Consider the following 57,671-nt stretch of genomic DNA (forward strand, 5'->3'; position numbering starts at 1 on the left):
TGTTCAACCTAACCTTCCTAAAATATGTTCTGCTCAAGTAATTAATACTACAACAGGGTCGGTAAAAGTATTCCCAAGAGAACAAAAGAATTATGATCTTTCAAAAAGAGAAATAGAAGTTCTTAAAGAAATAGGCGGTGGTTTACTTAGTAAGCAAATTTCTGATAAATTGAATATTTCTGTCAATACCGTAAATACACATCGTCAGAATATTATATCTAAAATGAATGTAGGCAATACTACTGAAGCTGTTCAGGTAGCTTTATCTATGCAGTTGATTTAGAAAATTGATTATATAAAAAGGACTAACCTTCAATGTATGAGGTTAGTCCTTTATATTTATTTCAAAGATGTATTATTAGTCCAACAACTCAGCTAACTTCATCTCTAAGGCATTGCCTCTTAGATTCTTTGCGATAATCTTTCCCTCTTTATCTAATAATAAAGTAAAAGGAATAGATTGTACGCCATAAGCATCAGCCGCTGTATTTTGTGCATCGTGAACTTGTAACCAAGTGATTCCGTCTTTTTTAATTGCCTTCTTCCAGTTTTCTACTTTCTGGTCTAAAGAAATTCCATAGACTTCAAATCCTTTTGATTTATATTTATTGTAAGCCTTTAAAACATTAGGGTTTTCCATTCTACAAGGAGTACACCATGATGCCCAGAAGTCAATCATAACATATTTTCCTTTTAGAGATGATAATGCGATTTCTTTACCGTTTACATCATTTAAAACAATATCTTGAGCCACATTACCCACAGATGTATTGTTCAATTTCATGTAAGCCGCATGTACTTCTTTTACATTTTCGTCTTCTGGAAAACGCTCTGCCATACGATTAACAGCAGCAGTAATCTCTTTTAAGTATTGATCTCTATCGTTGATAAAATTCAATACAAATAAAGTAATGTAAGCACCATCTAAATCTTTTAAAGACTGAAGCATTGTTTTAGAACGTTCGTCTCCAAGTTCTTTAATTTTTTTGACTACTGCTTCCTTATCTTCTGCATTTACATACTCTTGGTTCAAGGCACTTTCCTTTTCAGAAAAACCATCGTACTGTACTTTTAAATTATGTAAAAGTTCGTTTTCGTTCGATCCATGAACATCTAATCCAAATTTCGAATTAGTAACCGTTAAATCTTTATCTTCTAATACTAAAACATCTTCAGTTACATTTCCTACGTTGATGGTATATAAGCCAATTTTATCAACTTTATACTTCATAGAAAAAGACCCGTCTGCCTTAGTCTTAGTTGTTTGAACATCTTTTTTCCCCGCTTTTTGAATTTCAAATAAAGTCACCTGAGCTCCTTCATTTACATTATCAATTTTACCTGAAATGGTAATATCTGCAGGATAATGAGATGCTTGTGTATTAGTATTTGATTTTTCGCAGCTGATCATAAAAAATGCTGCGACGAAAATAAAAATATGCTGTATCGTCTTCACGTTATGTACGTATTTACTGTTTATATATAATGCAATATACACAGAAGTTTATTTTTCCAACGCTTCGCGAAGCAATTGATTTGTTTTTTGAGGATCAGCTTTACCTTTTGCCATCTTCATGACCTCCCCCATAAATAAACCTAATAAGTTCTTTTTACCTTTTTTATAAGCTGCTGCCTTGTCTGGGAATTTAGCGATTGCTTGCTCTACTAATGGCACTAGGAAGTCATCTCCACCATCTTGAATTAGATCTAATGATTTCGCTAAGTCTTCTACAGTACCTTTATAATCTTCAAGCATTGCTTTAATTAATGTTTGAGAGGCGGCTGCAAAACTCACTTTTTTATCATCTACCAATTGAATCACTTCTGCTATTTCTTTAGGAGATACCTTGAATACGTCAAAATCAATTCCTGTATCATTAGTAATAGACTTTAAAGGACCCATCATCCAATTGGAGGCAGCTTTATAGTTTTTAGTATTCTCACAAAGTGCTTCAAAATATACTGCAGATGCTTTCGACTCTGTTAATAATCGTGCATCGTATTCAGGTAATTTATATTCTTTAGTGAATTTCGCTACTAATTCTGCAGGTAGTGCAGGCATAGAAGCTTTAATTTCTTCTACCCACTCTGGCTTTACAATCATAGGAGGAAGATCTGGACAAGGGAAATAACGGTAATCGTTTAAAGTTTCCTTTGTTCTCATTCCATATGTTTTGCCATTATCCACATTGAAAGTTCTAGTTTCTGAAATGATAGGTTCCTCTTTTTCAACTAAAAGAATCTGACGTTTCATTTCATAATCAATCGCTCTTTGGATATTACGCATGGAGTTCATGTTTTTAATTTCACATTTCTCTCCAAGTGTCGTTGATCCTTTTAACCTCACAGAAACATTGGCATCACATCTTAATGAGCCTTCTTCCATATTACCATCGGCTACACCCAAGTAACGAACAATCTTTCTGATTTCTCCTACAAAAGCCGCTGCTGTAGCAGAATCATGAATACATGGTTCTGTCACAATTTCCATTAATGGAACACCCGCTCTGTTTAAGTCGACCAAAGTATCTGGGCTTCCCTCTAAGTGAGTAGACTTTCCTGCATCTTCTTCCATGTGTATTCTATTTAAAATAACACGGAAAGGAACACCATCTTTAGTAACTACATCTAAATGCCCACCTACTACAATTGGTGTTTTATCTTGTGTAGTTTGATACCCTTTTGGTAAATCTGGATAAAAATAATTTTTACGGTCGAAGAATTGGTATTCAGAAATTTTTCCATTTACAGCCAATCCCATTTTGATAGAAGATTCTATCACCTGTTTATTTACTTTAGGGAGTGTTCCCGGAAGAGCAAGAGTGATTGCACTAATATTTACATTAGGATCTTCACCAAACGTTGTTGGATCTGATGCAAAAATTTTACTGTTTGTTGTCAATTGTGAGTGTACTTCTAAACCCACTACCAATTCGTATTTATCTAATATTGATTGATCGACCATGTCAATAAGTTTTATATGTTAGCTCCTAATCTCCTCAATTACTATCAAATTATTGATTCGAAGAAGGTACGTTTTATCTTGTTCTTTGATGAAACCTTAATGTTCCATCATTTTTTTTAACCAGTAATGATTATATCAAACTTTAATCAATAATCATTCACAACTTTATTTTTTAAAATATTTTCAACAAAAAAAGTCATTCCTTTACAAAAGAAATAACTTTTTATGATTTTTATTACAATATCCACAAAAATATTAGGATATATCTATCATTTTAATGTTTTCGTTGACTGGCTTTAAATAAGATTTGTTTTTCTTCTTGAGTTAGCCCCTCATAACCTTTATCAGAAATTTTATCTAATATCTCATCTACTCTTGATTGTGATGGCTGATCTGCATTCTCTTTTTTCTTTGAAGCTGATGCCTTCGTTTTTTTATCTCTTCTATAAACCACTTTTAAATTCCTTCTTGGAGATAATAAGTTGGAGAAGAAATCTTCAATAGCATAAAAAGGCACTCCTAAATCTGTTCCTTTCTGTAGTAATTTTACATAAGCAAAGCCCATCATAACTCCTCCTAAATGAGCAAGTTCTCCACCTGCGTTACCTCCTGTTATTCCTATAAACGAAATAAAAATATAAACAGCCGCTAACCATTTAATCTTTACAGGCCCTATAAATAATAAATTGATTTTGTAATCAGGTGCAATGGTTGCTGCTCCTACTACAATAGCAAAAACACTTGCTGAAGCACCTACTAAAGAATCTGAGCGTCCTTCATAAAAAGGAAACACATTATAAATAATTAGGTAGAATAAACCTCCAGCTAAACCTCCTAAAACGTATAAAACCACCGCTTTTTTATCACCTAAAAACTCTGTGAAGATCATTCCAAACCAATAAAGAACTAACATATTCATTACGATATGTAGAAACTTTGCCATAGAATGCACAAAGAAATAAGTAACTAACGTCCATGGTGCGTGTACGAAATCATATAAATTTGAAGGTAAGGCAAGGTTATCAAAAATGTATTTATCGAAAATTTCTACATTTCCTGAAAACTGAAAACCTAATAGAAGCAAACTCATCACTACATAAATAATTACATTAATGATGATCAATCTAAGCAATCCGCTTCCTGGTTTGTTCCATGTATATTTTAAATCTGATATAAAACCGTTCATAAGAATGATATTGTAATGGTTTAATAGTATTACTTCAACCCAACATGTCTTATCAAATAGACTATGTTAATGGTAAAGAGAAATGATTAGGTTACATAATTTACATAAATTCAAGGTTTTAAAAAAATGAATTTATGTAATCCATATACCCGTGTGTAAAATTTATTGATAACTGATGTACTTCCATCTTTTCATCAGAATAAAGGCAAACAATGCACCGCCTAGATGGGCTAAATGAGCTACATTGTCTCCGGGATTATTTTGCATCAATTCATATACTTCAAAAAGAATATAACCACCTACAAGGTATTTGGCTTTCATAGGAATTGGTGGAAACAAAAGCATTAACCTTAGGTTCGGAAATAAATAAGCAAAGGTAAACAAGATACCAAAAATGGCTCCTGAAGCACCTATCATAGGAGTATTAAAATTCATCATCGTTAATTGCCTAACGTAAGTAATCGCTTGTTCCTGAATTTCAGGATGAGATTGATAATGTTCAGGATAATCTTCTAATACAAATTCTCCTATTTCTGTATTTCTTAAGTAATAGTTGGCATGATGTTCAAAAAACGTTGTTAAGTTTTCTGGACTTGAATTGGTAATAAATGCAGCTGCATCTACTTCCATATTGTGCATTTCATAAAAATTGGTAAGACCGTATAAGGCTCCTCCACCTATACCACATATCATATATAAGGTTAAGAATCTCTTAGGTCCCATCACGTTCTCCAACATAGGTCCGAAGATTACCAAGGCAAACATATTCGAAAAAATATGTCTAAAACCAGTATGAGTAAACATATAGGTAATAGGTTGAAAAATTTCGAAATAATCTGATTTAGGATAATGATAACCTAAAAACGCTACTACTCTATTCAATGGTAACCCATCTGCAGTTTCAATAACAGGTATTAAGTTGGCTAAACCGAATACGATGAGGTTAATTATAAGAATACCTTTTACGTAAGGTGTTAATTGAAAATTCATATAGAAGATGATTTAATAATAGGTGATAATAATGCTATTAACTCTTGGATTTTTTTATTTCAATGCAATTCAGTTGAAGTGTTTTACTTCCTCTGTATTCATTAATTTCTAATTTAAATAACATATCAAAAGTAGAAGTGGTGATTATTTCCAAATCATCTACTTGATTAAAAGCAATCACATTCAAAGCTTGATCACCTTCTTCTTGAACTACTTTAAATTTTAGATGTTTATCCTTTAATACTCTTGGGACATCTGATACTTTTACATTTTCGCATAAAAATACTGGAATTTCATTTTCATGACCAAATGGCTTCATCTGACCCAAAATAGTAGCTACGGAAATATTTAAGTTATTCAGTTCTACTTTTAAATCTATATTTCTGTAGGACACAAAATCCTTTCCATTCATTTTTTTATTCACATTTGCCAGTACACGTTCCTTAAATGCTGACAAATTTTCCTCTTTCAATGACAATCCTGCCGCTGAAGTATGACCTCCAAACTTTATTAATAGATCGTCACAGGCTGTCAAAATTTCATGAATATTAAAATTATCTGTCGAACGAACAGATCCTGTAATTTCACCTCTTGAATGTGTTAGACAAATAGTTGGTTTGCCAAAATGTTCTACACATTTGGATGCCACAATGCCTAAGACACCTTTGTGCCAATCTTCTTTATATAAAACCAAAATTGGTTGATCTTTCTCTTGTTCGCCTAAAACAATAGCTTCTTCAGTATTTTGACGATCATAAGACTTTCTTAAACCATTTAATCTATTCAACTCCAGAGCCAATTCTTTTGCCTCTTTTGGATCATCAGTAGATAATATGGAAGCAGAATATTGAGCATGTGCTACCCTTCCTGCTGCATTAATTATGGGTCCTAAAGAAAACGCTAAATCATTTAAGGTAATTTCTTTTTGATTTAGCTTTAATGTTGAAAACAAAGCCAACAAGCCTGCCTTTTTTGTCTTCTTCAAATACTCTACACCTTGATGGCATAGTACTCTATTTTCGTCTACCATGGGAACAACATCACAGGCTGTTCCTAATGCTACTAAATCTAAGTGATGCCATAATGGAGTTGGATCTATTCCATGTTTTTGACAAAACCCTTGTAAGAATTTAAAACCCACTCCACATCCAGATAATCCTTTAAAAGGATAATTACAGTCTTCTCTTTGTGGATTTAAAACTGCTAAGGCATTGGGTAATTTTTCACCTACTTGATGGTGATCACAAACAATAAAATCTATATTTCTATGCTGTGCCGCATCAATTGATTCAAAACTTGTGATACCACAATCTAAAGAAACTATTAATTGACAATTGGTTGTATAAGCGTATTCAACTCCTCTTTCCGAAACGCCATATCCTTCCGCATATTTATCAGGAATATAATAATCTACATTGGCATACACAGAACGGAAAAAGTGCATATATAAAGCTACTGCTGTAGTACCATCAGCATCATAATCCCCAAAAAATAAAATACGTTCTCCTTTTTCGATAGCTAAAGTCAAACGGGCCACAGCCACGTCCATGTCTTTCATCAAAAATGGATCATGTAACTTTTCTAGAGTAGGTCTAAAATAGTTTCTAGCCTCAGACAAGGTCTTCACTCCCCTTTGCGCCAACAACTGAGTGATCAGTTGAGGGACTTTAGGTTGTTTCGACAACTCCTTTATATATTCTTCTTTTGGCGGTTCGGCCAATTTCCATTCTCTAACCATATTATTTCTTTACCCCTATTGCTAAGGCTATCCATGCTGCTATAAAACCAACTCCTCCAATCGGTGTGATTGCCCCTAACCAAGTAATACCTGTTACAGATAAAATATATAAACTACCTGAGAAAATTAGTATACCTAGTACCATAAAAATAGCCGACCATTTTAACCAGCTTGCTTCTACCTTATCAGATAAAGCACCCAATAATAACAGACCCAATCCATGATAAAAATGATATTTAACACCTGTCTCAAAAGTAGCTACTCTTCCGAACGATTCTAAAGTAGCTTTTAGTCCGTGAGCACCGAATGCTCCTATTCCTACTGCGAGAGCCATAATGATAGCTCCTGTTGTGATTAAATTTTTACTCATTTTGTCTGTTTGTTTGGATAAGTAAATTTAGGCAATGTAAACACAAAACCCCAACTTTTATTAAGTTGGGGTCATAACTTGAGTTGGATTGTATATTTATTCTTTCACTTCTACTTTTGATGTCGTCAGTTGTTCTACCATTTCATCTACGACAGCTTTAATTGGTCGAATGGATTTGACATATTCAATAGATGGACCTGCACACCAAACCGTTTTATAAGTGGCAGACATGGCTGCTTTTTCAAGCATCTTCATACCTTTATAAGCGGTTAACATTTTGGCAAACTTTTTCAATTTTTTATTCTTATTCAAAAAGGTCTCGAGCCAATTTTGTTGCGTGCCTATGTCTTGCATGTAAGGAGTATTTATCACAGTACAAGGAGTACCAGATAGTTTTGTTGTCATCACGATATCTTCTGCTCCGTAATCTACGCATGCTTGTTTGTAATCTTGTGAGACCCCTGCTTCTTCTGTTGCAATAAATGGAGATCCCATAGAAATTCCCACAGCTCCTAACTCTAATTTTTCTTTCCATTGGTATCCGTTTCCTACACCTCCTGCAGAAATTACAGGAATAGAACAAGCCTCTACTAACGCAGGTACTAATTCTGTTGCAGGTGTTGGACCTGCATGTCCACCAGCTTCTTTATTGACAGCAATTACAGCGTCTGCTCCAAGGTCTTCGCAAATCTTAGCATAATGTACATCAACTACATCACAGAATACTTTTATTCCAGCTGGTTTACAAAGTTCTATCACTTTTCTTGGTGAACCTAAAGAAGTAATGATAAAATCAACCTTTAACTCTACACAAGTTTTCAATTGTTCCATCATTCTTATATTTGATTTATTTACAATCAAATTGACTCCCATTGGTCCATCAGCCTCTGCTCTAATTTCATGAATAGCCTCTCTAAAATCTTTATCTGTACGATAATTTAAGGCCGGTACTGCAGCTGTAATTCCACTTCTTATTGCTGCTTTTAGCATCTCCGCATTAGAGACAAGAAACATTGGTGCAATAATCATAGGGTATTTCATCCCTAACATCTCAGTTAGTGGTGTGGAAATTTTTTCCATAATGTTGTATTGGTGTAAGAGTTAGTAAAAAAGGTATGCAAGCATACTATTTATTTTTTCAAGATCATAAAATATGAGGAGAAAAGCAAAATATGAAATCGTGATAGTGTAAAGAAATAAGGATTACTGCCTTTCCTTTGCTCAATAATTAATTTTAAATCTAACGTCCTCACTATTCATTAATTACCAACTTCTTTGTTTTTCATAGGTGGATAGTGAAACATGCAAATGATCTCCAGTGCCCCCATGTCGTACCGCATTAAAACCAAGTGACTTAAAATACAACTGAGCAGACCAAATCATCCAAAAAGGACGGTCTCTTGTTCTTAAATCCATGGCATGAGTGTAACCTGTATTTTGAATAAAGTGCAATGAGCTATCTTTCTTTTTTAATCCCATTTTAGTGTAATCATCAGATGTCCTTGATAAATCAGTAATGATTAATTCATTATCAAAGAATAAAAAAGTACGAACAGAAATTTTTAAATAAGGATGAAGCTCGCTGTACTCTGATTTTACTTTATTCGATTGAGCATTTTTTCCTGAAAAGGATAAAAGTGAAAAAATCACATAGGAAATCACAAGTAGAAAAATAAATACTCCTACCTTTTTAGTTGTTTTCCATCTCATTTTAGAATTCCTATTCATTAACTTCTTGATGGTAAAAGTATAAACAGCGATGACACCAACAGAAAAAACTACACCTAAAAATAATCCTATCCATGTGTTAAAATTATAAGCATGATAAAAATATATTCCGCTTCTTATCAACCCTAAAAATGGTAAGTAGATTAAAAATAATACTCCCACTATCTGAAGAGCTAATAACAAAAGCTCCCATCGAATACTTCTTTTCTCTTTTTCTTGATATATGCTTTCTTGCATTTCTTTCTAATCAGTAAAAATTGAATTATAATTTAATCAAAAAATATTAGATCTCCTTAGTGATAACCCATTCCCATAACACTGTAAATTAGATAATTTGATGTTTTTTTGGTTCTTTTTTTTGAAACAGTATAATTACGTGATTACGTCATTTCATAAAAATTACTCAATATTTTTTTAGAAAAAGTGAAATAAAATCAATAAAAAAAACACGAAATAGTAACGCTAAATTACTGATATGCAATTATATAACAAACACACTACGTAATAATGTAGTAATATAAGTGTAATATTGATACTTATTTTTTTTGATGATCATTATTCAAACCACTAACCTTGTATTGTCCACAACGGAAATACAGGACACTCACACTAAAATTAAGTATGAATAATTTAGTTGAGGTACTTCCGATTTTAAATGAAATGAATCTTCAATCTAACTTTTCCAAACTATGACTTGATTATTATCTAACTAATGCTTTCTCAAAAAGTCTACACTTCAATCTAATGCTTAATCGCACTCTTAATTATATAGAGAGAATTGAAATATGCTGTCCGAAGTCCTTTATAATTTTTTACAGCATAAAGTATACGTCCAACAAATTACATTGACAAAATTATACTATTACTAAAATGCAAAAGCTAATACATCACAAGGCATTATTGTGCATGCTTACATTTGCCTTCTCTTTTCTACTGTGCTCTACTACATTTGCACAAGACAAAACAATATCGGGTCAAATACTCGATGAGAACAAAGCCTCACTACCAGGTGTAAGCGTAATTGTTAAAGGTACCAACTTAGGTACCGTTTCCGATTTCGAAGGTAATTTTAAATTATCTATTCCTTCAGAAGCTACTGTACTTGTTTTTTCTTTTATTGGTTACAATAATCAAGAAGTAACAATCGGTAATCAGACAACTTTTGATATTTCTTTAGAAGTTAACGAAAAACAACTAGACGAAGTAATTGTTGTTGGTTATGGAGTAGAGAAAAAAGCTGTAGTTACTGGTGCTATTTCATCAGTAAAAACAGACGACATTTTACAAACACCTGTTTTAAATGCTGCTCAATCTTTACAAGGTAGAACGGCAGGTGTTCAAGTCACCAATGTTTCAGGTCAGCCTGGTGCTGGTATTGATATTCGTGTCAGAGGTACTGGTTCGAACGGTAATAACAGTCCTCTTTATGTAGTTGATGGAGTACAAATGGATAATATCAATTATCTTAATCCAAACGACATTGCCACTTTCCAAGTATTAAAAGATGCAGCATCTTCGGCTATTTATGGATCTAGAGGTGCTAACGGTGTTGTTTTAATCACTACCAAAGAAGGTAAATCTGGAAAACTAACTGTTTCTTATGATGGTTACTATGGGGTTCAGCAAGCGGCTAATAGAGCTGATCTGATGAATGCTCGTGAATACATGGAGTTTCATAATGAAGGTTCAGTAAATGCAGGAAATGGTGAGAAATGGGATTTAGATAACCCTCCTGCCCATGATACAGACTGGCAAAAAGAAGTTTTTCAAAATGCCCCAATTCAAAATCATAGTGTGAGTTTAAGCGGTGGTAGCGAAAAATCAACCTTTATGTCTAGTATCGGTTACTTTGCTCAAGACGGTATTATTGGAGGTGATAAATCTAATTACAATCGTTTAAGCTTAAGATTAAATAGTAATCATAAGATCTCACAATCATTCACTTTTGGTCAGAATTTAAACTTCTCTACAGAGAATAAAAATGGTATCCAAGAACAAACTGAACACGAGGGTGCTGTTACATCTATGTTACTTCATGATCCTGTTACTCCAGTTTATGCTCCTGAAAGTGATTATGCTAAATATGATGCAATTGTACCTTCTCCTGTAAAATCTGATGATGGTAGATATTATGGCATGTCTGACTTAAACTTACAAGGCATAACTAACCCGTTAGGTATAATTGATAATACAAAGCAAGAATACAACTATATGAACCTTGTGGGTAACGTTTATCTTAATTTTCAACCTAAAATGATTAAAGGGTTAAACTTTAAAACTGACTTTGGGTTCCAATTAGGTTCAAGTAAGAAGAGAGAATACTCTCCAATTTCATCACTTGATCAGTTTACAAAAAAGAACAGTTTAAGTTCTGTTAGACAAGGGCAATCTCAGTCTACTACATGGCAATGGGAAAATACATTATCATACACTCACTCATTCGGAGATCATAAATTAACTGGTCTAATTGGTAATACAGCAAGAGAACATAGTAACGAATGGATCAACGGTAGTGGTACAGATTTACAGTTTAGTGGTTATGAAAATGCTTACTTAGATAACAAAGTAAAAAATGAATCTCAAACTAATGATGGTAATAGATATTTACACCGTTTAGTTTCATATTTTGGTAAGGCCAACTACAATTACAAAGACAAGTACATGTTAACCGCTATTGTGCGTTATGATGGTTCTGTCAACTTTGGTCCTGAAAATCGTTTCGCTTTCTTCCCTTCAGTACAAGCAGGTTGGGTAATTTCAGAAGATTTATTTAAAACCTCTGATATTGTCAACTTCATGAGATTAAGAGCATCTTATGGTGAAGTAGGTAACGAAAGTATTGAGCCATTTGCTTATTTATCAACCATTGGTAAAACAGAGGAATATTTATACAATGGAGAAAGATACACAGGTTTTGCTGCTCAAAAAATGCCTAACCCTGCCATTAGATGGGAAACAGCAACAGAAATCAATTTAGGTTTTGATGTTGGTTTGTGGCAAAATAAGTTATTCTTAAATGTTGATGTTTACGATCGTAGAAGAAAAGATTTATTATCTGACAATCCTGTTCCTCTTATTTATGGTATCGGTGCACCAACAGCAAATATTGGTACTGTTCAAAACAAAGGTTTAGAGTTATCATTAAACTTTAAAAATTCTGAAGGAGACTTTAGATATGATATTTCTGCCATTGCTTCTTATAACGACAATAAAGTATTAAGCATTGATGGAAAAGACCATATTTTAGGTTACAAACCAGATTTCTATGACGGTCAATTAGCAATGAAAGAAGGCCATTCTCTTCCTTATTTCTGGGGATATAAAACAGACGGTATTCTTCAAAATGATGCTGAAGCAAAAGCTTACAATGAGGCTTTAGGTAAGTCTGCTGTTCCTGGTGATATTCGTTTCGTAGATACAAATGGAGACGGTGCTTTAAATGCTGAAGATAGAACTGACATTGGTGATCCATTCCATGACTGGACATTAGGTTTAAATGCTCGATTCGAATATAAAAACTTTGATATGAGTATCTTCTTCCAAGGTCAAACAGGAGCAAAACTATTTAATGTTGCTGCAATGAGATTGGATGCAATTGGTGCAGGTGCTCATAATTATAATACTCGTTTCTTAGGAAGATGGACTGGAGAAGGAAGTACAAATAGCTTCCCTAGATGGAGTCATACTGCAGGTGATAACTTTACTTTAATAAATGATATGGTGCACTTAGAAGATGCTTCTTATGTACGTCTAAAAACTTTACAGTTTGGTTACTCACTTCCTCAAAGCATTTTATCGAAAGCTAAAATTCAAAACGTTCGTTTTTACTTCTCAGGTAACAACTTACTTACATTCACTAACTATTCAGGTTTAGATCCAGAAGTGGGACAATCAAACGACAACCAAGCAATGGGATTTGGTATGGATAGAGGATCATATCCTCAAGCAAGATCATTCATTTTCGGAACTAATTTGACATTCTAATCATGAAATATAAAAATATAGTAATCGCAATCACATTCTGCACTACATTACTTATAGGTTGTGGTGAGAAATTCTTAGACGTTCAACCTACAGATAAAGTATCAACAGAAGCCTTTTTCGCTACTGAGGCAGATCATGAAAAAGCACTTGTAGGTGTATATGGTATTCTCTCTAGAGATTATTACGAGTGGACCTATCAACCTTTAAATATGTTATCAGATCTAATGTCTGATGATAGTTATGCAGGTGGAGGTGCCGGTGGATCAGATCAGATCGAATGGCAACAAATGGGGCAGTTTAACTTAACTGCTGCCAACAATCAAACAACAAAAGCTTGGATGAAGTGCTATGTAGCAATACAACGTGCCAATACACTTATCAATAATTTCAATCCAGATGTTTTTGCTCAAAAAGAGGTGGCTGATGGTATGTTAGGTGAAGCTATTTTCTTAAGAGCTCACTTCTACTATGAATTGGCGAGACATTTTGAAAACATTGTTATCGTAAATTTAGAGCTATCTGATGAAGGAGTGAAACAATCTTCACCTGAAGAAACTTACGCCTATATCGCAAAGGATATGCTTCAAGCAATTGCGTTACTACCGGCAAGTCAGGAAAAAGGAAGTGGTCGTTTAGACAAATGGGGAGCAATGTCAGAAATGGCTAAAATGTTTGTTTTCTATACTGGTTATTATGGAAAAGATACCTTACCTGTTCAAGATGGTCAGGCAGTAACGAGAGCTCAAATGCTTACTCAACTAGAAGATCTATTTCAGAATTCTGGAAGAATATTAGAACCTAACTATGCTACTCTTTGGGGAGCAACTGGAGATTGGACAAACGAAGCGCTATTCGAAATTCCACACGATGATACAGGATGGGATCAATGGCAAACAGAAAAGTTAGGAAATATGGGATGTCAGATGGCTGGACCACGTGGTTATAAAGTAAATAAAGACAACTCGCAATTCTTAACTGGTGGATGGGGATTTGGTATTCCATCAAAAGAGCTAATTCAAGCTTATGAAGCTGGTGATTTAAGAAAAGATGTTACTCTAATTTCTGCAGAAAGACTTTTAGATGATGCCTGGAGAATTAACCCAGATCATGAGTTAGGTAATCCAAAAGGATTATTGGAAGTGAATCATGCTTGGACAGGATACTTCTCGTTTAAATATACTACACACGCATCTATTACTCCTGCCACTTGGGAGGCCATGAACTTTCCTCAAAACTATGTTTACATCAGATTAGCTGATATGTACCTTACTGCAGCTATTCTTTACAAACAAGAGGGGAATCAAGGTAAAGCAGATGAATATGTAAATATGATTCGTACAAGAGCTGGATTATCACCTAAAAGTGGTGTAACAATAGATGATATTTATGATGAAAGAAGAGTTGAATTGGCACTTGAAGGACATCGTTATTTTGATGTATTAGGTAGAGGTGTGGATTTCGCTAAACAAGAACTAGATATTACAAACTATACCGTTGATAAAGGGCCAGCAGATGATCCTAAATATACAGAAAGTAATGGTGATGATATGAGAGGCGAATTGGGAGTACCTGATCATTTTGAAGTCACTTTTGATGCCTCAAAAAGAGGATTCTGGCCAATTCCACAAAGTGAATTGGATCAATTAGGAACACTTGTTCAAAACGTTGGCTACTAAAAAAAGCAACTCTTACTCTATTCTACCGGTCTGTACAAAATGTGCAGGCCGGACTTTAGAGAAAAGTTGATATTTAACCATTAAGATTATGATACGATTTTTCAATCACTTAAGACACTTTTTGATATTAGGTGTTTATTTCCTCTTTTCTGGGGGTAGTTTTGCACAGACAGACAAACAGACTGAAGAGAAAATCAATCACATTATCAATCAATTAACTTTAGAGGAAAAAGTGGCTTTATGTCACGCTCAATCTAAGTTTTCTGTTCCTGGAGTTGGACGTTTAGGGATTCCTGAAATATGGATGTCTGATGGTCCACATGGAGTGAGAGCAGAAATTAGTTGGGATAGCTGGGACTATGCAGGATGGACAAACGATTCTATTACTGCATTCCCTGCCCTCACCTGTTTAGCGGCATCATTTAACCCTGAAATAGCAAAAGATTATGGGAAAGCAGTGGGAGAAGAAGCCCTTTACCGTAAAAAAGATATCCTTTTAGGGCCTGGTGTAAACATTTATAGAACACCTTTAAACGGTAGAAACTTTGAATATATGGGAGAAGATCCTGTTCTCTCTTCCACTTTAGTGGTACCTTATATACAAGGTTTACAATCTAATGGTGTTGCCGCTTGTTTAAAGCACTTTGTAGCTAACAATCAAGAACACCAAAGAATGAGTGTGGATGTTGAAATGCCTGAACGTGCACTTAGAGAAATCTATTTGCCTGCTTTTAAAGCGGCAGTTCAAGAAGCTAATGTTTGGTCTATTATGAGTGCGTATAACCAATTTAGAGGTCAGTATTGCTCCCATAACGAATACCTTGTAAACGATATTTTAAAAGGAGAATGGGGATTTGATGGAGCTTTAATTACTGACTGGGGAGCTGCACATGATAGTAAACAAGCTGCACTTTATGGTCTTGATATTGAAATGGGAACAGGTACCAACGGTTTTACCTATTCTGCAAAAGATCATTATGAAAATTATTATTTAGCAGGTGCTTTTAAAGAATTACTTAAAAAGGGAGAAGTGCCAGAAGAAGTTCTTGATGACAAAGTTAGACGAGTACTACGTTTGATGTACCGCACTTCTATGAATAAAGAAAGAGGGTACGGAAGTATCAACACTAAATCACATCATGAAGTAGCTAGAAAAATTGGCCAAGAAGGTATTGTATTACTTCAAAATGAAGATAATTTCTTCCCACTAGACCCTAATACATCTTTACATATTGCTGTTATTGGTGATAATGCTACTAGAATGATGACAAAAGGGGGTGGTTCATCAGAATTAAAACCAGAATTTGAAGTTTCTCCATTACAAGGTCTTCAAGAAAGGTTCACCAATGCAAACATCACTTATGCTAGAGGCTACTCAGCAGGACCTCCTGTATATGAGCAAATCATTCCTACAACACTTGATCAAGACTCTCTAAAAAGAGCTGCTATTGATTTAGCTAAGCAAGCTGATATCGTTCTTTTTATAGGAGGATTAAATAAAAACCATCAACAAGATTGTGAAGGTGGAGATCGATTGTCTTATAAACTACCGTATCATCAAGAAGAATTAATTGATGCAATAAGCAAGGTAAATAAAAATACAGGAGTAGTTATTATTAGTGGCAATGCAGTAGAAACAGAATGGTCTTCTAATGTAAAAGGTATTTTACAGGGATGGTACTTAGGAAGTGAAACAGGACATGCACTATCTGATATTATTTCTGGAGATGTTAACCCATCAGGTAAACTACCTTTTACTTTCCCAGTAAAATTAAAGGATAATCCGGCACATCATTACGACCAATTATCTTATCCGGGAGATGGAACTACGGTTAATTACAAAGAGGGTATTCTTGTAGGATATCGTTGGCATGACACAAAAAAGATAACTCCTAAATATGCCTTTGGTTATGGATTGTCTTACACAAAATTTGATATCAATTCAATAAGTATCAATAAGAAATCCTTCCAAAAAGAAGAAGAAATTAAAGTGACATGTTCACTTACAAATATTGGTGAAACAACAGGATCTGAAGTAGTTCAAGTTTATGTTGGTAAGCCAAAATCTAAAGTAGAAAGAGCTTTAAAAGAGTTAAAATCATTTCAAAAAGTAAGTGTAAATAAAGGGGAGACAAAAGAACTGACTTTAAGTATCAATGCTCAAGATTTAAAGTACTACGACACTAATCAAAAAGCTTGGGTCCTTGAAGAAGGTGAATATTATATCTATGTGGGTAATGCATCGAATAATATTACTAAAAGAATGAAGGTTACAATTACAGACAAAATCAACTAACAACAACTTCAAAAGGACAAGTGAGGAGCATAAGTTATCGATGAGCTTATGTTCCTTTGTTTTTAAAATTTCATATTTGAACATAGACACTTAGCTATTAACTTTAACCTATTTCTTGAATTCTTACTAATGAAATAAAAAATCATGATTTGGAATTCATCATATACATTATTACATTAAATATGATAAACAATGCACACTCAACTGATATTAAACTAAAACTCTTGAAACAGTCCGTAATATTTTTTTTACTTATTTTTCTTTGTACAACTATTCACTGCTCTGCTCAAAATTACCATAAGCAATTTGATCATTTAAAAATTGAAGACGGGTTATCTGATGCAACAGTTGGTAGTATTTTACAAGATGCTAATGGTTTTATGTGGTTTGGTACATTCAAAGGATTGAACCGTTTTGACGGGTATCAGATCAAAAAATATGTCTATGATAAAGGCAGTAATAAAGGACCAAATGATAATATGATTTCTTCTTTAATTCAAGATAAAGAAGGTTTTATTTGGGTGGGTTATAATAATAAAGGAGTTAGTTGTTTTGATCCAACACTAGAAACTTTCCAACACTATCAGCCTAATGAAAGTACAACCTCTTTAATCTCTAACGGAACAGTCAATTGCCTTTTTGAAGATACAGAACAAAACCTTTGGATTGGTACTGAAGATGGTGTATCAGTGGTTCAGAAAGATAGAACTTCATCCATAAAATATATAAATAATGGTCAAGGTATCAATGGGTCATCTGTCTATGATATTGTAGAAGATAAATGGAATCGTATTTGGTTGGCAACCAACAATAGAAAACTAAGTATGTATAATAAAAATACAAAAGAGTTTTCTGAAATAGAATATACCGATTTAGCACTTGAAGCACTAGAAGATAATGAAAAGAAAAATCTATGGATTTTTAATGACACTCTACTTTATGTTTGTAGTAATGGTGGTGGATTAGCCGAATACAACTTACTTTCTGGGAAGTACAATACTTTTATCGAGGAAAATAACGGCCCCAGTAGTAACAACATAAGAGATATTATACAAGTTGATAATAAACTATGGTTAGCCAACGATGGTGCTGGTTTAGATATCTTTGATGTTAATACAAAAACTTTTGAAAACATCAGTAACTCTAAAGTAGATCCTCAATCCATTTCATCTAATGTGATATGGTCTCTTTACAAAGACAAACAAGAAAATGTATGGCTAGGATGTTACCTTCAGGGTGTCGATAAATATGACCCTAGAAAAAACTTCTTCAGTCAAATTACTAACGACCCTTGTTCTAGTTCGAGTATCCCAAATAAACCTGTACTGTCTATTTATAACGATTCGCAAAAGAATTTATGGGTTGGATCTGATTGGGGAGGTTTACATAAAATGATCCAAGACCATCAGTTTGAACATTATGATATAGATGGTAAAGTAACCAACAAAGATGTATATGATGTGGTAAAATGTATTGATGAAGATAAGTTTGGTAATCTCATTGTAGGAACCTACAGCGAAGGTTTAAGAATTTATCAGAAAGGTAATCGAGACTATAAACATATCAAGAGAAATATTAAAGATAAAGGATTACCGAGTAACCATATTTGGTCTATTCTTACCGACTCAAAAGGTATTACATGGTTAGGTACTTTAGGTGGTGGCATTGGTCAATATGATCCTGTTTCAAAAGAATGTAAGACCTTAGAATTAGAATACATTACGGCTGCCCAACATCTAGTGTATCATATTTATGAAGACTCTAAAAGTAATATTTGGTTTAGTACAGATGGAGGTGTTGTGATCTACGAAAGAGATAAAGACCAATGGAATTATGAATTACTAAAACCTCTGATCAAAGAAAACCATAATATAAGCTATGTCAAAAGTGTTTATGAAGATAAACTTAAACATATGTGGATGGCTACTGCTTCTGGTTTAGTTAAATATTTACCAGAAAGTAAAGAGTTTAAAACTTTAGATGAAACTGATGGTATTGCACAACTACCCTTACTCAATATTATATCGGATAATTTGGGCAATTTGATCATCATTTCTAAGCAATACATTTCCAAGCTTAGATTGTCTGATGAAAAGATTGTGAGCTTTCATATTCCTAACAATTCTTTCAATTATAATTCTGCGGCAAAAAATGAAAAAGGCGAAATATTAGTAGGAGGAACAGAAGGAATCACATTATGTAATCCTATTTTTCTAGAAGAAAACAGCCAAAGACCTCCAGTTTTTATCACTGGATTTGATATATTCAATGAACCTCAACTTCCCAACGACTCCACTTCTGTTTTATCAAAATCTGTAATTGAAACGAAAACCATAACCCTAGATTACTGGCAATCAGTTTTTAACTTTAAATACTGTGCGATTAACTTTACAGAAACAGATCGAAATCAATATGCCTACCAACTAGAGGGATTTGATAAAAATTGGAACTTTGTGGGCGATCGCCGATTGGCTTCTTATACCAACTTAGATCCCGGAAAATATACTTTTAAGGTCATGGCCTCTAACAATCATGGCATTTGGAACAAAGAAGGAGCCTCGATTGATGTGATTATCAAAGGACCATTTTGGTATTCTAATTGGTTTAGACTTTTTGCTATCCTCATATGTTTATTACTCTTCTATCTTTTACATAGAGTAAGAATGATGAACGTTAAAAAGAAGTTTGCCCTTGAAAGAATTCAAGCCGATAGAGAGCAAATAAAAATACAAAACAATACTTTAGAAAAAGAACTTGATGAGACAAAGAGCGAGCTCACTAATATTACTATTTCTCATCTTCATAAAAACCAAAGTTTGCAGCAAATTAAAGCCAAACTAGAACAAATGTCGGTGAACTTTGGTAGTACAGAAAAAAGAAAAATTAAGAACTTGGTGAGAGAAATTGATAAGGAAAGTGAAAATCATTCTTATTGGGATGAGTTTGAGCATGAGTTCAATAAATCTCATAACAATTTCTTAGAACGCTTTAAACATGAGTATCCTGATCTTAGTAAAAGAGAATTGAGAATTTGTGCGTATTTACGTATGGATCTAGATAATCAAGAAATTGGTACGCTTATGAATATCAGTATCAGAACAGTAGAAACAGCGAGATATAGAATAAGGAAGAAAATTGGTTTAGAACAACGTAAGTCACTTTCTAAAATGATCAATAGATTCTAAATTGAGATTATTTTGCTTATCAAAATAAATAACGTATTATAAAATAAATATTATCTGACTTAAAAAATCAGAAAAAATAAAGAATTTCATTTACTATTACCCATTAATAACGTAGTATAGTAGTGTTTACAAATTATACTAAATTCTGTAGCCTCAAAAACCAAAACTGTGGAAAATAGAAACATCGGAAAAAAGATATTAAAGTTCACTGGATATATCTTTCTAGGAATATTCGGTTTACTCGTTATTGCTGTATTACTTTTCTATCTAAATAGACAAACTATTAAGGAAAAAGTAATCGAAGTAGTCAATCAAGAACAAAATGGCGAATTAAAAATTGGACAAATTGGTATTGCTCCTTTTGAAGATTTCCCCCATTTCACTTTACAATTAGATAGCATTGCCTATTATGAGAAAAAGCCTGAACTAAGGAAAGAAAATGCCCGTCCAATTGCTGCATTAAACAAGTTTTTTGTTTCTGTAGATGTAATGGCCGCAATTTCCGGAAATGTTCAAATAGGTGCTATTAAACTTCATGATGGAGAAGTAAACCTGTATGCATATAAAGACAGCACGTTTAACTTAACCAATGCTTTAGGTCTAGATTTAACCGATACGACCGCTGTAGAAACTACACAAGATACTACACAAAGTAAGCCTCCTGCATTTGCTGTTCAATTGGATAAATTCTCATTAAAGAATATCAAGGTGATTGCCTATAATGAGATGACTGACAAGGGGATTGGTGTACAAGTCAATAACATCAAAACATCTCTAACTTATAATGAGAACATCATTTCTAATAAACTAAAAGTAAATGTAGAGCTTTTAGGTATTAAGGATAAGGAAAGAATACTTTGGCCTAACAAGCACCTAGAGATGAAAACCAATCTTACTTTTGATAGAGTGAAGAAAATCATTGATATCAAAAAGTGTGATTTTGATCTAGAAGGGGCTGTTTTTGCTCTAAACGGTACAATTGACATTCCTAATGACCTGACTTTAGATTTAAATGTTACGGCCTCACAAAAAGACCTTAACATTATTAATTTATTGGCCAACGGTAAGATGGATGTTGAAAAGATGAAATCCGATTACTCAAGTACGTTGGGTGGGTTAAATTTTGATGCAAAGATTACAGGTAAATCAAAAGCTACTCTACCAAAAGTAGTGGCTAATGTTAGCTTAGATAAGTTTACACTAAAAAGCTTAAAAACGCCTTATGCAATAAATGATTTCAGTTTCGCTGCTTCATTAAATACTGGTGATTCTTCAGATTTATCACAGCTTGAGTTTCATCTAAATAAATTTAATATTGAAACCACTAATGGATTTACCAAAGGTGATTTATCAATTACAAATGGTATAGAAAAACCACATTTAAATCTTAAATGGGAAGCCGATTTATCTCTCGATAATTTTGATGATCTTCTTACAGATATTCCATTTGATAGCCTAGGAGGAAATCTAAAATTCAAGGCAGATGTAAAATATGACATTGATGTAAAGAAAAAGGCTTTCATAGAATCAGGAAAAAATTCGCAAAAAATCTATTTAAAATTAAGTGATGCTTATGTAAGACATATTCCTACAGGTCTAGCTCCTAGGGATGTTAATGCAACTTTATACATATGGGAAAACCATGTGGGCATAAAAGATTTTATGGGTAAAATAGATGGCAGTGATTTTAAATTTAACGGTAATATTGATAATATCATTTTCTATGCATTAGGAATGCAAACACCAATTAAGGCCGATGTTAAATTACAATCTAAACATTTCTTGATGAAAGAATTATTGCAATACACCGATTCTTTATCGGTTGATTTAGCAGATAATTTACATGATATTGATATTGATTTCACACTAGAAACAGATTCTAAAAGTCTTAATGACTACAAGATAATCCCTTACGGAAAATTAAAAATCAATAACCTACAAACATCATTTGATAAGTTTCAATCTATTCATAATGTATCTGGCTTATTGGGAATTACTCCTTCAGCATTAGGAATTGATCATCTGAAAGGTAACATAGGAAAATCTGATTTCTACTTTAGAGGAGGATTTGAAAATTATGATGGAATTATTCATAAAGACTCAAGTGTCACCATAAAAGCTGGATTTGATATTCGATCAAACTCTATGAGAGTCGTAGACTTCTTTACTTACGGTGATTCCTTACTTGTTCCAAAAACGTTCAAAAACGAAAAAATGAACAACTTCCAGATTCAAGGAGGTGCAGAGGTGGTCAACCAAGAATTATTCTCAGATAAAAAAGTTCCAGATTTTAAAGTATGGATGAAGGGTCTAAAATGGAGATTAAGTATTACTCCTCTCCTATTTAGAGATTTCCGTTTTGAGGTAGTTAAAAAGGACAACGATATTTACCTCAATGATTTCAAAGGTAAAATTGGACAAAGTGATTTAACTTTTAATGCTCAATTAACCAACGTATTAGATAGTACTCGAAAAGACTTTAAAGGTGCCTTCCAAGTAGATGCTAAGATGATTAACTTCAACGAGTTGCTCAAACTTACCTTACCTGAAGAAACCTATGAACAATCTTCTGCTTCTAGATCTCAAGAAATTCAAGAAGAAGAAGCTGTTGATTTATTTGCGATACAATATCCTGAACTGGAGTTAGACATTAAGGTAAACACCATGAAATTGATGGAAATGAACATCAAAAACTTCGATGGAAAAGTATCAACTACTACAGATCAGAAAGTCATTTTAAATGGTGTATCAGTACAACTTGGTGATATTGGTAAAATGACAATGAGTGGAGAAGCAAATACTCAGGACCCTAAAAATGTGATTTTAGAAGCTGATGCTAAAATGACCAATGTAGATCTATCAAAAATTCATTTTGAAGTAGAATACGAAGGGGACAAAATGAATGTGGCAGAAAATTTTGATGGTATTCTTAATGCTAATCTAAAAATGAAATCACATATTAATGAAGACTTAAGTATTGATATTGCACATACAACAGCTGATATTAAAATGACTTTAGAAGATGGTCGTGTAGTTAATTTTGGACCATTAGAAGCCATGGCTCGTTATTTTGGTAACAAAGACATGAGTAATATCAGATTCGATAAAATCGAAAATAACTTTACGGTTAAAGATGGTGTATTCTACATTCCTAGAATGGACATTGCTTCTACGATAGGACAACTATATATTTCGGGTGAGCAACATTTAGATATGAATATGAAGTATATGGTAGAAGTACCTTTCAAGCTTGTTCGTTCTGTAGCATGGAATACTCTAACTGGAGGGAAAAAGAAAAAAGATGACGAAGAAGATGAAATCCAAAAAGACGATGGCGGCAAGTATGTAGCTGTTAGAATTGAAGGAAATGTTGATGATTATAGCATCAAATTAGGGAAAGGTAAAAAGAAGAAAAATTAAAGCATTTTCTTTTTAGAATAGATACAAAATAAGGTGATGTATACATTTACATCACCTTATTTTTTATGCTTTATAAATATACTTATTGATCAGAATACCTTCTTGATAATACTTCTCAAATAGAGTCATCCCTAATTTTTGAGCTAATCGGATAGACTTTTCATTGCCGTCTTCAATGATAGCATAAATAGGAGAAATCTTCTTTTCCTTGACACCAAAATCAAATATCAGTTGAGCTGCTTCTAGTGCAAAACCCTTCCCTGCAAACCTTGGGCTAAAAATCCATCCTATTTGAATGTCTTCTTTTTCTGGAATAGGATTAAGGTTTACAATCCCCATCAGTTCATGATTATAATTCCTGACCGTCCAAAAATAACCTATATCAGATTTTATTTCTTCTATTTTCACTTTTAAAGTTACCCTTCTCATTTCGTCAGTCTTATCAATCAAAGGGAAAATATATTTCATTACATCAGGCTCATTAAATAAGGCTATTGCCTCATCTAAATCACTTTCTGCGAACAATGTAAGATACAGTCTAGATGTTTTCATATTAGTTAATATGGTGACATTTTATGGTTTGGTATATAAGTATAAAGCTGAGATAAAAACTCGAAACATCAAAAAATAAATAAAATATTGTTAACGAATCGAACGATTGAATAAATTGATCGTATATAAATGCAATAATCTATTTTTAACTAAATCTGTGAATATTATGAAATCGGTATTTTCTAACTGTATCAAAATTGTTTCTTTAAGTGTTAAAGCAATGAGTCTTTCTTATGAGATATATACTCAACAAAATCATCAAATAAGAGGTAAAAAATAACCTCCTATTTATAGTCACTTCTCTTTCGGTATTAATATTTAAATATTGATACTCGATATAAAGTTCATATATTATATATGGGCTTTTTTTTATTTATATATTTTCTAGCTCAATCTCCATAAAAATAAAATAGATAGAGAATTTTCATCTTATTTTCCCTATTAAGAATGTATCTTTGTTTATCTATATAATCTGTTCCTATGAAAAATCTATACAAACAATTACTTCTAATATTCTGTCTTCTTTTTTCAAATCATCTCTTGCAGGCACAAAGTAAATTCAATAAATATTTTGTAGACTCTACAGATCATGCAATTGATGTTAGTGGTTTCTTAAATGAAGGTTTTGGTTTTCTACCGGTTCCTATTTTAATTACTGAGCCAGCCGTTGGTTACGGTGGAGGATTAGTTGGTGTTTTCTTTCATGGGCAACAAAAGAAAAGAGTGGTTGTAGATTCTACTTCACATTTAGAAAATAGTAAAAACCTCCCTCCTGTTTTAACAGCTGTTGCCGGTGCAATGACAGAAAATGGAACATGGTTAGCAATGCTTGCTCACCAAGGATCCTATTTAAATGATAGGCTTCGATATACAGGCGCCGTTGGTTATGTAAGCCCTAACCTTACATTTTATGGAGGAAGTGGTCTTGAAGCTGGTAAATATGAGTTTAATATGAAAGGCTTTCTGACTTTCCATGAACTATTGTTTAGACCCGTAGCCAAGGTGCCATTATTTACAGGTTTAAATTATGTCTACTTTAATAACGAAGTCACTTTTGATACTAAAATTCCAGAAATTGGTTCTTTAGAAAATGACAATAAATTAGGTGGTATGAACGTAGTTGCCATGTGGGACTCTCGTAATAATACATTCACTCCAACAAAAGGAATTATGTCTGCTACTGAATTTGGAGTATTTGACAAAGCCCTTGGTGGAGATAATAATTATTGGAATTTTAATCATCGAACTTATTTTTATCAACCGATTATAAAAGAAAAATTATTTTCTGGCTATCGACTTAATTATGCCGCAAAATGGGGTGATAGTGTTCCTTTTTATGAGCTACCTTTTATCAGTCTTAGAGGTATTCAAGCATTAAGATATCAAGATCATCATGCCTTAACATTAGAAACAGAATGGAGGTGGCAGTTTGTAAAAAGATGGAGTGTAGTTGGATTTGCAGGTGCTGGTTTTACAGCCCCTAAAATTGATGAATTTGATGTTAGTAAAGGAAATTATGCTGTAGGTGGCGGCTTTAGATATTTTATAGCCAAACAATATGGTCTTCATGCCGGAATAGATGTTGCAAGAGGTCCTGAAGTTTGGGCTTGGTACCTAACAGTAGGTTCTAACTGGTTTAGATAATTGAAATTAAAGACAAAAAAAGAGTCATTTCTAATGGATAGAAATGACTCTTTTTTTATTAGAATATAATTACTTTTTCTTTTTCGCTACAATAGTAATATTCATATCTTTTTGTTTGTATTCTTCTTTCTCATCCAACACAGCAAAAGTGATGGTATATTTCCCAGGTTTTAAATCATTAATCACATCTGGAACTAGATATAGTTTAATATCTTGTGCTCCTAATACATTTCTGTATGTTATATGTTTCCCTAAAAAACTTTCATGAATTTTCTCTTCAAAAAATGACTTTGTAGGCTCTGCTAAATTGATGTGTACAAAATCATTTTTAACTGGCGATGTAACATCCATTGTGACAATTTTACCTGGCACATAAATCTCTGTTGTAATACTATCTGATAATTCTCCTTCGGTGATATATACTTCAGTTCCTCTTGAAAAATGAAATGATGTTGATTTCGGAATAATATCTTCAATATTTTTACCACCACAAGAAGATAACAAAGAGATGATAATAAGAGATAAAACGGCGAATAGAGATCTATTTTTCATAGTATTGATATTTAAAGTTTGAAGAGTTTTTTGAAGGAATAATTCTAGTAAACGTTAATAATCAAATCTTGCCAAACATGATTACCATTCCTGTCGATCAATTCAAAAGTGAATAACTGTTCTCCTCTTTTCAAATCATTAATCACTCCTTTTTTTAAGAATGCAAAGGCTTTAGTAGCTCCTTTTACCTTTTCGGGAAGTTCGCCATCTAACAAAACCTTTTGTGCTTCTTTGGCTTCTGGTGTTTCAGGTACCTTTGATAGCTCAACACTTATACCCAGTCCTTGCATAGGGAATGTCACTACGGCATGTTCAATTAATCCATCTGCTTTAAACTCAATTGTAATATCTTTATCTGCCTTTCCTTCACCAAAATTGACTTCATTTCCACTCGAAATTGAAATAACAGGGAGATTTGTAGGTTGAATATTTGATTTTTTATTACATGAAAATAAAAAACCAAATAGGGCAATACATATAATATTTATAAGTGTCTTTGTCATGATGTTTTCATATTGATATAATTTACAAAACGCAAAAATTAATCAATCGTTCGATTCATTTAAATTACTTAACAATAACTTAATTACTATCTACCTTTACTTATCTAAAAAAAAATCGTATCACTAAAAGCTTTTGATTATTGTAAATCAGCAAATTATTAATATTTTTATCACTCTAAGATTTGATTCAACTACTTTTTAAAAATCTTAAGCATTAATTTTTATTCTATTTCTCAACTTTTTTAATCTATTAAAGATTTAGAACATGACTAATACCAAAACAACCATGCTACTTGACCCTAGTAAATTTTCGGGGAAAGTAATGCAACGTCAACCACTTACAGGTACATTGACTGAATGGGTAGCTAGTGCATATCAATATGCTTACACCTCTATTCAAGACCCAGAAAACGAATGTAATCCTGCATACATCATTTATGTTGAAAATGACAATGATATCTTTTTAGCTATGGAATATGCTGTTGCTAATGATATTGGCATTGCAGTACGTTCAGGAGGACATCAATACAACGCCGCTTCATCAACTGCTTTTAACAACATTCAAATTGATTTATCCGGCAGAGAATCATCTCAAAAAGAAAATTACCTCTACAAAAAAGTATCTATTGAAGATAATAATGGAGATAAATACATTACCATTGGTTGTGGAGTAGCCTTAGGCGATATTTCTGAATTATTAATTCAAAATGGTTTATTCTTCCCAAGAGGTGAATGTGCAACTGTTCATATTGGAGGACATAGTAATACAGGTGGTATGTCTCCTATTACTCCTATCTTCGGTGCTATGATAGATCATGTCGTAGAATTTGAATTTATCTGTAGTAAATATCCTGATGGAACAAAAACGATCAGAAGACCCGATTTATGGATTGATGATAAAGAAAAAGGTATTCCACAACAGGAAAATGATGAATTATTCTGGGCTGTTTTAGGTGGTAGCCCGGGTAACTTTGGTATCCTTACTCATTTAACAATTAAATGTCTTAAAGATGCTGATTACCCTCATACTAGAGGCCTCAAATTAGCATGGCCTTATTCCAAAGAAGCCGTTGAAGCTATTTCACAAATTGTGTGTGAAGTCTCTGATAATCCTGAATTATCTGCCTATGCTTCGATTAGTGCAGTAGTTGTAGGTCCTGAGTATTTCTACCCTCATCGTCATCCAAGTGCACCTCTTAAATCGAAAGGAGGTATGACTCTTGATGATGAAATGCTAAAGCAATATCCAGAGTTAGCAGGGGAAGATAAGTTTAACTATGTGGGTTTAGGACACGGAATGATTGCTGTATATGGCGCTTTCTTAAATCCAACAGGTAACGAGAATTACGAAGAACAACTCAAGCAATTTGAGGAGGTAAGAGATAAATTCTTAAAAGTACCTGGCTGTATTCCTCCTAAAGATTTTCCTATCATCAAATCTATAGTCAAAGGTATATTCAATATAGCAGAATGGTTTGAAGAAAAAATTCTAGGAAATAAAGAAAAAGCAGCTGAATTAGATGCTTTTCATAAAAGCTTAGAACTTGATGATATAATGTATGGAGAAAAATACATTCCAATCTCTCAAGTATTAAATAACTTAAGTTGGGATAACCCTAGAGAATATAGTCTTTCTTACAAAAAGTTAAGCTATATGGGTAATTCTAGAGCAATGAGTAAAGTGAATAATCAATTATCTACTTTACCCATAATGAAAGGAGTATCCAAAGATAATTTACGTTTCTCTACATGGCTTGCCAATGAGATTCACAGTGTTGTTTCATCTCCTGATACTTATCATGGTATGTATATGGCTGTTCAATTTGGTGTAATTGGAGGTCCCGGATTAGTAAACCCTCAGAGTTCTGGAGGAGGACAGGTTAGTTATAATTCACTTTCTCACAGAGCATCTAACTTTTGGTTTGATTACGATGTCTTTTTTAATCCAGAGATTGAAGGTTGTACAGAAAATACGCAACAATATATCGATGGTATTGCTCATATGGTAATTAACAATACCATAAATTTATTTAAAGATGGTAAACAGCAAAGAGTACTTCTAGGTCCATCTTTCCCATTAGGAGAAAAGCCTATCTTAGATAAATATTGGTCTTATTTTTACGATTCAGAAGAACAGTACAATCAACTTTGCCAGCTGAAGACAAAATTTGATGAGAAAAACGTCTTTACTGCCAACTTAATGTGTGTTGGAGCAACAAAAGTGAAACGTATGCAGCCTTTCTTAGATCATTTGATGAAAGATGAAGAACTTTCTAAATAATTGATTCAAACAAAAACACCCAATGGATAGCATTTCCATTGGGTGTTTTTTTATTCTGACTCAGAGATCATTTTCACCTTATCTAAAACTTGCTTTTTAGAATTAATCTCAAGCTTTTTATAAATATTTTTAGTGTGGTATTTTATTGTATTTAAAGAGACAAACAACTCATCTGCGATTTCTTGATTTTTCTTTTGCAGTAATATTTGTTCTAATACAACAAACTCTTGTTTTGTTAGACCATATTCTTTCCTAATTTTTAGCTTCCAATCCTGTTTATTTTTCTTAGACTTTTTCTCAAAATCTTTAGTAATGGTGTTAATTGAAGCTTTCATTTCTTCATTTTCAATGACTAATGATCGTCCTCTGTAAAAAACAGTAAAAGTAAGTACAACCATTTCAAAAGTCATTCCTGCTCTATACTCGAGATAATTCATAGGTATTAGCTTAACTCCTAGAGGTTCTAAGAAATAAACATCTATTGCTGCTACCATTAAAGGTGAAAAAGCAAATAAGAAAAACTTTGCGTACACCGACTTATTATAATCTAAAAATGCATTATAAAGAATGATGATTAAGGATATAATAACAAAGAAGTCACTAACAAATGCAATCCAGCTTATCTTTAAAAAATAGTAAAAACATAATAACACAACGCTAACAGCTAAATTTGCGAATACTACTTTTTTTAATTTTTTACGCCTTTTTCCTTCAATATGCAGGAAACTAACCACAAAATAATATCCCACAAAAGCTACAAATACATGTGAAAACTGATCTAATAACACATCAAAAATTCGATCGTTTGTAAATTGAGCTACCATTCCTTCTGCAACACTTCTAGCAAGATTTACAATAAGCATTAAAATAATGTATACTAGATATGTATCATCTCTGTGTAGATAATAAGAGTAGAGAGTAAACAATAAAATGGCGAAAGTCAAAGTATAATATATACTGTAAATGATAAGATTAGTGGTCCTATTTTCTAAATATTCTTCTCTAGATTCAAATGTTATAGGAACAAAACTTCTCTTCGTGACTTTTACTTTTATATAAAAAGAATCACCAATAATATCTTTTCTTCTAACCGTAAATGGTTCAACGGCTGATTGTCCCTCACCCACATCACTTAAAAATAATGTTACTTTATTTATGTAAAGACTCGGTAAAGAAACTTCAAATGCGTTAGAAATAGAATCTTTGACATCAATTTTAAACCAAATTGATTCAAAGTCGTTATCAACAAATACAGGTGTTGTGTATTCATTCCAATCAGATAATTCTAATGCATCAAAAGACAAATCACCTTTTAAATTAAAAGTAATATTATTGGCTAATGTAGTAAAATGAAGGCCTAAAATAAATAGTAGTAAAATAGAAAAATACTTCATAAGTAGAGTAAGTACGTGTAACTATAGTGCCGGTAGAAATGTTATTATCCTCAATATAAAAATTCAGATTTTTTAAAAAAAGATTCTGATAACATTTTTCACTGCTGTTTTTAAAGACTATTTACACTATTTCATCAATATCAACACCCACCCTAAAAAAAATAAAATTTAAATAACTGAAAAACAACCACATACACACCGACATACTACCCAAAAAACTACCCATTTTTTTGACTGTTTTTCATTTTCCCATCTTTTTAAAACCAAAAAAAACGTTGTAATTGCAGTATGCTTTTAAAGAAATATTGTTGAGATGTTTTACTACAATTTTTTATTTCTCAACACGACAAGGTGGAATCCGAAAAACCGTTATAGAGTAGGAAGAACTAATCACTCTTAATATATGTCTAGTCCTTTTTCAATAACAATCAATCCGAGTGGAAGTAATTTGACAGAACCATTAGCTTCTGGTACTATATCATATATTAGAAATCCACAGATGGTATGTAAGAAAAATGAAAGAGTATTATTAAAGGTGATAGACGCTGATAAAAAAATTGTAATTACAGGAACATTTGAAATCAACTCAAATAAAAAAAATAACGGAGGAATTGTAAAAATTGAGGAAGGCACTATACTAAGTTATAATAATGCAAAACTACCTCTTCAATTACAAATAGAATTTTGTTATGATTCAAAAGATGTATTTCCAAACATCACTTATAAAGAAAATGGAATTGAAATTATAACAATAGCCTCTGAAAATAATAAAGAAATGATATTAAGGAGTACTACGATTGCTCACTAAGATATAAATAGGTGTCATGCTAAAAATATATCCAATTACCACTAACTATGACTTACCCGAATCCATATTAACATTGACTAAAATATATGGATAAAAAATGCTCTCATGGTCAAATCATAAAAAATAGATTTGACTAATGAGAGTTATTTTTTTTGAAATTTTTTATGGTCCTTAAAATGTTTCTTCAATTGTGGTGCAAATACCTTAATTATTATACTGTATTACCCAACCCAAATTTATTCTTACTTTTAGTTGGATTCGTTATCGTTTACTTATGGTCGTAACGAAGAGTTGAAAAAGCTACCTCAGATTACTTAGGCTACTACATCGTATGTTTTTAAGGGTAAAACAGCATATATTTGAGTTCCCTTACTTGATGTTATTCATCGGTCTTTCACTAAAGAATAGTATTAGATCATCCAAAAAATACGTTATTTTTAAGTATACCTACTTAGAAAGGATTAAAAATGGCATATATAAAAAAATTCACCCCCTTCATAAGGTATTTTTTTACGCCCTATTTTTTAGTGTAAGTTTTACATCTTTGAAAAACGAAAAAACTTTTTGGACATTCTATTCTTAGTATAAAATGAAATACATCTACAAACTCAAATCACTAATACTCTTCACCGTATTTTGTGTATTTTTTCATGGTACAGGACATGGGCAGTCTTTTGATGGGTCTGGTACCAGCGAAGATCCTTATTTAATTTCTACTAAAGCTCAGTTAATAGAGTTAGACAATGCTCCTGAACTTTGGAGTATGCACTTTAAATTAACAACTGATATTGATATGTCAGGAGAAACTTTCTACCCAATAGGATATAAATTGGCTGGAAATGATGCGACAAAAACATTTAAAGGAACTTTTGATGGTAACTTTCATACCATTTCAAACTTAACAATAACACCACATCCTGACCAAGAAGCTTTAGGTGTTGGTTTTATTGGATTCAGTCAAGGGTCTTCAGTAAAAAATTTAGGTCTAATCAATCTATTAAATGAGCAAAAATCAGCCAATATCGAAAGAATTGGAGGTTTAATCGGACACTCTGAATGGGGTACGGTTATGGATAAATGCTTCATTTTAGGAGGAAAAGTTTCAGGCTCAGGTTCTATTGGTGGTTTAATCGGTATGGTTGTTAACGTAACTCTTACAGATTGCTTTGTTGATGTAGAGCTTGATTCAAAATGGGGTAACAATGGAGGAATTGTGGGTAACTTGGCATCGATTGAGGCAAGTGCTTCTATCAATAATGCTGTAACTTATGGCACTGTTTTAAAAGGAACTGCAGGAATTACAGCCGATGAAAATACAGGGAATGATATCGTTATAAATGGTTTATACGCTATTTCTACTACTGGTGCTGAAAACCCATCCTCTAAAGTAACAGTATTGACACCTTTAGAAATGACAGAAGCTTCAAATTTTTCTGCATTAGACTTTTCAGAAACGGGTGCTTGGAGAATGAATACCAATTCTTATCCTGTGCTTACATCGTTTGCAGAATCTGCTTACACTAACCTGCCTTCTTTCTATAATATTCCAATAACGATTACATCAGATGGATCAACTCCAATTGATGGAGCAACCGTAACAATAGATACCAAAAATTACACTACTGATGCTAATGGTGCTCCTGAAGGACTTATTGGTAGTGGTACTTATACTTACACAGTAACAGCTACTGGATTCAACACTTATGAAGGATCTTTTACCACAGGTGATGCTTCGAAAACAATTACATTGATTTCGGAATCTGTTGCAACCTATTCTGCTACTTTAACAGTAAAGGACAATAAAGGGAATTTAGTTTCTGATGCCTCTGTTCATATCACCAATGATGCTATGGATGTTGACAAAATGCTTACTTCTGATGAAAACGGTAGTGTTACCTTAGAACTACTTTTAGCTGGAACTTATAATTATTCCATTTCAAAAGAGCTACACAAAACACTTGAATCTACATTTACAATCACTGACTCAGATTTTTCTTCTGAACTTATTATTACAATAATTAATACTGCTCCAATAGCAGTCATTACAGATGGAAGAACTATTGAATCAGGCGAAGAGGTCACTTTATATGGTGCAGGTTCTTATGATAACAATGGCGATGCACTTTCATACACTTGGACTGCTCCTGAGGGAATTACTTTATCAAGTCCATACGCTGCTATCCCTACATTTACAACTCCAGATGTAACAGAAGCTACTCAATTAAGTTTCACATTAGTTGTAAATGATGGAGAATTAGATTCATCTCCTGTCACTGTAACTTTTACAGCAAAAAGTAAAATCATTAATGGTTTAAACCTTATTGCAAATGGGGGTTTTGAAGATGGATTATCCACTGGGTGGACTGGTTTAGATGGTTATGCTCTAACTGATGTGGTCGATCCTACTTCAAATGGAAGCAAAAGTGTAAAATTTGAAACAACTAGCAAAATTGATGGTGTTCATACCAGTAGTGATAAATTTATTGCTATTGAAATTGGTAAGTCATATAAATTTAAAGGCAAAGTAAAGGTTGACAAAATGAATGCTACGGTATTTAATCTTCGCTTTATGCCTTCTGATGATTGGTTCGATGCTGAAAACTCTAAATTCTCTATCACGAAAGTGGGTAGTGGTTGGGGTGATGTTCAACCAGAAATAGGAAGTTGGGTCAACTTTGAAAAGACATTAACTTTCGATACCAATTTTAAAGCAGGTGCTAAAGTAGGTGATATTATCTACGCTAGATTACACATCCAAAATTCAAGCGACGGCTCTGATGAATTAATTTATCTTGATGATTTGATGTTGTTTGAAAAAGATATTGATTTTGAACTATCAGCAGGTAATAATCAAACAACCTTACCTGGCGGAATGGTGAATTTAGAAGGTAGTCATAATTCATCTGATGAATTTGATTATGAATGGAAAGCTCCTGACGGAATTACGTTATCTTCTACAAATATGTTAGCTACTTCTTTTACAGTTGCAGAAGACATTACAGAGGCCACTACTTATACATTTATGCTAACAGCAAGTCTAGGTGGAGTTTCTAAAACAGACGAAGTGGAGGTAGTAGTTGTTCCAGGAATTTCAGTCAATGCGGGCGAAGATCAAACGGTTAACGCTGGTACGGTTGTCACTCTTGATGGTTCTAATACAACTCCTTTAGAAGCTGAACTACTCTGGACTGCACCTAATGATATTATGTTGTCAGATCCCACCGCTGTGAATCCAACATTTACTGCACCTGTTGTTTCTCAAAGTACTACTTTTACATTTACGCTAACCGCTTCATTAGGTGATAACTCATCAGAAGATGAAGTAGATATCATTGTTAACCCAAGTAATCTTCCGATTGCCGATGCAGGTACTGATCAAACTGTCGGAAAAAATACTTTAATAATGCTTGATGGTTCGGGGTCTGAAATACAAATCGATGGTACTTTAAGCTATTCATGGGTAGCACCTGATGGCATTACTCTTTCAGATAATACCATTGAAATGCCTACTTTCACTACTCCTGATGTAGATATGGACACTGAACTAACATTTAGTCTAATTGTAAATGATGGAGAGAATTCTTCAAAAGCTGACGAAGTGACAATAACAGTGATTAATGAAGGAGTAAATGGTTTTGAATTACTAACGAATGGTGGTTTTGAAGAAGGTTTAACATCTGGCTGGCAAGGTATTGATAACGGTATGTACTCTATTTCTGATGAAGTAGCAACGGATTCGAAAGGTACCTCAAGTTTAAAAGTGGAAGCTACTAGTAAAATTGATCTTGTTGAAACGGACCCTGATAGTTATTTTAATCTTGAAGTAGGAAAGCAATACATGTTCAAAGGTAAAATCAAAGTAGAAACAATGAATGTTGAAGTTTACAACTTTAGATTTATGCCAAGTGATGAATGGAAAGACTCTAATACAACAAAGATGGGTATTACTGCTCCTGGAATCAATTGGGGTGACTACACGGCTGTTTTAGGAGAATGGATATCATTTGAAAAAATTATAACAATTGATGAAAATTTCCATATTTCAAAAGAGTATTTAAAAGGTGAACTCATTCCTACAAGATTATATATTCAAAGCCCTGCAACAACAGAAGAAGTATTCTATTTAGATGATTTAAGTTTGGTAGAATACGGTATTGATTTCAAATTAAATGCAGGTGATGACATGGTTATTCAATCTGGTGCTTCTATCGAATTAATGGGCGATCACAATTCATCTGATGAATTCACTTACACATGGTCTGCTCCGAATGGTATAACATTGTCGTCATTAAATACGAAGAATACTACATTCTCTAGTCCATCCGGGTTAATCGAACCAATGGAATATGAATTTACCATCAATGCTCAAAAAGGAAACCTTTCTTACTCTGATAAAGTCATGGTAACAGTTGTTCCTGAAGTTACTGCTTCGGCGGGTGATGATCAAATTGTAAAAACAGGTACTTTAGTTACTTTAGATGCAACTGCCACTACACCTAACGATGCTGCATTCATTTGGGAAGCTCCAGAAGGGATTACTCTATCAGATAATACTTCAGGTATGCCAACTTTTACAGCTCCAGATGTTCAAACAGAAAAAATCTATACGTTTACATTAAGAGCGCAATATTTACAAGGTGAATCTACAGATGAAGTATCCGTTTTAGTTTACCCAGAATTGGTAGCCAATGCCGGTAGTAATATCGTCGCTCACAAGAATAGTGAAGTGGTACTGAATGCTTCTGAAACAATTCCTAGCCAAGCCACTTTAAAATGGTCGGCTCCTGAAGGTATTGAATTATCAGACGTCACTGCTGTTTACCCTACTTTCACTACAGAAAATTACACGGAAGAGACGACTCTTACTTTCACTTTAACTGCAACTTACAGAGATATGACATCTACAGATGAAATAGACGTTGTTGTAAAATCTGTTGAACAGCCAGTAGCAAATGCGGGTGAAGATCAAACCGTTAATGCAGGAGATGAAGTTACATTAAATGGTACAGCAACAACTCCTTTAGAGGCTACAATCGAATGGGTTGCTCCTGAAGGAATTACTCTATCTGATGTTAATAGTACTTCTCCTACATTTACAGCACCAGAAATTGGTCACGATAAAGAATACACATTTGTTTTAAAAGCAACAGTTAGTGATATGATCGTTGTTGATGAGGTGGTTGTTACAGTTCTTTCTACAGAATTACAACTTCCTACAGCTTCAGAAGATCTTGAAAAAGTTACTGTAAGATGTTACCCTAACCCAACATCAAATGGTAAAACAAACTTAGAAATATTAAAAGATGCTCACATAACAGTGATTAATCTTTCAGGACAAATTATCAGTCAGTCAAATTATACTGTGGGTATTCATGAGTTAGATCTCAACAACTATCCAAACGGTATTTACATTTTACAAATACAATCTGATGATCAATTAAAAAGCATTCAATTGATGGTTAAATAATATTTCACCAATAGTTATTTAGGTTAAGATACCGGGGAAAATTTCTCCGGTATTTTTTTTCTATTAAAAAAATTACCCCATGTTTTTTAGAAGAATTTAAAGCCAATAACAGCTTCTTACATGTTTATTTTTGAACTATAAACAAACAGTTAATCAATAATTTAAAACATATTTAAAATGAATTTGATTTTTAAGTTTAGTAGTATCGTAATGGTACTTTTAAACCTTTGCTGTATTGTATTTCCTATGCAAGGAAATGCACAAACAAAGGTGACTATCAACCACAAAGTGCAACGATTTATTGGGGATGTATCTACTTTAGATCGTAGTAAATTTTTTAACCTACATGCAAAATCCCACGATAAAGATGTAACTGCTTTTTATGAAGAGTATAACATTGGTGAAGGTAGAGGTTTTTGGGGACCTATGTCTGAGTCAAAAAGAAAAGGATTTACAGTCGGTAGTACATATCCTAATAGTACTATTATTGATAAAAGTACGGACGTTAAGGAGGTCAATAGATACGTTGGTACAGAACACCCTCGTACTGTTTTTGTAGATGAAATGGATGTTGAAAAAGCTGCAAACTGGGCCGCTAAGTATTTTGTTGATGAAGTAGATGCTGATGATAGACCAGAGTTTTACGAGCCTATGAATGAACCCTTTGTACATGCTCATGACTTCTATGAAGGAAAATGGATTACAGAAGATGAAATCCGAGTGAAAAGACGAATGGCTGAATTGTTTGGTGCAATCGGAAAAAAAATTCACGATACTCCTTCTTTAGGTAAAATGAAAGTAGTCGGTTATTCATCTGCTTGGCCCTCTTTAGAAATCAACAATTTTGCCCATTGGGAAGACAACATGAAAATGTTCATGGATGTAGCAGGTGATGACATGGATGCATTTGCTACTCACTTATATGATGGGGTAAATATCACAGGACAAAATAATAATCGTTCTGGTAGTAACTCAGAAGCTATTCTGGATCTAATTGAAACATATAGCTACAAAAAATGGGGAAAGGTGAAACCACACGCAATCACAGAATATGGCGTTATCACCTCTGGTTTCGATGAAAATTATACAGATTTAGAAAGTATACAATCCATCAAGGGTATTAATCATATGCTCTTTAATTTATTAGACAGAGAAAATGTAATTGATATTTCAATACCTTTTATTACGGATAAATCAACATGGCATTTAACAGAAAATAATGGCTATCAACCTTATGGTGCAGCTTTATTTATTCCTACTAATATTGGAGAAAAAGAAGTACAAGGATGGAGATACTCACCTAAGATTCATTTCTTTGAATTATGGAAAAATGTACAAGGCAAACGTATTCAAATTGCATCGGATAATCCTGACATTCAATCACAGGCTTTTCTAGAAGACAAGATATTGTTTATCGCATTAAATAATCTAGATATAAAGACACAAACGGTCAATTTAGATTTCATAGAATCTCTTGAAGAAATTGACTATATCACTAAAAAATCTCTACGAATTTATAATGATAAACAAGAAGAGATGAGCAATGAAAAACTAGACAAAAATATAACATCACTGGAGCTAGTCAGTGGTGAAACTGTTGTACTAGAATATCATTTCACACAAAATATTGAGTTAACTTCTGCTATTGCTGAACGAAAATATTATGCTCCTGAGCACATCACTGAGATCAAAGCAAATACTCAAAACACTTTCACATTTAATGGGTTAGTTACTGATCAGATAGAAAATGTTACCCTTCATATGGGTATTGGTAGAAAGCATGATAAGTCTAAAAAGCCTATCATTCTTGTCAATAATACTTCAGTAGATGTACCCACAAATTGGAAAGGTAGTGATCAAGCACATAGAGATGATTTCTTTGGAGTAATTGAAATTCCAATTGATGCAAATCTGATAAAGGCAAACAATACTATTACAGTTTCATTCCCTGATGATGGTGGACATATTAGTTCTATGATTCTTGAAGTATCTAATCAAAGAGATGTTTCTTTAGGTCTGGAGAAAGTTCAAATTATTTCTCCAAATACAAGTGTTGGAAGTGCTCAACGCATCAATGTTGATTTAAAATACACCGCCACAACATCAAGAGATTTAGTTGCAGAGTTCTGGTCGCAATCACAATGGTTAGGGCAATTTACAACTACAGTTCCTGCGGGTATTGGTACTCAAACATTATCAATACCGTTAGGGTCTACCCCCACTATTGGAGATAAATACATTGTAAAAGCAAGTCTAAGACCTGTAGGTAAAAGCTGGGAATATAATATTGCTACAGACCAGAAAAATGACATTCTAGCAGTCGAAGAACAAGGTTATACTGTCAATTTCATCATCAAAAATAATAATAACGAGCTTATTGAAGGAACGAATGTTTCCTTCAATGAGCAAACTGTTTCTACTAATGGTAACGGAGAGGCTACATTCAATAATATATTTGCAGGAACATATAATTATTCATTATCACATGATCAATACAATAGCTATTCAGAAGATCTTATAGTAAGTAATGAAAACGTAATGGTAGAAATCACTCTTGATGATAAATATTGGATACATGCAGGCGAACCTAAAACCGTAACAAGTGGAGATTTAGTCACTTTAACTGCATCCACTTCTGATCATACCAACGTTACATACAAGTGGTTTTCTTCAGCAGATATTGATATTGAAAATTCAGAAAATAAATCAATGAATTTTGTGGCTCCTAACGTTGCAGACAATACAGAAATATTGATTGAACTTGAAGGTACAATTAATGATTTTATTGCTTACGACAATATCATAATATCTGTTTTACCAAATAATGACATTACATCATCAGAACTCATTACTGATAAGACTTCTTTACTATATCCTAACCCTGTAGAGGACATTATCAATATTAATTTAAAGGACGACACTGAAATTGTTTTTATGACCTCAAGTGGAAAAGAAGTAAAAACGGTGTCACTTACTAAAGGGGATCAAGCTGTAAATGTTGCAGATTTGCAAAAAGGATTTTATTTCTTGAGTGTCTCAAATAATGATATAACAACATTGCATAAGATTATAAAGAAATAATCTAGAGGTTCAAAAAATAAAAAGGCTACCAGATTTTCTACGATCTGATAGCCTTTTTTTTGACCTAAAGTTTAATGTTTGAACTATAAACTCTTTGGACTTAATCTTAATTTAATCACATAGGCATGATCACATGGTTTTTCTTTTGGTAATTGAACCATTAAACCATCATCTTTTCTCTCCCATTGGATTTTCTCATTACTTCCTAACATACTAACTGTAAGAACTTCCTGAGTAAGATATTGGCTATTTTCACCTAAGTTTTTCACATTCAACTTTCCATCTTTAGGCCAATCCAAAGCGATAGCATAAAGATGATCTCCATTCGTTGTAAACCTAATATCTTCGGCAACAGCATCCTCATTTTTGAATTCACTTAAATGTCCTTCTTTGATTTCTTGAGGTCCTTCACCATAGATTTCCCAAGGTCTAGTATCATAAATAGCTTCACCATTTACAGCAAACCATTGTCCCATTTCTTTTAAACGAGTAACTACCTCTTTTGGAATTTCTCCATTTGCTTTTGGAGGAATATTTAATAAAACAGCTCCATTTTTTGAGACAACATCTACAAGAAAATCAATCAGTCGATTCGTCGATTTATATTTAGGATCATTGATATGACACCATGCTTTCCAATCTACTGAATCATCTGTTAACCATACAAAAGGTTGTTTTTCTTTCATACGAGATCGTTCCAAATCCAGTACAGCAGTGCCTTCTTTCAAATCCTTAAATTTATAAGTACAAACTACTTCTTTCCCCCATTTCTGTGCATTATTATAATAGTTTGCTAGAAACTGCTTACGGTACTTTTCATCAATAATATCCATTCTATTATCAAACCAAATAATATCCGGTTGATATTTTTCCATTAATTCATCGAGTCTTGCCAACCATTCTTTATTAAACTTTTCGTCAGGTAATGGTTCACTTCTCACTTCGGCCATATTAAATGTTCCTTTCGGAGTATATGGTCCATATAAATCTTCATAGTTTTTATCAGCAGCGTCTGTAGTTTTATCCCACGTTGGATACCAAGCGTACATCCAATGTCTATGATATGTTGCAATAAATTTCATATCATGCTTTTTTACTGCTTTTGCCATTTCCCCTACAATATCTCTCTTAGGTCCCATTTCTTTGGCGTCCCAATGAGTGAGTTTACTGTCCCACATCGCAAATCCATCAGCATGTTCGGCTACAGGACCAGCAAATTGAGCCCCTGCCTCTTTAAATAATTTAGCCCATTCATCTGCATTAAATTTTTCACCTGTAAACATTGGAATAAAGTCTTTGTAACCAAACTTGTCCAATGAGCCATAGGTCTCTTCATGGTATTTTCTCACTTCACTGTCTTCATTATACATGTAATGTGAGTACCACTCCGTTTTATGCGCAGGTACTGAATAAGGCCCCCAGTGAAAGTAAATACCAAATTTTGTATTTTTCCACCATTCAGGTACTTCGTACTGGCTTAAAGATTCCCAATCTGCTTCATAATTAACTTTTACGGACTCTTTCACCGTTTCTTTTGTAGCACACCCTGTAAATAAAACAGACATTAATGCTACTATATAACTCTTTTTGATAACCATGATCTTATTCAAATCTTACGTCTTTGATATTCATTAAAAATCCTTTGCTGCCTTTAAATACCAGATATATTTTCTCGTTATCCTTAATTTCGGAAGAAACATTTTCAGTAACAGAGCTCCAATTCTGCCAGCCGCCCGTTTTTTGAATATTGATAGAGGCTATCAATTCTCCATCAAGATTTTCTTTACGAATTTCTACTACGCCACCCGTGTTTGGAGTAGCCACACCAATAGTTACTTTTTGAGGTACATGATGAAATTTCAAGTTATTAAAAATCAAATAATCCCCATTTTCAATGTACCCTACATTTTTTCCTCCGAGTTTACAGGCTTCAACCATTACACCTTCTTGATCTGAAAAGTTAACGGCTTCAATACCATCAAATGCATTGTATATTTTTCTAGATTTATCAGAAGAGAAACTAATAACATCCCCTTTTTTGACATCATCTAAACTCACTACTTTTTTACCATTAATATGTAAATCTGCTTGTTGTTTATTTTCTTCTAAAAGATGGGGAGTTAATGCTTGAAATTCTTTTAATGAATACACTTTTCCTTTACTTCCTTCCCAAACTATTCTTTGATTTAAGTGATTAAACAGCTCAACATCATAAGATTTAGAAAGTAATACCTGATTTTTAGTTAAACACTGCATCCAGTCCAAAGACAGAAACTCTGTATCTCTAGAAAATTTAAAAGAAAGGTTTTGCATTCCTTTTGGTGTGAATTCAAGAGGTGCTTTGATAGCTCTCCATTCTCCTTCTTTCATTTTAGGTACTGATATTTCTGCTATTTTCTTACTGTTTGCAAAAACATCTATCTGAGCTTTTTGAGTAGCACTTACAAAAAGGGCAATTTGCTCAAACTTACTTTTCTCAAAATTGATATCATTAATCGTCAATTTCGTTTTATTTGAAATCCTTTTTACCACCCAATTTGGCTCAGGTGCATCGGTTTTCACAACAGTTGCATTTTCTAATACACTATACTTATCAAGCTGAATAGGATCTTTTGCAAACAATTTTGCAATACCTCTTTGTGTGGCTTTAATTTCAGGAATATCCCCATTTTCATCAAAAAAGATACGATCAGCACACATAGATCTTCTATGTTTATTACCAGAAATATCCATATGATGATAGAACAGAAGCCACTCGTTTTTATACTCCACAAAAGAATGATGATTTGTCCAACAGCCATCTTTCCAATGCTCCAAAACTTTACCTTTGTATTCAAATGGTCCTCTAGGGCTATCACCAACTGCATATGAGATTTCCTCAGCAGGGCCTGGTGCATGCGGAAAGGTGAAGTAGTATTTATCATTGCGTTTAAAAACAAAAGGACCTTCTTTATATTTGGATGGCAAACCTTGTACTTTTTGAGGCTTCGTCTTGATAGACTTCATATCTTGATTCAATTCTACAAAAAATAGATTTTCTCCGCCTCCAAAGTACAAAAAGATACTTCCATCATCATCAATAAAGACGTTAGGGTCGATTCCTTCAATACCTTCAATATATGAATTCTCTGGAGTGTAAGGTCCAGTGGGTGTATCAGCAACTGCTACCCCAATTCTTCTAAAAGCACTTTTATCTTTGGGCATTGCAGGGAAATAAAAATAGTATTTACCATCTTTCTCAATACAATCTGGAGCCCACATACCATAACTATTTTCTTCCACCCAGGGTACTGTATTATGTGATAATATTTCTCCATGATCTTTCCATGTGGTAAGGTCGGTAGTAGAATAAACATGATAATCAGGCATACAGAAACCATTGTTGCCTTTTATTTGAGCACATGTTGTATCTGAAGATGGGAAAACAAATAAAGTATCGTTCATTACTCTTGCTGTAGGATCAGCAGAAAAACGATGTGTTACTAATGGGTTTTGCGCCTGACCTTGTAAAGAGAGCCAAAATCCAATTAAAAAGAATACTCTTTTGAAGTTTAGTTTCATCATTATGGTTAAATAATAATTGAACAATGACAGGTCATAAAAGAGAGCACTACTTTTTCTCTTACAATCAATCAATGTTCGTAGTAATAATTCATTCATTGTATTCACAAGAAATAAAAACTTCAAGACATATCAGGAAACAAAATTTACTGATTAAAACATCATTATTATATGGTATAAATCTCCCCCCTTTATTTCATTATTTTTTTTCCAGTAGAGCAAACATGATAGTACATTTCACTCACAATACTAAATCATAAAACTTTTTAAGATAATGGCCATCTACTCACCAATAATGATAAAGTAAAATAACACTCTAAATTGTCTATTTTTATTCCTGAGGTTTATCATTGTACTTCTTAGCTTTATAGAAATTCAGAATACATTTTTAATCAAGCTACCATGAAACTAAAAACATTCTTTATTAATCTATTATTTGTTCTTTTAATTAGTCAAGCTTTTGGACAAGCTCCAACATCTTACAACAATCCAATTTTACCAGGGTATCACCCAGACCCATCAATATGTAGAGTTGGAGATGATTACTACTTGGTTAATTCTTCTTTTGTCTGGTTTCCCGGACTTCCTATATACCATAGTAAAGATCTTGTAAATTGGGAACATATCGGCTATGGAATTACTAATTCTGAAACAATCAGTTTTAACGGTTTAAAAGATAAACATGGTCTTTTTGCACCGACTATAAGACATCATAATGGCACTTTTTACATCATTAATACTTGTGTAGGATGTAAAATGAATTTTTACATTACTGCTACAAACCCCGCTGGACCATGGTCTGATCCTATTTGGTTACCTTCTGCATCAGGTATTGACCCTTCATTATTTTGGGATGAAGATGGTAAAAGTTATTACACTGGAATGGAAAGTGTAGCAGATAAAAAATGGTCTACTCAGACAGTAGTTTATAATCAGGAAATTGATTTAAATACAAATCAACTTATTGGTAAAAGACATCATCTAACTTTTGGGCACGCTAATAATGCGGCTTACGCCGAAGGGCCTCATATCTATAAAATTAATGGTAAATATATTTTGCTACTTTCTGAAGGGGGAACAGAACAATATCATGCTATGTCAGTACATCATAGTGATAGTATTAATGGGCCATATCAGGCAGATATTATTAACCCTGTACTAACGCATAGACATTTAGGCAAGGATTATCCTATTTATGCTGTTGGACATGGTGATTTAGTAAAAACACAAAATGGAGAATGGTGGGCTGTTGTGCTTGGAAAAAGATTAAATAATGGAATCACCACTTTAGCTAGAGAAACCTTTTTAGCAAAAGTAGAATTTGAAGGTCAAACACCAATTTTCAACAAGGGAAAAGGAGTGGTATTGAGTCGTCAGAAACGTCCTGATTTACCTTGGACTCCATTTCCTGCACCTCCTAAAAAAGATGATTTCACTACTCATAAAATTGACTTAAGATGGTGTAGCATCAGAACACCTGAGAAAGAATTTTACAAGCTTAATGATGGAAAACTTAAATTAAATCTTCACAAAGAAGTCCTAGACAGTTTAGTGCATTCATCTATGCTTATACAACGTATTGTAGACCACAACTTTGAAGCATCTACAGCGATGTCTTTCTCTACGTCAAAGATCAATGAAGAAAGTGGATTATGCCTGTATAGAACCAATGAAAATCATTTCACTCTTATGAAGAATGATCATGAAATTATTCTGACAGAGGTCTTTAAAGGAAATAGAAAAGTAATCGCAAAAGTAAAATTCGGTAAGAAAAATGTCATTCTAAAAGCGAAAGCTCAGGATATGATGATTCAATTTTATATAGGAGAATCTTCCGATCATTTAATTCCAATTGGACCTCAATTGAGTTTAATTACCATTGCTGATGGCCAAGGAAATGCCCAGTTTAATGGAGCGGGTATCGGAATATATGCAACTAGTAATGGACAGTCTACTAAAAATAAAGCACATTTTGATTGGTTTCAATACAATGGCTTAGATTTGGACACTACATTGACAGATTAGTTTAATCAAAAAAAGGCCATAATATACAATGCAATAAAAAGTATACTATGGCCTTTCTTATGATGATGTTATTATTTTGTCTTTCTTAGTAAAACAACCCAATCATCGTTCAATGTTGGAGAAGCTCCAAGAGATACTTTCTTACCACCTTTTACACGTTTAATTTTCGTGAATTCTAACTTCCCTCCTACTCTTGGGTTATACCATGCAACAGTGTATTCTTGCTCATCAGTACTCAAATCAAGTGTTGGCTGCCCTCCATTTTTTAAATAAATGGAATAAACTTCACCTGCTTTAGCAAAGCAATAACTATCTTTTATATCTACTAATCCATCATTAGGTTCCATTTCATTGAAAGGAAGGTACTTCTGAAAAAAGTCTGTAGCATAAAACGTCATATCCCAAATACGATCTCTTGAGCGCCAGTCTTCACAATTTAAATCATTATTGGGGTATTTATATCCAAAATAATGTTCAACCCCACCACCGCCGGCCATGAGGTTAGCCCAAATAACATCTTTTCGTACTGTGTCTTGTTGAGCAGGATAATTATCAGGTAACACTCCTTTTCCTGCAGGTCCGATTTCATCTAACCAAATCACCCAATTTTTACCTGATTTTTCTGATGCCTCCCTCCATTTTAATGTAGTTGAGTGCGTGTGATGTAAATCATGAATTTGAAATGAAATACCGTCCAAAGAATGGTTTGCCAATAATGGTGTTACCGTATTTTTATGATCTTTCTGAGATGGTAAGGTATGAATTGCGACCATATTACCATATGGATCTAATGACTTCATATATTCAATCATTTGAATCCTCATTTTCTCAGTTTGACCAACAGGAGACCAGTTGGTAATACCATTTTCTTCTCCCATATTCCAGATAATCCCAGGATGATGAGCAAACCTTGCAACTAACTCTCGATAATATAATTTTCTTTGAATTGCCGTATATCCCATATCCAAAAGACACTCATTTTCTGTCTCTTGTGTCACTATATGTTTAACCAATCCAACCTTATCCATATGTGAAAAAAGTACCTCCCATTGGGCTAACTTACTAACATCAAAACGATAACGCTCATGAGCCTTCGTCCAGGGCCAGACATTTTTACCGTCTCCCATCACATTCATTGTAAGAAAATAAACCGTATTTATCCCTTTGGATGAAAGGTAATTCATTGCTCCAATTATCCCTTTTCCTTTATTCCCCTGCCAGAGAACATCTCCTTTATTCCAATCTCCAATATGTGATTTGAAGTGATGTTTATCGGGTGTTCCATCAAATTCATGATACCCTAGTAAATCTTCCGGACTATTAGCACCTCCTTTAATAAAGTATTCTTTATTCCCCTCAAATTGTAAATAATGAGAGTTTGTTGGTTTTAATCTACCCTTTGCTCTAAGATCAATCCCTTTTTTATCAGATTGTTTCACTTTAAACGTCCCCTCTTTTCCATCTAATATTCCTTTTTCAAAGTTTGAAATATCGTTGGCTACTGCACAATTTTCTCCTTTTAAAAATGAAACCTTATAATGCCATTCTCCTGTAATATTCGGTACGAATCGAACTCTCCATTTATTACCTTTAGTTGCCTGCGTTTCAGCAGCATTTCCGTCTGCAGCGTAAAACCCAGGAATTATAAACTTCTCATCACCATTTGTGAAGGTAACATCAAGCCTATAGTCTAAAAATGGATTTATAGGGTTTTCTTCAAAAGTATCAGGTCCTTCAAAAGTGAAAGCAATTGTATGCCATACTTTAAGTTCTCCATTAATATCTTGAGAAAATAAATTGTAACACAATAAATTACAAAGTAATAAAATTAGGATTTTTTTCATCTTAGTTTAGTTAATCAGAGTTTCAGAAAAGTACTTATTCTTTATTGGTAAATGCTTTGTTTTTCCTATCAATTTAACGGTGGTTGAAGCCTTTATATCTGTAGATGATGCTCCTATTAGAAAATCATAATTACCGGGTTCAATCACTAAATTCATGTCTTTATCATAAAATGCTAATTGCTCAGGAGAAACCTTAAATGTAATGTATTTCTTTTCTCCTTTCTTTAGATCTAAACGAGTAAATCCCTGTAAAGAAAGCATTGGTCTAGGCATTGATAAACCTTTTGCTGATATATATAATTGAGGTATTTCACTTCCATCCATTTTTCCTGTATTGGAAATTGAAAACCGTACATTAATGTAATCATCATCAGTGGTCGATTGATTATCAATATCAAAATCTCCATAAGAAAATTCTGTATAGGATAGTCCATGACCAAAAGGGTACAATGGCTTCTTCTTTTTATAACCACTTCCATACCAAATTGGACATTGTTCATTACTACGAGGTACAGTTACTGTCATTTTTGCTGATGGATTTACTTTTCCAATCAGAATATCTGCTAAAGCATTTCCTCCTTCTTCTCCAGGATACCATGCTTGTACAATAGCTGCACATTCTTTTTCAATAGCAGTAAGTACGTGCGGTCTTCCACCAAAAATAATTAAGATCACAGGCTTTCCTGTAGCAATTAAGTCTTTGACAAATTCTTCCTGTTTTCCTGCTAATCTAATATCACTTCTACTTCTACTTTCACCGCATAAATATCTATTTTCTCCCATTGCAGCGATAATAACATCACTTTTAGAAGCATAATCAATGGCTTTATTATAGTCTGTAGAATAATCGCTTTGTAGCTCAATGACATTGTTTTCTCTTTCATCTCCAATAACTGGTTTTACTTTCTGTGAATTATCAGATTCCGTCCAATCACATCCTCTTTCATAAAGGATTTCCGTACTCTTCCCTAACCTATCTTTTAAACCATCCAAAAGGGTGAATAATTTAGGATTAAGAGGATCTATTGGCTGTTTTTCCCAATACAGTTGTAATGATTGGTAAGTGTAATCACCTAGAAGAGATTCTGCGGAAGCTGCATTTGGCCCGACAAGAGCAATCTTTTTTAACTCTTTCTCTAAAGGTAGAATGCCATTATTTTTTAATAAAACAATAGACTGAGTTGCCGATAAATAAGCTCTATTTCTAAATGCTTTACTATCCAATTCAACATTAGCTTTTACCTCCAACGGTTTCTGTAAAAAGCCTAATCTACCTTTTAAAGTCAATATTCTTTTTACGGCACTGTCTACGTCATTTATAGAGATTAAACCTTTCTCAAGTGCCATAGGTATTAATAGATAGCAATCTGGATTTGGTAATTCGAGATCAACACCATTTTTCAATGCAATCACTAAAGCTTCCAACTTATTTTTAGCATACTTATAAGAAGTATTAATCTGCTTAATGGCAAAATAATCAGAAACTATAATACCATCATACCCCCACTTTTTTCTCAAAATATCCTTTAGAAGAAAAGAGGACGCGTGTGCAGGAATATTTTTATAGGCATGATAGCCAGGCATAACAGATTGTGTATTCCCTAAACGAACCGCTACTTCATGAGGCATTAATATTTCCTCAAGAAATTCCCTATCGTCTAAGTTCTTTCCACCATAACCTGCAAAATGTTTTGTAGTTGTAGCTACCCCTTTACTTAGGTCTTCCGTCTGCATTCCGTTTATAAAAGCCAGACCCATTCTTGACGTTAAGTACTCAGATTCCCCAAAACTTTCTTCCATTCTACCCCATTTGGCATTTCTACTTACATCCAACATTGGAGAAAGTGCAAGAGTTATCCCTAGGTCTCTCATCATTCTTGAAGTATACCCCGTATTTATCTTTAACAAATCGGGATTCCATGAACAAGAAATTCCGATTTGTTGAGGTAAGGTCGTTGCTCCTTTAATATTATATCCAGAAATAGCCTCTCCATGTTTTAGGTATGGAACAGATGATTTCCCTGTTAAAGTCATCACCTTAGTATTTAAAGACATGGTATCCAAAATAGTGTCTACAAGTTTAGAAATTTCTAAATTTCTTTCGTCTGTTAGCCCTAGTGATGCTCTTTGATTTAGTGGGTTGTCTACCGTTTTTTGATCTTTAGAAGTACATCCAAAAATCGAAAACACTAAAACAGCTATTAATATTTTATACTGATACATATTCTTATTTTGATGTTGTTGGTTTATTCTTCCATACTCTAAAGTATTTCACATGAAATTCACCATCTAATCTCTCATCGTCTGGTAAAGCCCCAAACCATTTATTTGACTCATTATTAAAATTAACTTCTAATGGTTGATGCCAATGCGTGTTTTTTGCTTCTCTAAATAGAATACCGTCAATATAAAACCTGATATGCTCTTTAGTCCATTCTAACCCCCAAACATGATATCCTTGTTGTAATTCGAAAGGAACATAATACTTTTTTGTTCTTGAAAAATGCTTTGTCACATTCCCTTGATCCTCGGGTGCTTTAAAAACATGGATATTTGAATTTAGGTCATGTCTATTATAACTTAATCCCGGAGCATTTTCACAGATATCAATTTCCGTCCACCAATCTTTACTAACATTTGTCATCCAGAAACCTGATACCCAAGGAGCATCCATTAATTTCATTTCAGCTTCAAAGTATCCGTATAGAAACTTATTTTTACTTTTGATAAAACCTGAAGTATGTGTGTACCCCTCCGGTAATTTTTCATCATCATGTTTGTTTACTCTAAAAACAGCTTCACCCTCTTCAATAGACACATTCGATCCATGAAAATAAGTAGGTTTTCTTCCTTTCCATTTTGGATTATTAGGGTACCATAATTTCTCGTTAACATGTCCCTTTTCAAATTCATCAGAGAATTTTTTTAATAATTTCCATTCTCCTGAGTTTTCTTGATCAGACAAGGGTAATTTATCTGAAATTCGAGAAACAGCAAGATTGTTATCGATAGAATCAACATAGTTTTTGGGTGGAATAGTTAAGTTCTGTGCTGTTACATTATTCATCAAAAAGAATATTAATGCTAACTGAAGAAAGACCTTTTTCATATTTGTCCGTTTTAGTTTATTTTTTAATGATATGATTGAAATTTAACTATCCAACTATTTTTTCCCTTTAATAATTTAACATTATAAAGGGGGTGTATTATTTATCCCTTTGATCTAAACTCTATTTTATTCCATTAAAAAATTCACCCCACCTATTTACAGATTTTTTTTCCAATCATAATCAAACACAAAAACTAGATTGATTTTCGAATTATTACTTAACACGCTAAATATTAAATACTTATGAATTACTACTATTCAAAGAGACCAGCACACTACACAACTACTATCTTATGGTTATTCTTAACCATCTTTCTCCATGATGTCAACGGTCAAAACACTGTCAGCATCAATCACAAAATTCAACGTTATATAGGTGGTACTTCCTCCTTGGATCGATCGAAGTTCTTCAATCTCCACTCCAACAATTCTGATGCAGAATTAAATCAGTTTTACAATGATTACAATGTATCTCCTAGCAGAGGTTTTTGGGGACCTTTTTCCTATTCTAAAAGTAAAGGAAATGCAGTTGGGACATATCCTCAAGGCACAAATGGAGATAATAACTTAAAAAATGTAAGCCGATTTGTGGCCACAGAGCATCCATACAATATTTTTAAGGATGGCCTTGATCCAAATGCTGCTGCAAATTGGGTAGTTGAATACTATAAGGACTTTGCCAATGACTCAGAAAGACCCCTCTTCTTCGAGCCCATGAATGAACCTTTTGTACATGCAAAAGACTACTATTCTGGAGGTTGGAATCAATCAGAAGAGGACCGTATTAAAAGACAAATGGCAGAAGTTTTTGCAGCTATTGGTAAGAAGGTTCATGAAACTTCTGCATTGAATAATATGAAAATTATTGGATATTCTGCCGCATGGCCTTCAATGGAGATTAAAGACTTTGCTCATTGGAATGAAAACATGAAGATGTTTATGGATGTTGCAGGAGCTGATATGGATGCATTTTCAACACACTTATATGATGGCGTTAATGTAACTGGACAGAATAATCAAAGGTCTGGTAGTAATAGTGAAGCCATTTTAGACTTGATTGAAACCTATAGCTATACAAAATGGGGTAAGGTAAAACCACATGCTATTACTGAATATGGAGCCATTGCTTCAGGTTATGGAAACAACTACACAGATATTGAAAGTATCCAAACTGTGAGAGGAATTAATCACATGTTATTTAATTTAATGGATCGTGAAAACAACATCGATATTTCAATCCCTTTCATTACGGATAAATCTACTTGGCACTTAACTGCTGCAAATAACTATCAACCTTACGGTGCTGCATTATTAATCCCTACAAACATTGGGGAATCTTATGTTGCAGGGTGGAAATATTCTCCGAAGATTCATTTCTATGAATTATGGAAAAATGTAAGTGGTAAAAGAATACAAATAAATACTTCCAACCCCGATATTCAAGTACAAGGATTTGCCAATGGAAATATGCTTTACATTGCTCTCAATAACTTGGATGATAATACACAATCTATAAATTTGAACTTTGTTGAGAGACTAAGTGGACTACAATCCATCACCAAAAAGGCTTTGAAAATTTATGATAATTCCAATCCGCAGTTAAGTATTTCTACTTTATCTACTTCGCCGGGTTCACTTTCATTAATTTCTGGTGAAACTGTAGTGTTAGAATATAAATTTGCTAATACAATCCTCTTCAATAATACTATTAGAAACAAAAAGTATTATACCAATAAGCACCTACAATACATTAATGCAAATACGGCTATGAATTTTGCATTCAATGGAGTAACAACAGGTACAGGTAGTGCTTCGCTTCAAATAGGAATTGGCAGAAAGCACGCAAAATCAAAGAAACCAATTGTAAAAATTAATAATACCATAATTAATGTTCCTGATAATTGGAAAGGTTATGACCAAGCTAATCGAGATGATTTCTTTGGGGTAATAGAAGTTCCTGTTGCTATGAATTTACTTCAAGCATCTAACACTATTTCTATCACTTTCCCTGATAATGGTGGACATGTAAGTTCTGTCATCCTTGAGGTGGGTAAATATGACCAAAATGTTATTGAAAATGAATCTGTAAACATTGTGAACCCCTTAACCACGGTTGAAAGTGATACAAAAATAGATGTACAATTGTCTTATACTTCAAATACGACTAGAGACATTGTTGCTGAATTTTGGTCGTCTACTGGTTGGTTAGGACAAAAAGTAACAACTGTCAATGCAGGAAGTGGTGTTGAAACTTTATCCATTAATCTTGCCAATGCACCTACAATTGGTAATGGCTATGTTATTAAAGCTAGTATACGTCCTGTCGGTTCTAATTGGACACAAAATATTGATTCTGATCAAGCAAATAATATTGAAGTGATTCCACAAGTGATACAAGAGCCCTATTCTGGAACTCCTGCAAGTTTACCAGGAAAAGTGGAAGCAGAAAATTATGATATTGGAGGAGAAGGTGTTGCATATCATGATATTAACACAACAAATCAAGGGGGTGCTTACAGGACTGACGGTATTGATATTGAAATCTGTACTGATCAAAATGGGGGATATAATATAGGGTGGTTAGACACCTCTGAATGGATGGAATATACGGTTAATGTCAGTACATCTAATGATTACGATTTCTTTCCAAGAGTGGCTAGTCCTAAAGATAATTCACAATATAAAATTAGTATTGATGGCACTGATGTTACTGGTAACCTTACCGTTCCCAACTCAGGTGGCTGGCAAAATTATCAGACAATGCATATCCGTAATGTATACATGAATAGCGGAAAGCATATTGTGAGATTTGAAGTAGTTAATGGTGGTTTTAATTTTAATAACTGGGCCGCTTGGGCATCTTCTACATCTAATACTAGAATGATTCAAGTTGATGAAAGTGAAATTATTTCTGCATATCCAAACCCTGTTAATCAGAATAAACTACATATCAGAGTGCCACATAATAATGGAACTACTGTAGAAATGATGAATATTAATGGTCAACTTTTACAGGAAGTAATATTTGAAGGAAGCTATTATATGCTACCTATCAATAATATGTCTAAAGGCATCTATTTGATCCGTATTACCACTCCTAATGATCAAGTTATAAAAAAGATTATGATACAATAATCTCAATTTAATAAGTAGATGTAAGAGTTGCTTCTATACCTTGAGTATGGGAGCAACTCTTCTCTTTTTTAATCCTTTTATTTATCAGACAATCTTATATAAAGAGTCTTTAGCTATAGAAATTCACACATAAAAAAAGAGGTATGACAACCAAAATATGGTATCAATACCTCTTCATATAAAATACAGTTTGTTCGAATATTTATTGTTTAGTTAATCACAAATATGATGTATAAATCATCCACTACAATGCCTGCTCTAAATCTCCTCCAATATCAGTTTCTTTATAACCTTCACATTGAATTTTAAAAGCATGAGCATATTTAGTAGGAAACGATACAGGTCTTCTAATAATCAATCCATTTTCCGTTCTCTCCCATTTTAAAGGTTCAGTACTTCCTACTAATTGAATTTTCTCAATATCGTTATTCAAAATACCATATCGAGTACTTAATGTTTCTATCACAATATCTCCTTTTGGAGTATCCATTACAAAAGCATAAAATTCATTGTTATTCTTTTTTGTAAACCTGATATCGTTTTCTTTGTAAACAATTTTCTCTCTTTCGATTTTATGTCCTCCAGAAGGAATTCTTGTTGGACCTTCGCCAAATATCGCCCAAGGTCTTGTTCCATAAATAGCTTCACCGTTTACTGCTAACCAATCCCCCATATTTGTTAAAAGGTTTTCCATTTCAGGAGGAATAGTACCATCTGGGTTTGGAGGAACATTTAATAACATGTTACCGTTTTTAGAAACAATGTCGATTAAAATATCAATCAATTCATTCGTTTCTACAAACTTTGCATTTGATCGATAAAACCAAGTACCAGGAGAAGTATCCGTTACCCAAGCTTCATCTTTAGGTTGGTTTGGTCTACCTCTTTCATAATCTCTTACTGCAGTAGCTTCTGGGAAAGTAGTTTCCTTAAACATGACGACCACCTCTTTATTCCATTCTTTGCCCTTGTTATAATAATAGGCTAAGAATTTTTGTCTATACTTTTCGTCCATGTTTTCTAACCACCAATCAAACCAAATAATATCTGGCTGGTAAATGTCTATATATTCTTTCAACTTTGCCCACCACTCCTGATGATACTCTTCTGTTGGCATATCACTATCATATCCATGGGGTGTAGTGTATAAATCATAATCTTTAGGATCTACACCTCCATATTCATGTGCAGGAACAAAATATTTCCATGTAAAAGCATGATGAAATGATGCAATAAACTTCATTCCTCTTTTCTCTACAGATTCTTTTAAATCTTTAGAAATATCAACTCCTCCATAGTTAACAGAATTCCATCGAGTTTCTTTACTATCCCACATAGCAAAGTTATCGTGATGTATCGCAACGGGGCCAGCAAACTTTGCCCCTGATTTTTCAAAAAGAGCAGCCCACTTTTCAGCATCAAAACCAGTAGGTTTAAAGTTTTCAATTAAATACTTGTAACCAAATTCTTTTGGGTCACCAAATTGCTGTACGTGGTGTAAATAGTTAGACGTTGGATTATGGTTAGGAGAACCATCTTTATTTTTGGGATATTCTCCAGTTTTCCAATTTGGAAGGCCGTTTTTTCCATACATAAGCATGCCATGCCATCCTCCTAAATACTCTTTTTTGTCCATATTCACAAAGGCTCCAGAAACAGGACCCCAGTGTGTATAAATTCCAAATTTAGCATCTCTATACCAATCAGGAGATTTATTTGCTTTAGCCAAAGATTTCCAATCTTCTTCAAAAGTTTCTTCTTTTTGTTCAAAAGCTTGTTGGCTAGTATTAGTTTGTTGACAAGAAAACAAACTACATAAAAATGCAATAGATATTGTCTTTAATAGTTTCATACTTCTTTATTAAAAATAATCATAGTATGAAAGTAGTTAAGTAGGTGAGAATCGATATAGAATAAATTTTCTAAATAACGTCTATAATAATATACCCCCTATTTTTATGCAAAATTGCAGCAAATAGGGGGAGAACATGCCTAATAATATTATTCACTTTATAAAAGGTTGGATGTTACCTTTCCACTTTTGATGCATTTTTTGAGTGGATTAACCCCATTACTTCTTCTTTAGATACACTATTAAAATCACCATCTATACCATGTTTCAATGCTGAAGATGCTGTTGCAAAATCAATACATTTTTGATAGTCATCCTCAAATGTATTTAACCCATAAATAACGCCTGCCATAAAAGCATCACCCCCACCAATTCTATCTACAATATGAGTAAGATTATATTTTTTACTTCTGTATACTTTATTCCCATCGTACAATACTCCTTGCCAAGTATGGTGATCAGCAGAGACAACACCTCTAGAAGAAAATACTACTACCTCACAGTTGGGATAATTATTCATCATTTCTTGGCCAGACATTGCAAAACTCACATCACTCACTTCCTCATTCAATAAATCAACATCTGGATGAATACCTGACATCACATGACATTTTTGCATTAGCTTTGGCATAACTTCTTCGTGACTTTTCCCCCAATTCCATAATTTAGAACGGTAATTATAATCCACTGAAATTTTCAAGCCTTTCTCAAATGCCTTTGATATGGCAATCTCTGTAATTAATGCTGAATTTTCAGAAACTGCAGGGGTTATTCCACTCCAATGAAACCATGTTGCTCCATCAAAAATTGTATCCCAATCATAGGTATCTACATCTAATAATGAAAAACCGCTATATGCTCTATCGTAGATCACTTTACCACCTCTATGCATCGATGCAGCTTCGGTGAAATAGAGGCCTAAACGCTCCTCATTTCTTAAGATATTATCTGTAGAAATATTATATTTTTTTAAATAATAAAGGGCTTCTTTCCCCATCTCATTCAATGGTAAGACTGAGGCCATTTCTACATTTAGTCCAAAATTACCCAGGGAAGCCGCTACGTTTAACTCTGCTCCTCCAAAAAAAGATTCATATTCGTTGGTCTGTCCAAATCGTTTATTTCTTATTGGTGATAATCGCATTAATATTTCACCGAAGGTTATTATTTTATTTTTTTTCATGATTTTATTTTTAAAAAAATAGGGAACCAACAAAAGGTCCCCTATTTCTCACACATACATAATAGAATATCTTAAACAAACATCTCGTCTGTAATGATCGCATTGATTCCATCATTATCAATCACTCTCAAATAATGAGTGACACCCTCATTTAATTGAGGGATTTTAGAAAGATCTTGTTCCCAAAGTTTACTGTAAGACAATACTTTCTTCACTACATCTCCTAGTGAATGATTGTTTGCGCTATATTCTTCCCATACATTACTTAACAGCTGAGCTATATCCTCATTATCTTTAACAACAAAGCCTATTTTATTATTAGGATCATATAACTTGATTAATGCTGCAAATGATATCAATAAATGCTTTGGTAACTTACCATTAAGTTCATGATACTTTAAAATTGAAGGCAGCACTCTAGTTTTAAATTTAGGGAATGAATTTAAAGAAATACTTTCCAAGTAATGTTTGATAAAAGGATTTCTAAATCTATCCAATACATCATTTTTAAATGCTACAATATCATCTGCCTGAGGTAAAGATGGTATGATTTCATCAGAGATAGCTCTATCAATAAACTGACAGATCTGTTCATTCTCCAAATTTTCTTTGACTGTTTCAATACCCGCTAAAAGTCCCACTGGAACCATTAGTGTATGCGCTCCATTTAAAATTCGGACTTTTCTCTCTCTATAAGGAGCTTGGTTATCAGTGACGATAATATTTAAACCCGCTTTTTCAAACGGCAACTGATTCTTTATTTTCTGATCACCTTCTAGTACAAACAAATGAAATTGTTCTCCTTCTACTACTAATTGATCTTCAAAACCCAAGTCTTCCTGAATTTCATTAATTCTATCTTTAGGGTAACCCGGAACAATACGATCTACCAACGTATTGTAAAAAGTACAAGCTTCGTTTACCCAATCTGTAAATGTTTCTGCTAAATCCCAGAGCTTAGCATATTGGAGAATAATCTCTTTTAACTTCGCTCCATTTTGATCAATTAATTCACATGGTAAAATGATTAAACCTTTCTCCTTGTCACCATCAAAATGCATAAAACGATGATGTAAAAATGCTGTCAGTTTTGCAGGAAAGCTATCTTGAACCGCATCTAATTTATCTCCTTCATTGTATGC

Annotated in this window: 33 protein-coding genes (2 of these 33 only partly in view); 13 read left to right on the forward strand and 20 right to left on the reverse strand. The window is 33.4% G+C overall.

Features of this window, described 5'->3' with window-relative positions; all coding sequences use genetic code 11:
* Positions 1-283: the final stretch of a LuxR C-terminal-related transcriptional regulator gene (locus tag NH26_RS09530; RefSeq protein WP_044221343.1), read on the forward strand. 413 nt of this gene lie to the left of the window's left edge; the window shows 283 of its 696 coding nt (coding positions 414-696); its start codon lies off the left edge, out of view; its stop codon occupies positions 281-283.
* Between the two features lie 75 nt (positions 284-358).
* On the opposite strand, the gene NH26_RS09535 is transcribed toward NH26_RS09530, so the two are convergent.
* From NH26_RS09535 to NH26_RS09570, 8 genes are all read right to left on the reverse strand, one after another.
* Entirely contained in the window at positions 359-1,411 is a 1,053-nt protein-coding gene (locus tag NH26_RS09535; RefSeq protein ID WP_052431915.1) for a TlpA disulfide reductase family protein, read from the reverse strand.
* A 93-nt stretch (positions 1,412-1,504) separates the two neighbouring features.
* A complete protein-coding gene (gene gatB, locus NH26_RS09540; protein WP_044221341.1) occupies positions 1,505-2,965 on the reverse strand; it encodes an Asp-tRNA(Asn)/Glu-tRNA(Gln) amidotransferase subunit GatB in 1,461 nt (486 codons plus the stop codon).
* Positions 2,966-3,239: 274 nt separating this feature from the next.
* A complete protein-coding gene (locus NH26_RS09545) occupies positions 3,240-4,151 on the reverse strand; it encodes a rhomboid family intramembrane serine protease (protein ID WP_044221339.1) in 912 nt (303 codons plus the stop codon).
* A 162-nt stretch (positions 4,152-4,313) separates the two neighbouring features.
* Positions 4,314-5,141, reverse strand: coding sequence for a rhomboid family intramembrane serine protease (locus tag NH26_RS09550; RefSeq protein ID WP_044221337.1), 828 nt, complete (start codon positions 5,139-5,141; stop codon positions 4,314-4,316).
* 37 nt (positions 5,142-5,178) lie between these two features.
* On the reverse strand, positions 5,179-6,879 hold the full coding sequence (gene recJ, locus NH26_RS09555) for a single-stranded-DNA-specific exonuclease RecJ (RefSeq protein WP_044221335.1): 1,701 nt from the start codon (positions 6,877-6,879) through the stop codon (positions 5,179-5,181).
* Position 6,880: 1 nt separating this feature from the next.
* Complete coding sequence (locus NH26_RS09560) at positions 6,881-7,249, reverse strand: DUF423 domain-containing protein (protein WP_044221333.1); 369 nt, start codon at positions 7,247-7,249, stop codon at positions 6,881-6,883.
* 96 nt (positions 7,250-7,345) lie between these two features.
* Positions 7,346-8,329, reverse strand: coding sequence for an NAD(P)H-dependent flavin oxidoreductase (locus NH26_RS09565; RefSeq protein ID WP_044221330.1), 984 nt, complete (start codon positions 8,327-8,329; stop codon positions 7,346-7,348).
* Positions 8,330-8,512: 183 nt separating this feature from the next.
* Positions 8,513-9,214, reverse strand: a complete 702-nt coding sequence (locus tag NH26_RS09570; RefSeq protein ID WP_044221328.1) for a hypothetical protein — start codon at positions 9,212-9,214, stop codon at positions 8,513-8,515.
* A 633-nt stretch (positions 9,215-9,847) separates the two neighbouring features.
* On the opposite strand from NH26_RS09570, the gene NH26_RS09575 reads away from it, so the two are divergent.
* From NH26_RS09575 to NH26_RS09595, 5 genes are all read left to right on the forward strand, one after another.
* Complete coding sequence (locus tag NH26_RS09575) at positions 9,848-12,961, forward strand: SusC/RagA family TonB-linked outer membrane protein (RefSeq protein ID WP_084812121.1); 3,114 nt, start codon at positions 9,848-9,850, stop codon at positions 12,959-12,961.
* Between the two features lie 2 nt (positions 12,962-12,963).
* Positions 12,964-14,637: a RagB/SusD family nutrient uptake outer membrane protein gene (locus NH26_RS09580; RefSeq protein WP_044221324.1), complete on the forward strand. Its 1,674-nt coding sequence runs from the start codon at positions 12,964-12,966 to the stop codon at positions 14,635-14,637.
* A gap of 88 nt (positions 14,638-14,725) precedes the next feature.
* Positions 14,726-16,933, forward strand: a complete 2,208-nt coding sequence (locus NH26_RS09585; protein WP_052431914.1) for a glycoside hydrolase family 3 C-terminal domain-containing protein — start codon at positions 14,726-14,728, stop codon at positions 16,931-16,933.
* Positions 16,934-17,157: 224 nt separating this feature from the next.
* On the forward strand, positions 17,158-20,118 hold the full coding sequence (locus NH26_RS09590; protein WP_158021913.1) for a two-component regulator propeller domain-containing protein: 2,961 nt from the start codon (positions 17,158-17,160) through the stop codon (positions 20,116-20,118).
* A gap of 168 nt (positions 20,119-20,286) precedes the next feature.
* The gene (locus NH26_RS09595; RefSeq protein WP_044221320.1) at positions 20,287-23,538 is read left to right on the forward strand and encodes an AsmA family protein; all 3,252 of its coding nucleotides are present in this window, start codon (positions 20,287-20,289) and stop codon (positions 23,536-23,538) included.
* A 63-nt stretch (positions 23,539-23,601) separates the two neighbouring features.
* Here the strand turns inward: NH26_RS09595 and NH26_RS09600 are convergent, their stop codons facing one another.
* Positions 23,602-24,090 carry a GNAT family N-acetyltransferase gene (locus NH26_RS09600; protein WP_044221318.1) on the reverse strand — a complete coding sequence of 163 codons (489 nt, stop codon included), beginning with the start codon at positions 24,088-24,090 and terminating at the stop codon, positions 23,602-23,604.
* A gap of 480 nt (positions 24,091-24,570) precedes the next feature.
* Between NH26_RS09600 and NH26_RS09605 the strand changes: the two genes are divergently transcribed.
* Positions 24,571-25,734, forward strand: a complete 1,164-nt coding sequence (locus tag NH26_RS09605) for a BamA/TamA family outer membrane protein (protein WP_139262966.1) — start codon at positions 24,571-24,573, stop codon at positions 25,732-25,734.
* Positions 25,735-25,803: 69 nt separating this feature from the next.
* Here the strand turns inward: NH26_RS09605 and NH26_RS09610 are convergent, their stop codons facing one another.
* Both NH26_RS09610 and NH26_RS09615 read right to left on the reverse strand, forming a co-directional pair.
* On the reverse strand, positions 25,804-26,286 hold the full coding sequence (locus tag NH26_RS09610) for a hypothetical protein (RefSeq protein ID WP_044221314.1): 483 nt from the start codon (positions 26,284-26,286) through the stop codon (positions 25,804-25,806).
* 44 nt (positions 26,287-26,330) lie between these two features.
* A complete protein-coding gene (locus NH26_RS09615; RefSeq protein WP_044221313.1) occupies positions 26,331-26,789 on the reverse strand; it encodes a hypothetical protein in 459 nt (152 codons plus the stop codon).
* Between the two features lie 265 nt (positions 26,790-27,054).
* On the opposite strand from NH26_RS09615, the gene NH26_RS09620 reads away from it, so the two are divergent.
* Complete coding sequence (locus NH26_RS09620) at positions 27,055-29,070, forward strand: FAD-binding oxidoreductase (protein WP_044221310.1); 2,016 nt, start codon at positions 27,055-27,057, stop codon at positions 29,068-29,070.
* A gap of 50 nt (positions 29,071-29,120) precedes the next feature.
* On the opposite strand, the gene NH26_RS09625 is transcribed toward NH26_RS09620, so the two are convergent.
* Complete coding sequence (locus NH26_RS09625) at positions 29,121-30,464, reverse strand: 7TM diverse intracellular signaling domain-containing protein (RefSeq protein ID WP_044221309.1); 1,344 nt, start codon at positions 30,462-30,464, stop codon at positions 29,121-29,123.
* 403 nt (positions 30,465-30,867) lie between these two features.
* On the opposite strand from NH26_RS09625, the gene NH26_RS09630 reads away from it, so the two are divergent.
* The 3 genes from NH26_RS09630 (at position 30,868) to NH26_RS25400 (ending at position 39,820) form a co-directional block, all read left to right on the forward strand.
* Complete coding sequence (locus NH26_RS09630) at positions 30,868-31,272, forward strand: hypothetical protein (protein WP_044221306.1); 405 nt, start codon at positions 30,868-30,870, stop codon at positions 31,270-31,272.
* A gap of 589 nt (positions 31,273-31,861) precedes the next feature.
* Positions 31,862-36,739 (forward strand): PKD domain-containing protein, encoded by a 4,878-nt coding sequence (locus NH26_RS09635; protein ID WP_044221302.1) that lies wholly within the window; start codon positions 31,862-31,864, stop codon positions 36,737-36,739.
* Between the two features lie 177 nt (positions 36,740-36,916).
* On the forward strand, positions 36,917-39,820 hold the full coding sequence (locus NH26_RS25400; protein ID WP_158021914.1) for a T9SS type A sorting domain-containing protein: 2,904 nt from the start codon (positions 36,917-36,919) through the stop codon (positions 39,818-39,820).
* Positions 39,821-39,903: 83 nt separating this feature from the next.
* Here the strand turns inward: NH26_RS25400 and NH26_RS09645 are convergent, their stop codons facing one another.
* Together NH26_RS09645 and NH26_RS09650 are read right to left on the reverse strand one after the other, a co-directional pair.
* On the reverse strand, positions 39,904-41,430 hold the full coding sequence (locus tag NH26_RS09645) for an alpha-L-fucosidase (RefSeq protein ID WP_242427316.1): 1,527 nt from the start codon (positions 41,428-41,430) through the stop codon (positions 39,904-39,906).
* Entirely contained in the window at positions 41,423-43,381 is a 1,959-nt protein-coding gene (locus NH26_RS09650; protein WP_158021915.1) for a family 43 glycosylhydrolase, read from the reverse strand. The genes NH26_RS09645 and NH26_RS09650 overlap by 8 nt, the downstream gene beginning before the upstream one ends.
* A 402-nt stretch (positions 43,382-43,783) precedes the next feature.
* On the opposite strand from NH26_RS09650, the gene NH26_RS09655 reads away from it, so the two are divergent.
* Positions 43,784-45,406 (forward strand): glycoside hydrolase family 43 protein, encoded by a 1,623-nt coding sequence (locus NH26_RS09655; RefSeq protein ID WP_044221297.1) that lies wholly within the window; start codon positions 43,784-43,786, stop codon positions 45,404-45,406.
* A 71-nt stretch (positions 45,407-45,477) separates the two neighbouring features.
* On the opposite strand, the gene NH26_RS09660 is transcribed toward NH26_RS09655, so the two are convergent.
* Genes NH26_RS09660 through NH26_RS09670 form a run of 3 tightly spaced genes read right to left on the reverse strand, consistent with a single transcriptional unit; the run spans position 45,478 to position 50,359 of the window.
* On the reverse strand, positions 45,478-47,250 hold the full coding sequence (locus tag NH26_RS09660) for a DUF5060 domain-containing protein (protein ID WP_044221295.1): 1,773 nt from the start codon (positions 47,248-47,250) through the stop codon (positions 45,478-45,480).
* Positions 47,251-47,256: 6 nt separating this feature from the next.
* Positions 47,257-49,473: a glycoside hydrolase family 3 N-terminal domain-containing protein gene (locus NH26_RS09665; protein ID WP_052431911.1), complete on the reverse strand. Its 2,217-nt coding sequence runs from the start codon at positions 49,471-49,473 to the stop codon at positions 47,257-47,259.
* 4 nt (positions 49,474-49,477) lie between these two features.
* Positions 49,478-50,359, reverse strand: a complete 882-nt coding sequence (locus NH26_RS09670; RefSeq protein WP_044221292.1) for a family 16 glycosylhydrolase — start codon at positions 50,357-50,359, stop codon at positions 49,478-49,480.
* Positions 50,360-50,602: 243 nt separating this feature from the next.
* Here NH26_RS09670 and NH26_RS09675 point away from each other — a divergent pair, with 243 nt between their 5' ends.
* The gene (locus NH26_RS09675) at positions 50,603-53,494 is read left to right on the forward strand and encodes a carbohydrate-binding protein (RefSeq protein WP_052431910.1); all 2,892 of its coding nucleotides are present in this window, start codon (positions 50,603-50,605) and stop codon (positions 53,492-53,494) included.
* 244 nt (positions 53,495-53,738) lie between these two features.
* On the opposite strand, the gene NH26_RS09680 is transcribed toward NH26_RS09675, so the two are convergent.
* From NH26_RS09680 to NH26_RS09690, 3 genes are all read right to left on the reverse strand, one after another.
* On the reverse strand, positions 53,739-55,346 hold the full coding sequence (locus NH26_RS09680) for an alpha-L-fucosidase (protein WP_044221289.1): 1,608 nt from the start codon (positions 55,344-55,346) through the stop codon (positions 53,739-53,741).
* Between the two features lie 175 nt (positions 55,347-55,521).
* Complete coding sequence (locus NH26_RS09685; RefSeq protein WP_044221285.1) at positions 55,522-56,529, reverse strand: sugar kinase; 1,008 nt, start codon at positions 56,527-56,529, stop codon at positions 55,522-55,524.
* Between the two features lie 71 nt (positions 56,530-56,600).
* Positions 56,601-57,671: the 3' portion of a tagaturonate reductase gene (locus NH26_RS09690; RefSeq protein ID WP_044221282.1), read on the reverse strand. The gene runs 372 nt beyond the window's last position; the window shows 1,071 of its 1,443 coding nt (coding positions 373-1,443); its start codon lies off the right edge, out of view — the gene reads right to left on this strand; its stop codon occupies positions 56,601-56,603.

Origin of the sequence: Flammeovirga pacifica, from assembly GCF_000807855.2 — a bacterium.
GTDB classification, from domain to species: Bacteria; Bacteroidota; Bacteroidia; order Cytophagales; family Flammeovirgaceae; genus Flammeovirga; species Flammeovirga pacifica.

What these genes read in the sequence shown, in the direction of transcription:
- NH26_RS09570 (WP_044221328.1), bottom strand. Translation starts at nt 9,214, where the DNA reads ATGCAAGAAAGCATATATCAAGAAAAAGAGAAAAGAAGTATTCGATGG.
- NH26_RS09625 (WP_044221309.1), bottom strand. Translation starts at nt 30,464, where the DNA reads ATGAAGTATTTTTCTATTTTACTACTATTTATTTTAGGCCTTCATTTT.
- NH26_RS09620 (WP_044221310.1), top strand. Translation starts at nt 27,055, where the DNA reads ATGACTAATACCAAAACAACCATGCTACTTGACCCTAGTAAATTTTCG.
- NH26_RS09655 (WP_044221297.1), top strand. Translation starts at nt 43,784, where the DNA reads ATGAAACTAAAAACATTCTTTATTAATCTATTATTTGTTCTTTTAATT.
- NH26_RS09585 (WP_052431914.1), top strand. Translation starts at nt 14,726, where the DNA reads ATGATACGATTTTTCAATCACTTAAGACACTTTTTGATATTAGGTGTT.
- gatB (WP_044221341.1), bottom strand. Translation starts at nt 2,965, where the DNA reads ATGGTCGATCAATCAATATTAGATAAATACGAATTGGTAGTGGGTTTA.
- NH26_RS09550 (WP_044221337.1), bottom strand. Translation starts at nt 5,141, where the DNA reads ATGAATTTTCAATTAACACCTTACGTAAAAGGTATTCTTATAATTAAC.
- NH26_RS25400 (WP_158021914.1), top strand. Translation starts at nt 36,917, where the DNA reads ATGAATTTGATTTTTAAGTTTAGTAGTATCGTAATGGTACTTTTAAAC.
- NH26_RS09680 (WP_044221289.1), bottom strand. Translation starts at nt 55,346, where the DNA reads ATGAAACTATTAAAGACAATATCTATTGCATTTTTATGTAGTTTGTTT.
- NH26_RS09615 (WP_044221313.1), bottom strand. Translation starts at nt 26,789, where the DNA reads ATGACAAAGACACTTATAAATATTATATGTATTGCCCTATTTGGTTTT.
- NH26_RS09575 (WP_084812121.1), top strand. Translation starts at nt 9,848, where the DNA reads ATGCAAAAGCTAATACATCACAAGGCATTATTGTGCATGCTTACATTT.
- NH26_RS09630 (WP_044221306.1), top strand. Translation starts at nt 30,868, where the DNA reads ATGTCTAGTCCTTTTTCAATAACAATCAATCCGAGTGGAAGTAATTTG.
- NH26_RS09535 (WP_052431915.1), bottom strand. Translation starts at nt 1,411, where the DNA reads ATGATCAGCTGCGAAAAATCAAATACTAATACACAAGCATCTCATTAT.
- NH26_RS09610 (WP_044221314.1), bottom strand. Translation starts at nt 26,286, where the DNA reads ATGAAAAATAGATCTCTATTCGCCGTTTTATCTCTTATTATCATCTCT.
- NH26_RS09670 (WP_044221292.1), bottom strand. Translation starts at nt 50,359, where the DNA reads ATGAAAAAGGTCTTTCTTCAGTTAGCATTAATATTCTTTTTGATGAAT.
- NH26_RS09660 (WP_044221295.1), bottom strand. Translation starts at nt 47,250, where the DNA reads ATGAAAAAAATCCTAATTTTATTACTTTGTAATTTATTGTGTTACAAT.
- NH26_RS09685 (WP_044221285.1), bottom strand. Translation starts at nt 56,529, where the DNA reads ATGAAAAAAAATAAAATAATAACCTTCGGTGAAATATTAATGCGATTA.
- NH26_RS09565 (WP_044221330.1), bottom strand. Translation starts at nt 8,329, where the DNA reads ATGGAAAAAATTTCCACACCACTAACTGAGATGTTAGGGATGAAATAC.
- NH26_RS09605 (WP_139262966.1), top strand. Translation starts at nt 24,571, where the DNA reads ATGAAAAATCTATACAAACAATTACTTCTAATATTCTGTCTTCTTTTT.
- NH26_RS09665 (WP_052431911.1), bottom strand. Translation starts at nt 49,473, where the DNA reads ATGTATCAGTATAAAATATTAATAGCTGTTTTAGTGTTTTCGATTTTT.
- NH26_RS09545 (WP_044221339.1), bottom strand. Translation starts at nt 4,151, where the DNA reads ATGAACGGTTTTATATCAGATTTAAAATATACATGGAACAAACCAGGA.
- NH26_RS09635 (WP_044221302.1), top strand. Translation starts at nt 31,862, where the DNA reads ATGAAATACATCTACAAACTCAAATCACTAATACTCTTCACCGTATTT.
- NH26_RS09675 (WP_052431910.1), top strand. Translation starts at nt 50,603, where the DNA reads ATGAATTACTACTATTCAAAGAGACCAGCACACTACACAACTACTATC.
- NH26_RS09560 (WP_044221333.1), bottom strand. Translation starts at nt 7,249, where the DNA reads ATGAGTAAAAATTTAATCACAACAGGAGCTATCATTATGGCTCTCGCA.
- NH26_RS09600 (WP_044221318.1), bottom strand. Translation starts at nt 24,090, where the DNA reads ATGAAAACATCTAGACTGTATCTTACATTGTTCGCAGAAAGTGATTTA.
- NH26_RS09650 (WP_158021915.1), bottom strand. Translation starts at nt 43,381, where the DNA reads ATGAAACTAAACTTCAAAAGAGTATTCTTTTTAATTGGATTTTGGCTC.
- NH26_RS09580 (WP_044221324.1), top strand. Translation starts at nt 12,964, where the DNA reads ATGAAATATAAAAATATAGTAATCGCAATCACATTCTGCACTACATTA.
- recJ (WP_044221335.1), bottom strand. Translation starts at nt 6,879, where the DNA reads ATGGTTAGAGAATGGAAATTGGCCGAACCGCCAAAAGAAGAATATATA.